Genomic DNA, 57,671 nt, shown 5'->3' on the forward strand with positions numbered 1-57,671 from the left:
AGCGGTTCAAGTCGGAGTTCGTTGCAGCCACAAAAATGCTCAAGACTGGAAACCCACTTGAGCCTGACACTGATGTCGGCCCGATGATTTCGGAACGTGCCGTTCAACGCGCAACGGCGATGGTCGACCGCGCCATTGCTTCTGGCGCCGACCTCCTTTGCGGCCACAGCCCGGCGGGCAACCTTTACCCACCGACGGTCTTGGAAAATGTTCCCTTTGGTTGCGACCTATGGAGCGAAGAGGTGTTCGCCCCGATCGTAATCCTCGAACCCTTCGATGCGCTCTGCGATGCCATCCGCCTTGCGAATGCGCCAGACTACAGTCTGCACGCCGGTATATTCACTAATGACCTCGAGGGAGCCCTCGAGGCGGCCAGCGGGATTGATGCCGGAGGGATCATGATCAACGACTCTTCCGACTACCGGTTCGACGCTATGCCGTTCGGCGGCTTCAAGTATGGCAGCATGGGCCGCGAAGGGGTGCGCTTTGCTTTTGAAGACATGACCCAACCAAAGGTCGTCTGCATCAACAGGCTCAAACGGCAATAGATCACCAGCCAACAAGCCCATCAGCAACATCAGGAGTACCATTTTGTTCAAAGGTTCCATCACCGCACTTGTTACACCCTTTGCTGATGGGCGTGTCGATGAAGGCGCGCTGCGCGCCCTTATCAACTGGCAGATCGAGGAGGGATCATCCGGACTGGTCCCATGTGGAACGACAGGCGAAAGTCCGACACTCACGCATGCCGAGCACAAACAAGTTGTCGAGATTACGGTCAAAACGGTCGGCGGCCGTATCCCGGTCATTGCAGGGGCAGGCTCAAACAGCACGGCGGAGGCAATCGACTTCGTCCGCCATGCACAGGAAGCCGGCGCCGATGGATTGCTGGTCGTCTCACCCTATTATAACAAGCCGACGCAGGAGGGCATCTATCAGCATTTCAAAGCCATAGATGCGGAGGCCGAGCTCCCGATCATCGTCTACAATATTCCAGGTCGCAGTGTGATCGACATTCAGGTCGAGACGTTGGCGCGCATTTTTAGCGACTGCAAGAATGTGAGCGGTGTGAAAGACGCCACCGGCAATCTCCTGCGACCTTCACTGGAGCGCATGGCCTGCGGCAAGGACTTCAACCTGCTGACCGGGGAAGACGGCACCGCCCTCGGCTACATGGCCCAGGGCGGGCACGGGTGCATTTCTGTGACCGCCAACATTGCACCGCGCCTGTGCGCTGAATTCCAGCGCGCCTGCCTTGGGGGCGACTTCACCTCGGCCTTGGAGATCCAGGATCGTCTGATGCCATTGCACCGGGCGCTCTTCCTGGAAACAAACCCCGCTGGGCCGAAATATGCCCTGGAGCGGCTGGGCCGCATCCGTGGGGACCTGCGATTGCCTCTTGTTCCCGTCAGCAGCTCGGTTCGCGAACAGATCGATCGGGCGATGCTCCACGCTGGCGTTTTGAGTTGAGGTCACCGATGAAGATCGATCGCATAGAAACTGACCTCATCGGGCCTCTCTCCATTCCCGCGGGTAAGCTGTTTGGCGTGCATACCCAGCGCGCGGAGGAGAATTTCAACGTCACAGGCTTCCGCCTGAGAGACTTTCCCGAGCTCATCCAGTCGATGGCGATGGTGAAGCAAGCCGCAGCGCTGACCAATATGGAACTCGGACTGCTGTCTTCTGAGAAAGCTCTTGCGATCGCAGAGGCGTGCGACGATCTCATCGAACTAAGAGCGATTGATGACAATTTTCCCGTGGACATGATGCAAGGCGGAGCGGGCACCTCCACCAACATGAACGTCAACGAGGTCGTGGCCAATCTTGCTCTTCTCAAGCTGGGCGCCAGCGTCGGAGACTATTCCACGCTTCACCCAAACGACGACGTCAACCTCTCGCAGTCGACTAACGATGTCTACCCGACAGCGATCCGGTTGACCCTGTTGCGCACCTGCGACGCGCTCATCGCCGCGCAGGTCAATCTTCGGGACACTTTCCGTCGGAAAGGTGCTGAATTCGTGGATGTCATAAAGGTTGGACGCACGCAGCTCCAGGACGCCGTGCCCATGACTGTCGGCCTGGAGTTCGAAGCCTTTGCGGAACTGATCGACGAGGACATCATCCAAGTGCAGTCTGCCAAGAAACTTCTTCAGGAGGTCAATCTTGGCGGCTCTGCAATCGGAACCTCGATCAATGTGCCGCCGGCCTTTCCGAGCGTTGCGTGCAGAAAACTCTCCGAGATCTCCGGTCTGCCGCTCATCACAGCTCGTAACTTGGTGGAAGCGACATCGGATACAGGCGGGTTTGTCGCCTTTTCAGGCATTCTCAAACGAATTGCCGTCAAGATGACGAAGATCTGCAACGATTTGCGGCTCTTGAGCAGTGGCCCAATCGGGGGACTGGGTGAGATCCGGCTGCCGGCGATGCAGGCAGGCTCCTCGATTATGCCCGGCAAGGTCAATCCGGTCATTCCGGAAATGATGAATCAGATCGGATTTCAGGTGATCGGCAATGACCTGACGGTGACGCTTGCCGCAAGTGCCGGACAACTGCAACTCAATGCGATGGAGCCGGTCATTGTCCTGAACATCCTGCTGTCAATACGCATGCTGACCAGAGGGATGGAAATCTTCGCCAACCGGTGTGTGGCGGGGATCGAGGTCGATAAGGATCGTTGTAAGGCTTTGTTGGACCAGTCTCTCGTTCTGGCTACCCCGCTAGCAAAGCTGATCGGCTACTCCAAGGCGGCTTGGCTGTCGAAGAGAGCACTATCTGAAAAGAGAACTCTGCGCTCCATCGTCGAGGAAGACGGATGCCTGACCAAACGGCAGATCGAGGAAATCTTCAGCGACTACGCGGCGTTTGCAAACGTCCCGCAGCGCACGCCCGCTTGAGGGGAAGTCATGGCGGTATTTACCGAACTGTCTGACGAAGACCGCCACGCGATCGTGGAAGCATACGGCTTGACAGGTCTGTCCTCGGTGATCGGCATCGCCGACGGCGATCGTGAAACGACCTATCTGTTCCGGTCTGCCGAAGGCGAGTTCATCGTGACCCTGTTTGAAAACGGGGCCGAGCCGCTTGATCTCGAACGCGCTTTCACGACGATGGAAACGCTGCATCGGGCGGGCGTCCCCTGCCCCGAACCCAGGCGCACCGTCGACGGCAATGCCACGTTTCAGGCTGCGGGTCGGCTTGTGGCCATTGTAAGCTTCGTGTCCGGGTCATCGACAAGTGATCCTTCGCCAGCCAAATGTGGCAGTGTGGGCTGCCTTATGGGCCAGATACACATGAGTTTTCAGAGTGGGCTCAACCGCCAGCCTGACTTACCATCGGGACCCGTACATGGTGCATTGGTCTTCGCGAATGTCTTTTTTCTTGGCGATGAAGTCAGCGGTGTCATCAATTTCAGGCTTCGCCATGATGACGCCCTCATCGCCGAGATCGCCGACGTTCTCGTTGACTGGACAGGCGTGCCCGGCGGCGGTTTGGACCGGCGCAAAGCCCATGCGCTCTTGAGCGGTTATCAAACCATCAGAAAGCTCTCGGCAGCAGAAAAAGCAGCTCTGCCTGCGTTTGTTCTTGCCTCAACAGCCAAGCGCGCCGCCGCGGACGCGAGAAGGAGTTCGGTCCCTGAGTGTGCCCTTGTCGCCTATCATTCGGTCACGCCAGATATCTTCGACCAATAGAGGCGGCAACGGGATGAAATATCTTCTGGACCGAATAGATGAACTGGTACTTGCCGAACTCAAAAACAACGCCCGCATTTCGCACGCGGAATTGTCGGCAAAGGTGAACCTGTCCCGAAACGCCGTGCGGGTGCGCATCGAACGGCTCGAACGAGAAGGTTTCATCAAAGGCTACACGATCGTCACCGGTGAGGGCGGAAACGACCGGCAGGTGACCACCGCACTCATGTTCGTCTATCGCCATGACCGCATGAGGGGCGGTGACGTCATCAACGTCCTACGCAAAATCCCGGAGGTTGTCGCCTGTGACGTCATGACCGGCGATTTCGACCTGGTGGTGAGGGTCGAGTCTTCGCAAGCCGATCGTATTCGCCAGATCTGGCAGCAAATATCCGAACTTCCAGGGGTACGCGACACGCTTACGGCATTCGCGCTCTCCTCCGTCGTTCGAAAGGCCTGATAGACCCAGAGGTATAATTGGCAGGACCTTGGCTTGGTCAAAGGAGCGCGTATAAGCCCGCCGATAGCAGTAAATTGAAACGCTCGGTCGCGATCTGAAAAAATACGACTATAGCGATGTCGGACCGGGCATTAGATCGTAGGGGTGTCGCCATCCTGGCAGATCCCGGATCCTGTCCTTCCACTTGGCGATGTGAGGAAACTCCTCCTGAGGCAGGCCCGCATCTTCGGGCATGTAGACGTAGCCTGCAAGAGACAGGTCCGCGATGGTGGGCCGAGCAGCCACAAGGAACGGTGTTTGCCGCAAGTGATCATCCACGATGCGGTAGGCCGCAATTGCACGTTCCCTCAAGAATTGCGTCACCGCCGTCTCCCCAGTTTTCTTGATGCCATACAGGAAGCGCAAGGTGGCATAGTAGCTGGTGAATTTGTGATTATCGAACAACATCCACCGCCAGATTTCCTGTTTCTCACGGACGTTTTCGGGACCGAATTTTCCAGTCGCCTCAGCCAGATAGTCGAGAATGAGCGCCGACTGGCTGAGCCTTGCCCCCTTGTGCTCGAGGACCGGAACCTCGCCCTGTTCATTAACCTCCTGTCGCCATTGCTCTCGGTGCGTTTGCCCACCGAAATAGTCGACGAACACCGGCGTCCAATCCATTTCCGCCAAGGCGAGAAACAGAGCCACTTTGTAGGAGTTGCCTGACATTGCAAAGCAATGCAGTTTGAATTCGGACATGCTCGACCTCCTTTTATTGGGGCTCGTTCAGAAATGGAGAAGTTTGCTGGCATCTCGTGCCACAGGGGCTGCATTTGATCCGCAACAAGGACCGGGTCCCGCTAAAGTACACGATACGTGATCATCAGCGAGCCTATCAGCAAAACGGCTATGACCGCGGCGCCAAAAGGCAACATGGCCCGGTAGACTGCGCGCTCTTGTCCGCGACAACCTGCCATATTGCAAACAATGGACATGCGAACTGGTGAAATCAGGTTCAGCGCCAGGGCGGCGGTATGTTGCAGGGCAATCACGGCCGCGACATTGAGGCCCGCTTCCTTCGCAAGACTGACCTGCGAACTCATGAACAGGCCGTTTGCGGCGTTACCACTGTTTGCAAGGGCTCCGAACACTGCCGAGACAAGAGCAAGCCATGTCAACGCGCCTCCGCCGGCTGCGGAATGTATCCCCTCTCCCAATGCCGCGGCAATCCCGGAGCTGGATAGCAGCTCTGCCATCATCGAGAAGATGATGATGGCAAGAATTGCGAGCCGTCCGGTTCTCCAGGCTGTCAGGACTTGCGATCCTAAGCTGGAAACATGACCATAGACGAATGCGCAGATGACAGCGCCTAAAGCCAACCACGTGCCCGCATGAAACAGCGGCGACCAGGCCGGGGCTCCGACGAACGGCTCGAGCCGCCCAGTTTGCAGCAGGAATTCGCTCAGGGGCGAGATCAGCCGGGTCGCCATGAGCCATGTGATGAGGATCGCGAACGGCGCCATTCTCCGCAGGGCGTCAAGGAGTCGGCCCGCATTGGGGCGCTCATCGACAAGATAACGCAGCACGATGACCGGTCCATAGGCGCAGAGCATCGCAACTTCAGGCCCCAGTGCTCGCGTTGCCGCAATCAGCAGAAACAGGCTTCCGCCGAGCCAGACGACCTCGCTGAGACACTCGCTGGATGAAGCCCCGACGCCTGCTTTTTCGGCCATCCTCCAGTAGAGCGGCAACCAGAGCGCATTCAGGGCGACTTGAAAAAAGCTGGCATTGACAGCGAGCATGGTCGGATCGCTTCGAGAGAAGGCGCCAGCGACGATCGCGCCGTTGCCCATGCCGCCCCACAGGATCATTGTCTGGCTGAGCAGGCTGAAGGCCATGAGATAGACCGGTTGCAGGTCGAGCCTGCGCAACAACAGCATCGTCCCGACGATTCCGACGCCGAAGCCGGTCGCGGATTCTGAAAACGGGCCGATCAGGAAGCACGCAGCAAACAGCAGACGTCGCTTGGACTGCCTGTTCTGCCGGAGACTCTCGACCGGCATCGCTGCATCCCCGGGCCGAATAGCCATCTGCCAGAATAACAGCCCGCCCAGTATATATGGTACGACGATCCACCCGATCCATGCGCCGCGAAAGAGCGCGCTGGCGCCGTCGCGCAACTGAAATTCGCCGGGCGCCGCGCCAAGCGCGACAACGATTGCCACCAGCAGGCTGATGCTTGCGGCAACGAGCGTGGAAGCCCGACCGCTTGCCAGCAGGCCGATGACGATGAGCGCGGGCAATGCCCAGACGATGTAAAGCAATGCCGTCGTGATCCTCCGTCGGCGTCTGACCTAGCTAAGCGTCACGCCAGATCCTGCTCGAGCAAGGTCAGGCAGTGTGCTACCTTCTCTTTTGCAAGCGGCGGTATTGGGAGGATGGGACGGGGCGGCTCGGCCCGGCAGACGCCAAGCAGATCGGCCATCGTATAGACGGTTCGCAGGCTGGAGAACTGCTTGAAGAGCTCCCAGATAGGGGCAAGACTTGCATCGATCCGGAGTGCCTCTTCAGTATCGCCGTTCTGAGCTGCTCTCACGAGGCGCAGGCACACGTCCGGAAGAATGCCGGCGAGCACGCTGTACCAGGTATCGGCCCCACGGGTCATGGCTTCGGCAGCATTCCAGTCGCCGCTATAGCCGATCGAGAAGCTCTTGGGTGTGGCGGATCTCTGCTGCCCCAGGTGGCTCGCGATCTCCTCGGGTTTTTCCGTCGGATTCTTGATCGCCAAGATGCCAGGCACCTGAGCCAACCGTTCCACCAGGACCGCCGTGAAGCGGAAATGGGTCGTCCCCGGATTGTCATAGATCACGATGGGAAGGCCGCTCTTTCGAGCAACGGTGGAAAAATGCTCGAAGACTTCATCCTCCGTCAGCGGCGCGTACGAAACGGCGGCAAGAAGACCTGCGGTCGCGCCTGCGGCCTTGGCGTCCTGCGCCAGCCTGACCGCCTCGTCGGTCCGCAAGGCGCCGACGCCTGCCACGACCGGTATCGCCCCGCCGGCTTCCTCAATGGCCGCGCTTAAGGCTCGTCGCCGCTCCTCGCGGGACAGATACATGTAGGTTCCGGTGCTCCCGAGAAGGCCGATGGAGTCGACGCCTGCGATGCAAAGCCGCGCCACAAGCCTCTTGAGAGCGGCAGTGTCGACGCGACCGTCCAGGTCACTCGGCGTCATGGGAAATGCGGAAAGCCCGCTCAGGAAAGCCATTCGATGCTCCGGATCCGGTTCTGTGCTTCTATATTCGCAGTCGTCAATGCGGGCGTTACAGGGTCGCGAGCGCCTGCCTCAGGTCGCCAATCAGGTCATTTACGTCCTCAAGACCGACAGAAAGACGGATGAGGTCGTCACCAACGCCCGAGACCATATGGGCGTCTTTTCGGATCGATTGCCGCGCCCTCGTAATGCTGGCCGGATGATAGATCAGGGTGTCGGTGTCGCCGAGGCTCACCGCGCGTGTCATTAGTTGCAAGCGATCGAGCATATTTCTTGCTCCGTCAAACCCGGCGTGAAGCCCAAAGGCGAGCATGCCCGACCCCTGCGCCATTTGCATGCGCGCGATCGCCTGATCGGGATGCGATTCCAGGAAGGGATAGCTCACCCAGGACACGGCGGGATGCGCTTCGAGCATACGGGCGATCGCCAGAGCAGAGGCGCTGTGCCGATCCATTCGAAGCGAAAGTGTTTTCAGACCGCGCATGATCAGGAAGCCGGAGTGTGGCGCCAAGGTGGCGCCGGTAATGTAACGCAGACCCGTTTCGTGCAGGCGGTGGAGCGTTTCGGCGTCGCCGAGTAGCGCCCCACCCAACGTGTCGCCATGACCGTTGATGTATTTCGTAAGAGAGTGAAGCACGATATCGGCGCCATGCTCGATCGGCCGCTGGAGCGCGGGAGAAGCAAAGGTACTGTCCACTGCGACCTTCACCCCACGCGCGTGCGCGCGCTCTGAGATTGCCGCAATGTCGAGAATGCTGCTGAGCGGGTTCACGGGCGTCTCGAAATAGACAAGCTTGGTCTTTTCCGTGATCGCCGCGTCGAGGTTTGACGGATCGGAGAGGTCCACGGGAACGACCTTGATGCCGAAGCGCGGCAGCCCCTGCTCCACCATTGCCACAGTATTCGAGTAAAGCGTTTTGTGAACGACAAGCTCGTCGCCCTGCGACAGCAAGGAGAGGATCAGAGTGCCGAAGGCGGCCATACCGGTCGATACGACAAGGCCCGCCTCCGCCCCTTCCAGGTTCGCAAGCCTCTGCTCGAGGATCTCTGTGGTCGGATTGTATTCCCGCGCGTAAAGTCGGCCGCCAAGCGCTGCTGCGGCGTCATTGGCCTCGACGCTCTCGAAGCCGTAGGTCGAGGTCAGGAAGACTGGCGGCTGGACTGCCCGTTTGTAGTCCCCCGGGCTGAACGCATGATGAATGGCTCGCGTGTCGAATGCGTAGCTTGCCGCGTGAAATTGGTCGTCATGCTCGCTGCCGCCTGTCATAGCTGGATCGTATCCTCTTTGCTTTGGCCCAGACTGGCATCATACTGGTTGGCATGAAACATCCAGTTTGGCAGAAAGAATATGGTCCAGTCGGAAAACCAAGCGGCGGCAGTGCACGCACCCAGAATGGGCGCACGCAGGATTTACGAGGCACTCAAGAGTCAGATCCTTAGCCGTGTCTATGAAGCGGGAAGCCAACTGCCGTCTTCACGCAGCCTGGCGAATGAACTGCATGTGTCGCGGACAACAGTTACCGTTGCCTATGAACAGCTTGCCGCTGAAGGCTTTGTGGAACTGCGCCAAGGCGCTCGCCCGCGTGTGACAGCGCTGGAGCCGAGACAGCGGCCGCGAGAATCCGACACCACACAGGAGGCGTTCGGGCCGCTTTCTGCTTACGGCGAAAGACTTCGGGCGCTTTCGCCGTGGCTCGACTATCTGCCAACCAACCTGGCGGTTGATTTTCGGTACGGAGACCTTGCCCCATCTGACTTTCCGGCACTGGCGTGGAAGCGCGCTATCAATTCGGTGATTGCCCAAAGACCCGGGCGGCTGGCCTATGAGGACCCACGAGGATCCCGGCGCCTGCGGCAAGCCCTTCAGGGTTACCTTTGGCGGGCACGGACGTTGCAATGCGATCTTGAGCAAATCATCATCGTCAACGGCTCCCAGCAGGGGCTGGATCTCTGCGCGCGGATCCTCCTCGACGCGAACAGCGCATTTGTGATGGAGAATCCCGGCTACCGAATGGCTCGCCAGATCTTCTCAAGCACCGGGGCTTGCGCCGTGGCAGTGGACGCGGATGCGGGCGGCCTGAAGACCCCGGACTTATCAGGAATCGACGCCCGGATGGCCTATGTCACACCATCCCATCAGTTTCCCTTGGGCGGTGTCATGCCGATCAGCCGACGCCACCAGCTTCTCGCTTGGGCTCGGGATAGAGACGCCTACGTGGTTGAGGACGACTACGACAGTGAGTACCGGTACGACATCAGCCCGGTTCCGCCCCTCCAGAGCCTGGCGGACGGGCGCAACGTCATTTATCTGGGCACCGTTTCAAAGACACTGTCGCCGATGATGCGCATTGGCTACCTCGTCGTGCCAAAACAATTGCAGGAGGTGTTCGCAACCGCCAAGCAATTGACCGACCGCCATACACCCATGACCGAGCAGGAAGCGCTCGCCTCTCTGATCGAAAGTGGCGCCTATGAGAGCCATGTGCGTCGCGTCAGACGACTGAATAGGGAGCGCCGGGAGATATTATTGAGCGCTCTTGGGACTGCATTCGGCGACCGCGTCACGGTCGAGGGTGCGGATGCCGGATTGCATGTCGTCGTCTGGTTCAAAGACCTGCCGGGATCAGCTGAGATCGCCCTGATGGATGCTGCTCGCGAACGCGGCGTCGGCCTCTACGGTATTTCACCGCTCTACGATTCTGCACCAGAAGCAAGTGAGGCGCCACGAGAGCGGCTCGGATTGGTAATGGGCTATTCCGCGTTGACAGGAAGGCAGATCGAGAAGGGCATTCAACTTGTCGCCTCGGCCGTCGATGCGGTGAAGGGTTCGGGCTGACAGCAATACCCGGCTCGCCGAGCATCTTATTGCATCCTCTCCTGGCACGCCTCCAACCTTCGCCAAACTGGACTAGGAACATGCTGGTAAACTGGCACTGTTGACGAAGCCAGTTTCACGGCAGATTTCCCCATCAGCCGGGACCGGTGAGACATGGGATGATCCCATGATGAGAGCACCAGGCCGCCGGCGCGGAGATCCATTTCGATCAAAGGCAAGGCATTGCGGGAGCCGATACATGACTTGGCGGGGGAGTCTGCTCCACATTCACATTGCGCCGGCCGCTTCCTACGAAATGGAAGAACTCGCCGAGGCGCAACTCATCGCTGGCCGCGGCATTGCGGGCGACCGCTATTATCTCGGAACCGGGACTTATTCGCCCAAGCCTGACGTCCGCGAAGTCACGCTGATCGAGGTTGAGGTTCTCGAGGCGATTGCCAAGGGAGAGCCGAAGATTCCCGGGTTCAAAGGCATGCTTAAACCCGAAGATCACAGGCGCAACCTGACGACCCGCGGCGTTCCGCTCAATCATCTGGTCGGCGAGCGCTTCCGGGTCGGCGAAACGATCTTGCGAGCGGCACGGATGAACTTTCCCTGCAAATACATCGAGGAGCTTCTCGGCATGTCGGGCCTCTACGAAGGACTGCTGAACCGTTCCGGTCTCAACTGTTCGATCGAGGTCGGTGGTATAATCCGCCCTGGCGACCCGATCCTGCCAATCGACGAGTGACGCGACATGGGATCTCCACGTATCATCATGAAACTGATCGTTGCCGGCGTCCACGACGAGCCGGGCGACGTCCGCGTGATTGAGCTGAGACACCCACGCAAGCCTCTTCTGCCGCCCTTTGAACCAGGATCGCATGTCGACGTCCACCTCCCCGACGGGAAGGTACGCCAATACTCGCTCTGCGGTGACCCGGAAGATCTCAGCCGCTACACGATAGCGGTGAAGCGCGAAACCGATGGCCGGGGCGGCTCGGCATGGATCCACGATACTATTGCAGCAGGCGCCGAGCTGCCCGTATCCGCCCCGCGCAATCATTTCCCGCTCAGGGAGTGTGACGGGCCGGTCCTTTTGCTGGCAGGAGGCATAGGGATCACACCTATCCTTGCCATGGCGCGGGCTCTCTGTCGGCAGCGCAAGGCTTTTGAGCTCCATTATTTTTCGCGGAGCCGAAGCCTGACACCGTTGCTGGGAACTTTAGAGAAGATCATCGGCTCCGAAAGCCTGAGGCCCCACTTCGACGATCAAGTCGAAACCCGGCAGGACATTGATAGCCTGTTGTTGGCGCGGCCCGATGGTGCGCAGCTTTATTACTGCGGGCCTCCCGGCTTCATGGCAGCCGTTGCCCAGGCTTCAAGGCACTGGCCGGATGGCACGGTCCATTTCGAAGCCTTTCAGCCGCCGGCCCGGGATGATGCTCCACCCGAACCGTTCACGATTGTGCTTCGTAACGGGACGGTTGTTCCGGTACCTGCAGACGAGTCAGCGCTATCGGCCATTCGCGCCGCCGGCGTGTTGCTGATGGCGTCCTGCGAGAACGGCGTCTGCGGAACCTGCGAGTGCGGGTATTTGGAAGGACAGCCAATTCATCGCGATGCAGTGCTTTCAAACGACGCGCGTGACCGTCGGTTTATCCCATGCGTATCACGCGCGACGGGCGTTCTGAAACTCGACTTGTAAAAGAGGGGGAGTGATGAACTCCAAGATCAGCTATCTGAACGAAATTGAACGCTGCGTTTCCTGGCTTGCCGCCTGGACGATCCACCACGCCAACCATATCCGCGAAGCAGACGAGGTGAAGGTTGGCGGGCACCAGGCTTCGTCAGCGTCGCTTAGCACCATCATGACCGCGCTCTACTGCTCGGCGCTTCGTCCTGAGGATCGGGTCGCGGTCAAACCCCATGCAGCACCGATATTTCATGCTCTCCAATATCTGGCAGGGAACCAGACCCGGGAGAAGCTCGAAAACTTTCGAGGTTTCAAGGGCGCACAGAGCTATCCATCACGGACCAAGGATGTCGATGACGTCGACTTCTCCACCGGCTCGGTCGGTCTCGGTGTGGCGCAGACGCTGTTTTCTTCATTGGTTCAGGACTATGTCTCGGCACACGGCTGGATGAACGACCGGCCTGAAGGACGCATGGTCAGCTTGATCGGCGATGCCGAGATGGACGAAGGCAATATCTATGAGGCCCTGATTGAGGGTTGGAAACACGGCCTGAGAAACTGCTGGTGGGTCGTCGACTACAATCGCCAGTCGCTGGACGCTGTGGTCCGCGAAGGCCTCTGGGAGCGGTTCGAACAGATATTCAGAAACTTCGGCTGGGACGTCGTTATCCTACGCCATGGCTCTTTGCAAGAAGCCGCGTTTGCCGAGCCCGGCGGGGACAAGCTGCGGCAATGGATCGAGGCGTGCCCGAACCAGCTCTATTCCGCTCTGACCTTCCAGGGTGGCGCGGCATGGCGCAAACGGTTGCTGGACGAGATCGGTGATCAGGGGCCTGTGACTGCCTTGATAGAGCGACGTTCCGATGCGCAACTGCAAGTGCTTATGGGCAATCTCGGAGGACATGATCTGCCGAGCCTGCTCGAAGCCTTTGGACAAGCTTCGCAGCACGACCGCCCGGTCTGCTTCATCTGCTATACGATAAAGGGATATGGCTTGCCGCTTGCAGGCCACAAGGATAACCACGCCGGTCAGATGACCCCGACGCAAATCGAGGGCTTCCGCCAGCAGATGGGCGTAAAGCAGGGACAGGAATGGGAGAAATGGGCGGCGGCTACACTGCCGGCTGGTGAGCTCGAATCCTTCCTTGCTCAAGTATCGTTCTTCAGCGAGGGCCGCCGCAGACTGTCTTCGCCGGCGATCCCGATTCCTCCTACGCTTCCCTCCCCTGGGCAGCCAGGCAAACTGCTTTCAACCCAGATGGGCTTTGGCCAGATTCTGAACGATATCGCGCGTGACGACACGCTGCTCGCCGAGCGCATCGTCACGACCTCTCCGGACGTGACTGTGTCAACCAACCTCGGCCCCTGGGTCAATCGGCGCGGGTTGTTTGCCCGTGAGGGCATGTCCGACCTCTTCAAGGCGGAGCGGATTCCGTCGACCTACAACTGGGAGTTCGGTCCTAAAGGCCAGCATCTCGAACTGGGGATTGCCGAATCCAACCTGATGATCATGCTTGGTGCGCTCGGCCTTTCCCATTCGATCAACGGCGCCCGGCTCCTGCCCATCGGCACTGTCTATGATCCGTTCATCTACCGCTCGGCCGACCAGTTGAACTACGCCTGTTACCAGGATGCGCGCTTCCTGCTGGTCGCAACACCGTCCGGCGTGACGCTTGCTCCGGAAGGCGGCGCGCACCAGTCGATCGGCACGCCACTGATAGGTATGGCACAGGACGGGCTGTGCTCGTTCGAGCCTGCCTTCGTCGACGAGCTTTCGGTCATCATGCGCTTTGCCTTCGACTACATGCAGCGCGACGGCGAAGGTGACCCCGATGAAACAACGTGGTTGCGCGATCAGACCGGTGGATCCGTTTATCTCCGCCTGTCGACGCGCCCGCTCGAGCAGCCAGCACGCCAAATGGCGCCTGATCTGGAGCAAGACATTATCAATGGTGGCTACTGGTTGCGTCGGCCAGGTCCCAACGCCAGTGTGATCATTGCCTATCAGGGAGTCATCGCGCCCGAGGCGATCGCCGCAACAGGTCTGCTCGCCGAAGATCGACGGGACGTTGGATTGTTGGCGATCACCTCAGCGGACCGGCTCAATGCCGGCTGGCAAGCTGCTGAACGCGCCCGGCAACGTGGAGCGGTCGGGGCGATGAGCCATATTGAACGCCTGCTGGCGCCTTTGTCACGGGATTGCGGGATCGTCACGGTGATCGATGGCCACCCAGCCACGCTCTCCTGGATTGGGGGGGTCTATGGTCACCGCGTCAAGTCGCTGGGGGTCGAACATTTCGGCCAGACCGGCACAATTGCAGACCTTTATCGGCATCATGGTCTTGATACAAATGCGATCATGCACGCAGCTCAAGCCGTAAGCGGCGGACGGACCGTTCGTTATCTTCAAGCCCTTTCATGAAGCTGAACCGGCTGCTTGGCAACCTTCTGTCTCAGAGACTTCTTGGTCGGGATGGGATCGCCTGCGATTGCTCTTCAATCGCCGTAAGGAATTGTTCATCAGCCAAAGGACCAGATCGTCTGAAGGGAAATAATCAAGCGGCTGTGAAAAGCAGCCACTTGATCGGTCGCCGGTTCGAGAGTTTTGTGTTGTCGGTGATCGGTTCATGCTTCAGAAGCACGCCCGCAACTGCCTCTAGATGGTGTTACGAAACTGCTTCAGCGTGAGCACCGAGCCACCTCTTGTATCCGGCCGCGCGGTCATTGAATTGCGCTCTGTAATCTCTTGGCAAGAGGTTATGTGAAGGCATTATTGGCATGGGCCACAGCAGTTAGTACCATTGACCTGGCCGTATTGTGCAATCAAAACGGGTAATGACGTTCTAACGTCTGTACCGTCATCCAACGCAAATCAGTGAATTCAGCGATGCCTGCCCGTCCGCCGAAACGGCCGATGCCAGATGACTTTACACCGCCGAGTGGCAGCTGCGCCTCGTCGTGAACGGTCGGACCGTTTATATGGCAAATACCGCTTTCGATCCGCAACGCCACCTGCCAGGCCCGTGCAATGTCAGCACCGAAGACAGCAGCCGAGAGGCCGTACTAAGAATCGTTGGCAATCGCAATCGCCTCTTCCACATCGTTCACCCGTAGGATCGGTTTGACTGGCCCAAAACTTTCCTCCCGAAACATACGCATGTCCGGCGTGACATGGTCGATGAGGGTCGCAGGCATCAGCGTCGAATTGCTCTTACCGCCAATAATCACCGTAGCCCCACGGGCGACTGCATCGTGGATTAGCTCGTTGCAGCGCTCCACCGTCGAGTGATTGACCACCGAACCTAGGACGACCGGCCCTCGACGGGGATCGCCCGCAGGCAGCGTCTTCGTCTTCGCCACCAGCTTCTCAACAAAGCCGTCGGCGATCTTCTCGTCGACAATTATCCGCTCCGTGGACATGCAGATCTGGCCCGAGTTCATGAATGCGCCGAAAGCTGCCGCCTGAACCGCAGCATCCACGTCGGCATCGTCGAGAATGATAAGGGGGGCCTTGCCACCGAGCTCAAGCACAACGGGCTTCAGATATTTCGCGCAGGTCAGGGCAACCGCGTGACCGATCTTCGTTGAACCGGTGAAGCTCACCCGCCGCACCGCCGGATCAGCGACCATCGCCTCAAAGATGCGGCTGGCGTCGGCAGGTGCGTTGGTAATGTAATTGACAACCCCAGGAGGCAGTCCACCTTCGGCCATCGCCTCGATGACTAGGCGTGGGTGCGGGGGCACTGCTCCGAACCTTTGAGAACAACAGTATTGCCGCAAGCGAGCGGCGCCGCAATCGCCCGGACAGCGAGGATGACCGGCGCGTTCCAGGGCGCAATGCCCACAGTAACACCTGCAGGCACCCGTACTGCCATCGCCAGCGAACCGCGCACGTCCGAAGGAATGACTTCGCCACCGATCTGGGTCGTCATAGCCGCGGCTTCTTCCAACATGTCAGCTGCGAGATGCACGTTGAAATCGGCCCAGACCTGGGTCGCGCCGATCTCAGCCTTCATCGCATCGGCAAAATCAGTATGCCGAGCGCGGATGCCGGCCGAAGCCTTCATCAGCATGTTGCGCCGCTCGTGAGGTCCGAGCTTGGCCCAACGCGCAAACGCGCTGTGCGCGGCCCTCACTGCAGCGATTGCATCCGCCTCGGTCGCGGCAGGCGCCGTGCTCACTATCTCCCCACTGATGGGGTTACCCCGCTCGAAGACTGCACCGTTCGACGCGCCTCGGAACTGATTGTTGATAAAAAGCCCAGTTTCGAGAACCTCGTCTCGGTCGGGATCTGCAAGTATGCTGCTCATATCGTACTTCTCCCTAGATGCCGTAATGGGCCGGCGTCTCATGAGTAGCCAGTTGGGTGGCTGTCCCTCAGAATGATGATGTTTGGAAACGAGGTCCGAGCGATCGGCCTCAAGCATCATGAGAGGAACAGCCATGGAATATTATGCAGGAATCGACGTCTCGCTGAAAGAGAGCAGCGTGTGCGTGGTCGACGCGACGGGCAAGTTGGTTCGCGAGGTCAAGGTAGGCAGCGAGCCTGAATGCCTGGTCGGGTATTTTGATCAACTGGACTTTCCGGTAGAGCGCATCGGCCTTGAAGCGGGGCCGTTGTCCCAATGGCTACACGCGGCTCTCGTTGCTGCGGGTCATGAGGTGGTTTTGCTGGAAACGCGGCATGTGAAGGCGGCGCTTTCGGCGATGACGGTGAAGACCGACCGCAAGGATGCACGGGGGATCGCGCAACTGCTCCGCATGGGGTGGTATCGTCCGGTCCACGCCAAATCGTCGCCGGCCCAGGACACTCGGGCTCTCCTGGTTGGCCGCAAGCTTCTGCAATCCAAGCTGCTCGACGTCGAGCTCAGCATCCGGGGTATCCTGCGTGGCTATGGATTAAAGGTCGGCGAAGTCAGCCGAGGGCGTTTCGAGGCGCGCATCCGCGAACTGATTGCAGGGCATGCGATATTGTCGATGGTGATTGACGCGATGCTGACGGCGCGAGCAGCGCTGTGGAGCGAATTTACGAAGCTGCACCGCGAGATGCTCAGGATCGCCCGCGCCGACAGAGTTTGCCAACGGCTGATGAGTGCGCCGGGTGTCGGTGCCTTGGTTGCGCTGACCTACCGCTCCGCGGTCGATGATCCAGCCCGGTTCGAAAAGTCCAGCACAGTGGGTGCCTACTTCGGGCTGACGCCGAAGAAATATCAATCCGGCGAAACTGATCGCGATGGCGGTGTCAGCAAGGTCGGCGACGCGATGGTGCGAACCGCATTGTTCGAGTCTGCGCACATAATGCTGACGCGGGCGACGCGCTTTTCCAGTCTAAAGCGCTGGGCGCTCGATGTGGCCAGGCGTCGCGGGATGAAGCGCGCGAAGGTTGCCCTCGCACGCAAACTGGGTGTCGTACTTCACCGCATGTGGATGGATGCGACGGACTTTCGCTGGAGCGCAAACCCTATGGCGGCATGAAGAGAGCTACGTGATTGACGCGGGCAAGTGCAAGGCTTGCGTCTGATGAGGTCCCGTCGCTGGGACGCAGGCTTGGCAAGGTCGTGTGTAGTGCTGTGACCGCTTCGGCGAAGCACGCTTTCTAGATTGACCTGTCGGCTTGTTGATCTGATGGCATAGTGTGGCGGTCTTCGTGCTGACCACGGACAGAAGCATGGCCTCAGCGACGAGATAATCATTCAGAGGGACTTGACGAACAAAGGCCCATTACAGAAGCACTACTTTGGCAGAATTGAATTTGGGGTCATTAGGAACCTGATACGGCAGTGAGGACATCGTTGTGGTGGATAGTGGTTTGAGAGCGCGGCTATGACAGCGCGTCGGATGGCCGGCAGTGTCGGCTTAGGCGGGCCGTGCCTCTTCCTTTTTTTCCCGCTTTGCCTTCTTGAGGCGTTGATGTTGAAGAAAGGCATAGGCAATCATCGTCATCAACGCGTGTCGGTGGAGGCCCTGCCATGATCGGCCTTCAAAGTGATCGAGGCCGAGCTCTTCCTTCATCTGCTGATGGGCCTGCTCGCAGACCCATCGCGCCTTAATGGCCGCCGCGAGCGCTTTTAAGGTCGCCTCGGCCGGTAGATTGGCGAGATAATACTTGCGCTCGTCGTTTGAGCGCCATTCACCAACGAGCCACGCCTCTTCGCCCGGCATATGCTGCTGTCCCTTGTCGAGGATGCGTTGCGGGTTGCCATCAGCAATCCGAATGCGCAGGGCAGCGAAGCGTGCGGTCAGTCGACCTTTTGTGCCGTGACGCCAACTGACCTTCTTCCAGGTGGTTCCTTCCAGGATCATTTCGGCTGCGGTCGAAAGGGTGTCGGGGATTGAATGCTTGCGCGGCCTTCCATGGCCGGCGACAGGAAAGATCAATGCAACATCATGAGGATAAACCTTCTGATGCTTGGGAATACCGACAGCCCAGGTGAGATTGCGTGCACTGAGCCCCTGGCGAAACGCAGCCGACAGACCATAGCCGGCATCCGCAAGCACGGTGCCAAACCGCACGCCTGCGGCCATCCGCCGATCGATCTCGTCGAGCGCGATCTCCGGTTTGGTGCGGGGTAGACGCATCTCCTCGGGAACACCAGCCTTCGCCATCCGATCCTGATCACTGGTCCAACTGTCGGGCAAGAACAATCGTAAGCCCACTGGGACGGGAACCTCGTCGCGGGCCAGCGTCAACGACACCAGCGTCTGGCAATTGGCGCGCTTTGCCGAGCATCGACGCGTACTGCGGCGCGACCCCAACAGAATGGTCGCCTTTCTTCGGTATGAACCGCGCCGGGTTTGCCGGAGGCTCCAACTTCTGAGAAAGTGGAGCCGATATGAGCAAGACAACAAACAAATTTTCACCTGAAGTCCGCGCCCGAGCAGTGCGTGCGTATTCCGACGAAGCCGGCCATCGATTCCGATTTGAAGCCGGCCAGTCATTCCGATTTCATTCCGGCCGGCGTTCCGATTTGAAGGCGGCCATTTCTCGGACTGATCCTGGGTCTGTCTGATGTTTGGATCTGGTTTCGTTTCAGGTCAAGCTTTGGTGTTTTCGGGTGCGACTGGCGAGCGCTGTTTTCGCATGCTTTCGCCGGTGAGATCGATGCGATAGGCGTTGTGAACGAGGCGATCCAGGATGGCATCGGCAAGCGTTGGGTTTGCGATGATTTCGTACCAGCGATCCAGGGGCACCTGACTGGTGATGATCGTCGAGCGCCGCTCGTAGCGGTCTTCGATGATCTCGAGGAGATCGCGCCGCTGATCATCGTTGAGTTTTTCCGGTCCCCAGTCATCAAGGATCAGCAGGTCGGTCTTGGCCAAGGATTTGAGGATCCTGCCGTATCGCCCGTCGCCTCTTGCAAGTGCGAGCGTGGCGAACAGCCGAGGAACCCGGTGATAGGCGACGGAGAAGTCTTCGCGGCATGCTTTGTGACCAAGCGCGCAGGCAAGCCAGCTTTTGCCGACGCCGGCTGGCCCAGTGACGAGGAGACTGTGATGCTTTCTGATCCAGTCGCAGCCGGCAAGCGCCATGAACAGGTTGCGATCGAGGCCGCGAGCGGCCCGAAAGTCGGCATTCTCGATCTGTGCATCATGGCGTAGTTTGGCGGCCCTGGCACGGGCTTCGAAGCGCTTCTGTCGGCGCATGGTGGCCTCCCGTTCGAGCAGTATGGAAAGCCATTCTCCATGCTCAAGACCGCGGGCTTCGGATTGTGCGTCAAGCTCCTGGAAGGCTGTTGCCATGCCGTAAAGGCCGAGTTCGCGCAGCATGTCGATGGTGGGATTGCTCAGCATTGGTTTGTCTCCTCAATGAAAGTAGTCGGGGCCACGCAGATTTGCGTGATCAACGATGGCCGTCGGTTCGGTGGAATGGCGCGCGGCCCTGTGGTTGGCCAGGAGCGAGGCGATGCTCTTGCAGTTCAGACCGCCGATCTCGACAGCGCGAGCTGACACCGCCTCGGCCCGATCTCGCGTGATATCGCGAAACAGGCGCAGAATGCCCAGGCATGTTCGAAAGCCCTGTTCAGGATGCGGACGACTGGCAAGAACAGCAGTGATCAAACCTTCGGTCTGCGGCCCAATGGATGCAGCCCAGCGCCGAAAGCGATCGGGTGTCCACTCGGCATATCGCCGATGGGAACTGGGCATATGATCCGGGTCGGTTCCATGCCGAGTGCCGCCATACCGCCGCTGATGAACGGCGACGCGCTTGCCGCGGTGGAAGATCTCGATGGTGCGTGCCGTCGCTCTCAAATCAACCTGCTGGCGAATGAGGCCATGCGGTACGGAATAGAGGAAGGTCTTGAACTCGACGTGATAATCGGTCGACACGCGGACCAAACGCCATTCGGCGAATTCGTAGTCTTCACCGGGAAGATTGGCGAGCGCGGCGCGCTCGACACTCTCAAACAGCTGCCGGCGACTGACGCCGAGCCGGCGCATGACATGATCATTGATGCGATCGAGTGCCTGGCCAATGGCAGCATTAGCCTCAGCAAGCGAGAAGAACGTGTGATTGCGCAGACGCCCTAAGATGCACGATTGGGCAAAACGGACCCCGTTCTCAACTTTAGATTTGTCCCTGGGCTTTCGTGGCCGTGCTGGAAGAACGCCGACGCCATAGTGAGAAGCCATCATGCCGTAGCTGCGGTTGATCTCGGGATCATAGAAACTGGCGCGACTGACGCCTGACTTCAGATTGTCGGGAACGATCAGCCGGGGAACGCCGTCAAAGAAGCGGAACATCCGGACATGTGAGCCGATCCAGTCCGGCAGTGTTTGCGTCCAGGTCGCCTCCGCATAGGTGAAGCTAGACGCGCCCAGCACCGCCACGAATATCTCCGCTTCGCGGATCTCGCCGGTCTTGCGATCAACGATCGGAATCTTCTTGCCGGAATAGTCGACGAAGACCTTGTCGCCGGCCGCATGCTCCTGGCGCATCGTCGGCGAAAGCCGTTGCTCAAAGCCACGGAAGAACTCACAAAAGCGACTGTAGCCGTAACCCTCTGGATGCGACCCACGATACTCCTCCCAGAGGATAAGCAGGGTGACGCCGGGCTTCTTGAGCTCGACGGCAAGCTCGGCCCAGTTGGGTTCGACGCGTCGTCTCGTGCCCTGTTTGACGCCATTGCGCGCAAAGAGCTTGTTCTCGAGCGCGTCATCGGTCAGTTCCCCCGGTAGGGGCCAGCTCAACCCAACTGCTGCTGCGCGCTGAAGATTATCCTGCACCGTACTGCGGGCTATTCCCAATACGACGGCGATCTCGCGGGAGCTCGTCCCGCTTCCGGCAAGCCGAAGCATTTGTCTTAATTGTCTCATGGTCAGCCTTCTCTTTGCCGGCATCAAAATGTCCTCGTTCATCGCGAGGTGATTGATGCCAAAGTTGCTGACCCAGGGGGTATCTTCAGTGTCGAAAACTGGCCGGATTTTGATTGGAATGGTGGCCGGCTTCAAATCGGAATGGTGGCCGGTCTTTGGTCGGATTGGCGGCCGGCTTCACGTCGGAATCCGCACAGTGCGGATGGTTTTGGATCACCAAGGGGAATATTCCTCGCGATGGGCGGCGGTTTCCTCGATCGCCGCCAAGATCGGCTGCATGGCGCAGACGCTCAATGAATGGGTGAAGAAGGCGGAAGTGGACGATGGTTCCCGGCCTGGACTCCCAAGCGAAGTCGCCGAGAAGATGAAGGCTCTGGAGCGGGAGAACCGCGAGCTTCGGCAGGCCAATGAGATACTGCGCAAAGCGTCCGCTTATTTCGCGATGGCGGAGCTCGACCGCCCATTGAAGCGATGATCTCCTTTATCGACGAACACCGCTCCGTATTCGGGGTCGAGCCGATCTGCAGGCTGCTGCCGATTGCCCCATCAACCTACTACGAGAACGTTGCCAAACGCCTGGACGTGGACCGGTTATCGGTCCGCGCCCGCAGCGACATTGCCTTGAAGATCGAGATACGCCGTGTGTTCGAGGCGAACTTCCGCGTCTACGGCGTGCGCAAGGTCTGGCGGCAATTGAAGCGGGAGGGCTTCGATATAGCCCGCTGCACCGTCGCCCGGCTCATGCGATCGATGGGACTTCAGGGTATCATCCGGGGCAAGCCGATCCGCACGACGATCCCGGACAAGACGGCTCCGAGCCCGCTCGATCGGGTGAACCGCCAGTTCAAGGCTCCTGCGCCGAACAGGCTCTGGGTTTCGGATTTCACCTATGTGGCCACCTGGCAAGGCTTCGTCTACGTGGCCTTCGTCATCGACGCCTTCGCGCGCCGGATTGTCGGCTGGCGGGTGAGCCGGACGGCGCATGCCGGGTTCGTCCTCGATGCTTTGGAACAGGCGCTTCATGAGCGGCGTCCCGTTCATGGTGGCGGCCTGATTCACCACTCGGACAGGGGCGTTCAATACGTGTCGATTAAGTATTCGGAGCGATTGGCGGAGGCAGGCATCGAGCCTTCCTCGGAAGCGTCGGCGACTCTTACGACAACGCCCTCGCCGAAACGATCAACGGCCTCTACAAGGCCGAGGTCATCCATCGGCGAGGACCGTGGCGCAGCTTCGAAGCGGTTGAATTCGCCACTCTGGAATGGGTCGACTGGTTCAACCATCGACGGCTTCTGGAGCCCATCGGCAACATTCCCCCCGCCGAAGCCGAGGAGCAGTATTACGCCATGCTGGACGAACCAGCCATGGCTGCATAACTTAAACCAAACAGCCTCCGGCAAACCCGGCGCGGTTCAGTAGACCTGTGTCGTCGATCACCAGAAAAGCATCTGAAGCCCCGACAATCTTGTCGGCCTGCACCGCCAGTTCCGCCTCAAGAGGACCGGCATCCCAAATCCCATCCGAGATGAAATGATGCAGGCGGTCGTAGCGATCAGGTGCCAGACGTTCCGCCATCGGCTCGATACTCTTGCGATCGCCAGGTCCGATGAGGCCCGAAATATAGACCGGGCACATCTGCCGCCGCTTCTTGTGACCAAGCTTCTCGACGAACGGCTTCAGCCAATCTGCCAGCGCAACATCCAGTTCCGACATCTCGCACACCCCTGTGAAAGTGCCCAAGATGGCCCATCATCGTAAATGGCCGGTTAATCTGCCAAAGTAGTGCTTCTGTAATGGGCCTTTGTTCGTCAAGTCCCTCTGAATGATTATCTCGTCGCTGAGGCCATGCTTCTGTCCGTGGTCAGCACGAAGACCGCCACACTATGCCATCAGATCAACAAGCCGACAGGTCAATCTAGAAAGCGTGCTTCGCCGAAGCGGTCACAGCACTACACACGACCTTGCCAAGCCTGCGTCCCAGCGACGGGACCTCATCAGACGCAAGCCTTGCACTTGCCCGCGTCAATCACGTAGCTCTCTTCATGCCGCCATAGGGTTTGCGCTCCAGCGAAAGTCCGTCGCATCCATCCACATGCGGTGAAGTACGACACCCAGTTTGCGTGCGAGGGCAACCTTCGCGCGCTTCATCCCGCGACGCCTGGCCACATCGAGCGCCCAGCGCTTTAGACTGGAAAAGCGCGTCGCCCGCGTCAGCATTATGTGCGCAGACTCGAACAATGCGGTTCGCACCATCGCGTCGCCGACCTTGCTGACACCGCCATCGCGATCAGTTTCGCCGGATTGATATTTCTTCGGCGTCAGCCCGAAGTAGGCACCCACTGTGCTGGACTTTTCGAACCGGGCTGGATCATCGACCGCGGAGCGGTAGGTCAGCGCAACCAAGGCACCGACACCCGGCGCACTCATCAGCCGTTGGCAAACTCTGTCGGCGCGGGCGATCCTGAGCATCTCGCGGTGCAGCTTCGTAAATTCGCTCCACAGCGCTGCTCGCGCCGTCAGCATCGCGTCAATCACCATCGACAATATCGCATGCCCTGCAATCAGTTCGCGGATGCGCGCCTCGAAACGCCCTCGGCTGACTTCGCCGACCTTTAATCCATAGCCACGCAGGATACCCCGGATGCTGAGCTCGACGTCGAGCAGCTTGGATTGCAGAAGCTTGCGGCCAACCAGGAGAGCCCGAGTGTCCTGGGCCGGCGACGATTTGGCGTGGACCGGACGATACCACCCCATGCGGAGCAGTTGCGCGATCCCCCGTGCATCCTTGCGGTCGGTCTTCACCGTCATCGCCGAAAGCGCCGCCTTCACATGCCGCGTTTCCAGCAAAACCACCTCATGACCCGCAGCAACGAGAGCCGCGTGTAGCCATTGGGACAACGGCCCCGCTTCAAGGCCGATGCGCTCTACCGGAAAGTCCAGTTGATCAAAATACCCGACCAGGCATTCAGGCTCGCTGCCTACCTTGACCTCGCGAACCAACTTGCCCGTCGCGTCGACCACGCACACGCTGCTCTCTTTCAGCGAGACGTCGATTCCTGCATAATATTCCATGGCTGTTCCTCTCATGATGCTTGAGGCCGATCGCTCGGACCTCGTTTCCAAACATCATCATTCTGAGGGACAGCCACCCAACTGGCTACTCATGAGACGCCGGCCCATTACGGCATCTAGGCCGTCGACTCATAAACTTTGGCACCAGATTCTCGTGGCGACGAGCTTTACGGCAGCGAGGTAGTTTTCGGGGCGCTTGTCGTATCGGGTTGCAATGCCTCGGAACTGTTTGATCCTGTTGAAGAACCGCTCAACGAGGTTGCGCTGCCGATAGACCCAGCGCGAGAATACGAAGGAGCCCTTGCGGTTTGACTTCGGCGGAATGTTGGCCCAGGCCTTTCGCTCGGCCGCCTTGGCCCGAATGACATTGCTGTCATACCCCTTATCGGCCAGTAGGATGTCTCCCTCGCCGAGCTCGTCCGTCAACGCGTCGGCCTCGGTGCAGTCAGCGATCTGCCCGCCGGTCAGGCGGAGGGTGACGGGGCGGCCGTCTGCGTCGACGAGCGCATGGATTTTGCTCGTAAGTCCGCCGCGGGAACGTCCCATGCCGCCATTGTCTCCATCCCCCTTTTTCCCGTGGCCGCATGCTGGTGAACGCGGACACAGGTCGAGTCGATCATGACGATGTCGCCATCGTAAGCCTCCGAAACCGCCTCAAAAAGCCGATCCCAGACCCCGGCTTTCCGCCAGCGGACGAAGCGGTTGTAGCAGGTGGTCGACGGACCGTAGCGCTCTGGGATTTCCGCCCAGGGCGAGCCCGTCCGGAACGGCCAGAGAATGCCATTTAGCACCCGCCGATCATCGACGCGGGGAACGCCGCCGGCCTTGTTGGGCAACAGTGGCGACAGGATCGACCATTCGTGGTCGGTGAGTTCGTAGCGGCGACGCGTCATAGAGGCTCCCTCTTTCGGAAGCCTTGAATCACGACAGCCGGTAAACACCAAGCAATTTTATGAGTTTACGCCCTAGGACTAGCTATAGGCGCAGACATAGATGCTCGCAGTCTGTGAAATCGTCTCTCCGCCATACCGTACCCAACCCCGATGCTGATAGACGGGGTCTCCTTGTCGCTTACCGAGTTCCTGGGCGAGCCCGATGAGAAGGCCATCAGCCCACGGAGCCTACAAGCTTCGCGCCCGTCTGCGGGCCTTTCAAGCGTCTCGTTAAGGTCGTATACGGTGAACATGGCCCGGAGGTACTCTCGCGCGGTGACCGGCATTGGCCACCTAACACGCCCGCAATGTCAGCCCGGCCCCCCTGGCTGGCAACGGCCGCGGCTTGCACAACTCAGGCGGCAAGCCGTTCTTGCAGGTTGTTTAGATAATCTTCTGCGTAGGTTTGCGCCATCGTAATCGGCAGATTGATCCCGGCCGTGGCCGCCTCTTCCAGTGCCTTCTTTACGAGCCCATTGCGAATTGCCAGCTTGACCTCGGGGCCTGCGACCAGGCTGAGCGCCTGCGCTCCAATACTGATGCCAGCTTGTTGCAGCGCCTGCTTCATATTGCCTCCGGTAATGGCTGTACGGAGAAGATTTGCCGCTTGCGCTTCGCACGCAAGAGCCATTGAAGCCGCGTCGGCCACTTGGCCTAAGACAGGAACGAAGCTCAACAAACCCACCGCCGTCGCAGCCCAATCGAGCACCGGCGAGACCACCTTGAGCACATCGCCGACTGCGTGGACAAAGGCTCCTCCGTTTTTTTTGGGCGTTTTGGCATTAGGCTGGTCCGTCCGACCCATCATCATATCTGAGACGGCGTCCTGTTGTGCAGCGGTTTGGGGAGCATGAGCCTTCCACTGCTGAACGGTGCGGTTCGCTGACGACATGCTGTCGCAAAAATGTGCAAAGTCCTTTTTGCTGATGTCACCGGAGTCCACCGTGTGTCCGCCGCCGAAGTCGAAGAACGAATTATGGGTCTTATACCCCGTAATCGTATTGTTTAGCAGACCAAATAATAGAGGATCTGAGAGTAGTTGCGAGGCTGCTTTCTGTACTTTCGGATCACAGCGGTTATCCTCTGCCATGCTCGCGAGCTTGTCACGAGTGAGATCACCACTTCCAAAGAAGGCGTCCTGATTGCCTTTTATCGATTCAATTGTGTCCAGCTCGGTTTGCGTGAGACTCATTGCCGATGAAGCAACCTGCAGAAAATCCTCTTTGTGCACCTGGTCTATCGCACCACCGTATAACTGCTTCCATTCGTCCGGGCGCTCGACGAAGTACTGAGCCGCCGCAATGACCTGAGGCGGACATTTGCCCGTTTTCGCTTCGCCTTCGACGATCCGCTTAAACTCAGCGACACTGAGGTTTTTGGGCAGGTTTTCGGAGTACCGGTAAAGCTCGCGTAACGCATCGTTCCGTGTCATGGCCGATGGATCGGGATTCCCAATGCTGTCGGATGGAATGTAATTCTGCGTATAGCTTTGCGCCTGATTCTCCAGAAATTCAGTAATTTGTGAATGGTGGTCACAGAATGCTGACAAGTCTTGAGCCGTAAATCTGCCGCCGCAGCGGCCATCACCCTGCGAGCCGATAGCATAAAAGAGCTCTGGATCCTCCTGCAATCCCTCGATAGCCGCTTTCAGATCCGGCGGCGTTGAGGGATCATTCGCTTTGTCTCCCAGCGATTCCCACTTGAGCGGACATTGGTCCTTATGACGGTTTAGCACTGCTACAATCTGTAACTCGACTGAGGTGAGCGTCCCGCCGTCCCACTTGATTCTCTCGCTTTTTACGGGCGTCGTTGCGACTGACGAAGATTCGATCGATGAAGTTTCCGGGCGCTGACCCATTGATTCTAGTGCCGCCTTCATATGTGGCGGCAGCAGGTCCAATGGGTGCCGCGTCAATTCCTCCAACGACGACCCGGCTGTCGGCGACAGCGATTCCGACGCATGCTGGCACAACCGTTCCAAAGGCAATGCGAGGCTCCGGAGCGCGAACTGACCGGTCCTTCCTTCAGGCCGGCAAATGGAAAGCATCGCATCGAAGTTCTGCTGAGTCTTACCGAGCGCGGGTACTGAACCATACCAACCCCGTGCCGACTGCGAAAAAACCTTGGCGATATTGTTTGACATTGTGGCTCCTCGGACGAGATTGCAATCCCCTGGGAGATGCAAGATTAGTTCACGAACGTTGGCAAAACCGGGCATTGAAGAGGTCGCTGCATTTTCGCCGCGCCGTGCTTAGTTGCCCCGCCATTTTAGGGCTCTCAGTTCATTCTGGCACTCAATGGCCAGGATTGTTGGAGATCCTGAATTGGATCATGAGCGGTTCAGCTTTCGAGAACCTGACGAATCCATGCGAATTCACTTAGGACCGCTGTCGGTTACGTTTTCTCCAGACACCGGGGCATGTTCATCGATGTCATTTCCGCTTCAGCTGAGGCTTCTCGGCAACACCATCCTGTTGCGGCACGTCAGAAGAATAAGACGATTCGGGTCGTCCACCTCGCACGACCATGGTCGAGGAGCCCCGAAACAACAACAGCAAGGGTTCCTCACTCGGTGCCGGCGCGACATGCGGCTGCGCTTGCGCCTCCGCAAGCAGCCCGTTGAACGTCTCCTCCACGAGCGCGAGGAACCGCGGTGGACCAGAAACCAAAACGAGGTCACTTCCCGCCGCGGATTTCACGACAAAGCGCTCATCTGAGATGCCGAGCTCATCGAGGGCCGCCTTGAACGCATCGAAGCGAATCGGGGTCAATACAAACATCTTAGATCGCGCTTCTTTGGCGGCAGATACATAGAGTACAAGCCCATCATAGTACCATTGTAGATCGTACAGCTTACTCAAGCGATCGAGGAACTCCCGCGGTGGCAAATCGGGCATACGTCCGCGAATCCGCCCCCTCACCTCGGCGCTGATACTGACCCTGATATTTAGGTTGTTTCCGAATTGCTGCAGCGCGGCAGCGAGATCCTGGTCCAACACCGTATACCTATAGGGTGTAGAGGGGAGCGACAGAGGGGCGCCGACGGCTGTATGTATTCCGGCCGAGAGAAAAATCCCGACGCAGAGAACTCTGGTCAGGTTGTGCAGGATCGTGGATAGAATGAACGATGTGGACATCTCGTCCTGATAATCGAACGGCCGAAACTCTCACAAGTACAAAAATCGCTAAGTTGAGTTTTTAGATAATGATGCGCTCTCGTCAGCTTACAGTCAGCTCACCTCTCTAGGTACAGGCGCAACAGCTGGTGATCGCCGGCTAAACGCAATCCGCGAGACGCAAACAATCGAGTCGTTGCATTATGCTGCCTGTTAACTCAATCTCTGCCAGTCTGATTGACTTTGTACCCAAGGTTGCTTCCCCCTCATTGGGAGAGCAGGCTCAGTTTGAGCGCGCGCTAGCGCAGGCGGCCGCCTCTACAAAAAATGATACCGGATTGTCGCCAGCTACGGCAGCGCCAGTTCCTCCGCAGTTGGATGTCCAGCGCGCAACTCCACAGCCAAGCTCGCCCGGCGACCGTGTGCTCCAAACTCTTTCTTCCATGTACCGCGAACAGACGGTTGGTTCTGTCGCGCTTGACCATCAGGTAGACCTTGCAAAAAACGCTCCACTCCGGGCGGCACAGAGGCTCCCTGTCGAAGGTGGGACGCCGGCAAGATCGACGGGACCCGATTTCGGGTCGACAATCTCTAATCTACGGGATCTCTACAGTGGCGTCACTACAGTTTCTCTAATTTCTAAAGGTGTCAGCGGCATCACCTCATCTGTGAACACGCTAATAAAACAAGGATGAACCGCTCGTATGATTGGCTCAGCACTTGGCGAAATCCGGCATAGCCGCCTGTCGGGTCTTCGTTCGCTTCGTTTGGTCGTTCTGCCACTTCTCTTCACCTTGAGTGGTTGCAAGACCGATCTGTATACGCAACTGCAGGAGCGCGAGGCGAATGAGATGCTCTCGCTTCTAATCGACAACGGGGTTGATGCGGTCCGGGTTGCCGCGAAGGATGGGACCAGCGCGATCCAGGTCGACGAAAAGCTGCTTGCGTTGTCAATCAACCTCTTGAATGCCAAGGGGCTACCCCGCCAGTCGTTCAAAAACCTCGGGGATATTTTCAGCGGATCAGGCCTGATCGCCTCGCCGACCGAGGAGCGTGCTCGTTACATCTATGCCCTAAGCGAAGAGTTGTCGCGTACTATCAGCGACATCGACGGCGTCTTGTCAGTACGTGTTCATGTCGTTCTGCCGAATAACGATCTGTTAGGTTCGGATGGCACGCCATCCTCGTCCTCGGTCTTTATACGGCACGACGCCAAATCGAATCTCCCAGTTCTCCTGCCGAAGATAAAGTTGTTGGTCGCCGACAGCATCGAGGGCCTGTCCTACGAAAAGGTTGAGGTGGTTTTGGTGCCAGTGGAACCGTCCGGACCTGACTACCGGCGCGCTCCGGCGACTGTTTCGGCCCAAACATCCAGCTCTTTTCCACCGCCACTTCTGCCAATCGTGATGGGTGTTGCCGCAGCTGCATTCGCAGCGGCGTGCTATCAATTAGTCGGTGGTCTAGTGCGTCGGCCCAAGCAATCATCGGGCCAACTATCCAAGGTCGAAGGTTCCTCCGGGGCTTCCGCTGTCGAGGCCATTCGCAAAGAGATCAGCGCATAGGTAATAATCCCAATGTCGATACCGATACAGGCTGCCGGACTCCATCGGTCCCTCCAACTGAATTCCATGTGGCTAAACGACCTTGCTGCTATGGCTCACCCGACTCGTCTTGCCGCTCGTCTTGACCCGGCGTTGTCCGCTGCGACGTTGGAACAGTTGCAGAAGCGTCCCAGGCTGCAGCCAAGACTGGCGGAGTTGCTGTTTGATAATGAATTGCATTCGGACGGAACCGGCCTTGGGCCAGATCTGCTCCGCGGACATGATCCGCGTCAGACTGCTATCCTTGCCGGCAGTATCTGGCATGCCCGTTCGCTGTTGAAGCTTGTCTCAAAGCCCCACCTGACTGCGCTTATTGACCATATCGGCGCTGATGCCCACGCGTTCGGAATTCGGCATCTGGCGCAGGCGATCGCAACCAGCTTGATCGCTGATCCGAACAGGCTCGCGCAGCAAATCGAACACGATGGACATGCCTGTCTTGGAGCTTGGCTCAATGACAGTTCCGCGCTTGAGCGTAGCCATGTGCTTCTTCGATTGCCGGTCGGGACCGCTGCGGAGAATCCTTTGCCCGAACACAGTAAAGCCTCCGGGCAATTGTTTGCGCTTGTCCTCGCCCATCTTGATACGGAGAACCCGACGAAATGACGGGAGATTATTCCGCCAAGCTCGTCGCGCCGCAAATGCGCCCGGTTGGGCCACTGATCCCGGCGAGTGAGCTTGAAATCTGGCATATCGCCGCAAAAGCGCGTGACGCAGCACAACGGTATCAACAGCGGGTTCGGAGCTGGGCACGCGAGGCCTACGAGCGTGAGCGGGCGCTCGGCCATGCCGAGGGCTTGAATGCAGGGGCCGAGGAAATGGCTAGCATAATTGCGCAGGCAGCCTCCGATGTGGCGCGACGAAAGGCGGTCCTCGAGCAGGAATTGCCGCAGCTGGTGATAGAGATACTAAACGATCTTCTGGGCGCTTTCGATCCGGGCGAGCTGTTGTTGAAAGCTGTTCGCCACGAGATTGAGCGCAAATATACCGGCGCGGAAGTTTGCCTCCACGTGTGTCCCACGCAAGTCGATATGCTCGCGCGCGAATTTGCGCGTTGCGATGGGCGGGAAGGTCGGCCGAGGGTGCGGATCGATCCAGATCCGACTTTATCGCCCCAACAATGCGTGCTGTGGAGCGAGTACGGCAATGTAGATCTTGGACTTGATGCACAGATGCGCGCGCTCCGCCTCGGCTTCAGGCCGTATTCTGAAGAAGGAGAACTGTGATCACGCCGCTATCACAGCATAAAAATCTCGCCGGCAAGCGGAGTCTCGTTTCTGCGATCTCATCTTTGAGGTCCACAGCAAAGCAGATCGACACGCGTGTCGTGCGCGGCCGGATCACGCGGGCTATCGGTACACTGGTCCATGCCGTCTTGCCAGACACTCGGATTGGGGAACTTTGTCTTCTGCACGATACGCGAACCGGCCTGTCGCTCGAAGCCGAGGTGATCGGCTTTTCGGACAATGGCGTGTTGCTCACGCCGATCGGTGACCTGGTAGGCCTGTCCAGCCGCTCAGAAGTCGTGTCCACTGGACGAATGCGTGAAGTGCCAGTCGGGCCCGATTTGCTTGGCCGTGTGATTGACAGCCGTTGCCGCCCACTTGACGGCAAGGGTGAAATCAAAACCGTCGAAACTCGACCGCTGCACGGCAGGGCGCCCAACCCAATGAACAGGCGCATGGTTGAGCTCCCATTCCCGCTCGGGGTTCGTGTTCTGGATGGTCTCCTCACATGCGGCGAGGGCCAGCGAATAGGGATTTATGGCGAGCCTGGCTGTGGCAAATCGACGTTATTGTCGCAGATCGTAAAAGGTGCCGCCGCCGACGTTTTCGTAGTCGCGCTCATAGGCGAGCGTGGACGTGAAGTTCGTGAGTTCATCGAGCGTCATCTTGGAGAGGCGGGCCTCCGTCGTACGGTCGTTGTGGTTGAAACCTCCGACCGCTCGGCAGTGGAGAGGGCGCAATGTGCTCCTATGGCGACCGCGCTCGCGGAGTACTTTCGCGAACAAGGGCTACGCGTCGCCCTCATGTTGGACTCGCTGACGCGCTTCTGCCGCGCCATGCGCGAAATTGGCCTTGCTGCGGGCGAGCCACCGACCCGGAGGGGCTTTCCTCCCTCCGTGTTTGCCATGCTGCCAGGTCTCCTTGAACGTGCCGGTATGGGTGAGCACGGCTCAATCACGGCCTTTTATACTGTGCTTGTCGAAGGTGATGGCACAGGCGATCCAATCGCGGAGGAATCGCGGGGCATTCTCGATGGCCATGTCGTCCTCTCACGCGCTATCGCTGCGCGGTCGCATTTCCCAGCTATTGATGTGCTGCAGAGTCGCAGCCGAGTCATGGATGCGGTCGTTTCTGGGACACATCGCAAGGCAGCATCTTTTTTCCGTGATCTCCTCTCGCGCTATGCCGAGTCCGAGTTTTTGATCAAAGTCGGCGAGTACAAGCAGGGCGGCGATCCGTTAACTGACCGAGCTGTCGCTTCGATTGGCGACCTGAGGGAATTTTTGTGTCAGAGCGAAGGCGAGGCGTCGGATTTTGAGGAAACGGTCGCATGGATGTCGCGTCTGACCGCGTGACTCGTGTTCACACTTCGAGGTTGCGGCTTCTTAAGGATATGCAAGAGCGTAGTGCCTTTAGAGAGCTGTCCGAGAAGCAAGCCCAACACGATATGGCCACCTTAGCCTTGCAGAGTGCCTCCCAGGAGCTTGCAAACGCACAGCAACATTTTGCACGGGCCGAAGCGGCGCTCTACGAGGAGCTGATGTCCCTTGACAAATGGTCTAGCGCAGCACTCGACCATCACCACCTTCAAATTGAGCGGCTTGCCGCTGAGGTCTCTTCGAAACGTCAGATGCTCGACGATGCGCACATCGCTCAAAAAGAGGCCGAGGCAGTGTTATCTAAGATGAGAACCGTGTGGGTCAGACGTTCGGCCGCAAGCCACAAATGGCAACAAATCGAGGACGAAGTCAGGCGCGCCGTCGAAATACAGTCCGAGGCGGCAGGCGAGATAGAGGGCGACGATGAGATATCGCTTCGATATGGCAGTTTTGCTCGCCCAGATGTCGCGCGATCAGACCCGATGATGGGAGCTTCTGTGGAAACGCTATACCCCAGCCTTGAGTCGCCTTGGTAACCACAGTGGTCAGACCTGCTATATTCGAACCTGCGCTAACACTGTCCCACGTGGTCGTCTCGTGGCTCAATGATGTTGCCGCTTTCCGCAGCCCCTTTCAGAGCTGGATTAGCGAGAAGCCGCTGTCGGTGCGTATACAAGGGCTTATTTGGCAGCAGAAACCTTCTGCCATTCCGATGCTTGACTGTGTTTGGCGCTTGGGAACTGAAACGATCGTCTTATCGCTGTCACGAGGCCTTGTTGAGGCGCTTATCGCGACGGTGCAGAGCGGTCTTGCATTCCCTTCCGACCCAACTGCTTCACTCATTCTCGAGCTTGCACTTGAGCCGCTTGTCGCTCGATTAGAGGATCAGACGCAGCTGGATGTGCAGCTCTTGAAGGTGCGTGAGGCTTTGACAAAGGCTCCTTGTCTGGAACTTGATATCGCCTTCGGCTCAGTCAATGGCAAGGGCCGTCTATTCCTGTTTTCTCCCCTTGATGGCTTGGTCCCGCCTGCATTCCACGCCTTAGGCGAACTGCTTGGCCAATTGCCCCGACAGCCGCGCGAGCACTTCCCAGAGCTACCGGTTGCAGTTGCAGGAAGAATCGGCACGCTTTCCGTTCCGGCAGTGGTTCTTCGCAAGGCATGTGTCGGTGATGCTCTGTTGCCAGACATATCGCCGTTCGGCCACGGCAAGATAACGCTATCCGCGGGCCAGCTATGGGCCTGTGCAGATATTGAAGGCGACGACCTCATCCTGCGGGGGCCCTTCCGCCCACTATCATCCCCCTTGGAGACTGTGCATATGACGACACAACCCGAATTACAGCAGGATCCCTCGGAAGCCGATCTCGATGATCTCGAGATCGTGCTTGTCTTTGAATGCGGCCGCTGGGCTATGCCTCTAGGCGAATTGAGGAGTGCGGGCGAAGGGCATGTTTTCGAACTTAGTCGGCCGATCGATGGTCCGGTCGACATATTGGCCAACGGGCGGCGTATCGGGCGTGGCGACATCGTGCAGATCGGAGATGAACTGGGCATTAGGCTGCGCGGCAGGTTGGCATGCAATGACTGAGATTCAACCAGCGATTCTGTCGCTTCTCGCGATTACAGCCGGAATCGGCCTGCTTGTTTTAGCGCTCGTCACAACCACGGCATTTATAAAAATCTCAGTTGTTCTCTTCCTGGTCCGCAATGCGCTGGGGACCCAGACAATCCCACCGAACATCGTGCTTTACGCTGCGGCACTCATCCTAACAATTTTCATCAGCGCACCTGTAGTCGAACAGACCTATGAACGGGTGGCCGATCCAAAGTTCCGCTACCAAACGTTCGACGACTGGGTAAATGCCGCCAAAGAAGGGCGTGAACCGCTGCACGATTACCTTAAGAAGTTCACAAACGAAGAGCAGAGCCGCTTTTTCCTATCTTCGACGGAAAAAATTTGGCCAGGGGAGATGCGCGACAGAACCACCCCGGATGATTTTGCCATTCTTGTGCCGTCTTTTCTAATATCAGAACTCAAGCGTGCGTTCGAAATAGGTTTTCTTCTCTACCTTCCCTTCATCGTGATCGATCTTATTGTAACGACAATCTTGATGGCGATGGGCATGTCAATGGTATCTCCGACAGTCATATCTGTCCCGTTCAAGCTCTTTCTATTTGTCGCTATTGATGGTTGGTCGAGATTAATGCACGGACTTATTTTGAGTTACGCCACACCTGGAGGTTGATCATTACTCAGTCCAGCATTGTTACTTTTATGAACCAGTCGTTGGTGGTTTTCATGATCTGGATTCTCCCACCGCTCATTGCATCAGTGATTGTTGGCCTGGTCGTCGGGATCATCCAGGCGGCAACGCAAATCCAGGATGAAAGCTTGCCACTTACCGTGAAGCTTTTGATCGTTGTGGCGGTGATCAGCCTGTTTGCCCCTGTTCTGAGCGCTCCGCTCGTAAGGTTGGCCGACCAGATCTTTGCGGAGTTTCCCACAATGACCCCAAGCTACCAGCCTAGATCGTGATTGCGTCCGAAATTCAATCCCTGATCCATGGGGCTATTGAGCTCGTCCTCGCAGCCGGCATAGGCGCGGCCCGCGCAATGGGCCTCATGATGATTCTTCCTGTATTTACACGGGCTCAAATAGGCGGGCTCATCCGCAGCTGCCTGGCTGTAGCCTTCACGCTCCCGTGTTTTGCACACGTCAGTCACTGGTTGCAGACGCTGGATCCTGAGACACGTCTGATTCAAGTAACACTACTTGGAGTTAAGGAGATCTTTGTCGGCTTGCTACTTGGCATTTTTCTTAGCATCCCGTTATGGAGCCTTCAGGCCGCCGGTGAGCTTATCGACAACCAACGCGGCATTAGCAGCCCATCAGCTTCGTCAGACCCCACAACGAACAGTCAGGCTTCCGCTATGGGAATTTTTCTCGGGATCACGGCACTGACGATCTTCGTGGCGTCGGAAGGCCTAGAAGGTGTGGTCAGTACCCTCTATGGAAGCTTTCGGATCTGGCCTGTGTATCGATTTCACCCCACGTTCACCGCGCAGGCAGCTATGGAGTTATTGAGGCTCCTGGATCACACAATGCTCACGACCTTGCTGGTCTCTGGACCCGTAGTGTCCTTCCTTCTGTTAGTTGACATATCAATGATGATATTGCGGCGCTTTGCGCCGCAGTTCAAGTCCAGCCAACTGTCACCAATGATCAAGAATATCGGGTTTCCGATTATTATGATTGCCTACACTGCCTATCTCATCGAGGGGATCAGCCTGGAGATCACACAAGCGAATGGCGCGCTTGAGTGGATGGACAAGCTGCTGAAATGAGTGACACGAGTGAAGAGAAGACACACGCCGCCACCCCGCACAAGCTAAACGAAGCGCGCAAAAAAGGGCAGATTGCGCACAGTTCCGATTTCGTCCGTGCGGTCGCCACTTGCGCTGGGTTCGGCTACCTTTGGCTGAGAGGGAGCGTCGTACAAGACAAATGCCAGGAAGCGCTACTAGTAGTCGACAATCTGCAGAATCTGCCCTTCAATCTAGCGGTCCGGCAGGCACTGGTCCTCCTGATCGAACTCACATTCGAGACGGTTGGACCACTGCTTGGAACTCTCGTCGCCGCGGTGATTTTGGCCGGGCTGATAGCCAATGGTGGATTTGTCTTCTCACTGGAGCCGATCAAGCCCAACCTCGAGAAAATTAACCCGTTTGAAGGGCTTAAGCGCGTGGCCTCTGCACGTTCTGCTGTGGAAGCCGGCAAGACGCAGTTTAAAGTGATGGTCCTGAGCGCGAGCTTTCTCCTCTTCCTTCTCGGAACGTGGAAAACGATGGTCTATTTGCCTATCTGCGGCATCGGCTGTATCGGTCTCGTTTTTACGCAGGTGAAGCTGCTGAGCGCGATTGGCGCCGCTGCACTTTTGATCGGCGGACTTATCGATCTGCTGTTGCAGCGTGCTTTGTTTCTGCGAGAAATGCGCATGACAAAGAGCGAAGTGGCGCGCCAGCTCAAGGAACAGGAAGGCACGCCGGAGCTGAAGAGTGAACGACGTCGCCTACGCGAGGAGTCCGCGCACGACCCTCCCCTTGGCGTGCACCGGGCCACGTTGGTGGTGAGGGGGAAGGGCATACTCGTTGGTATGCGTTACGTTCGCGGCGAGAGCGGCGTGCCCGTCTTGGTTTGCCGCGCCGCGGGCGAGGCTGCTTCAGAATTGTTGAATGAAGCGCGGGCGCTACGCGTCTATGTTGTCGATGATCATGTGCTTGCGCATCAGCTCATCAGCACAACGAAGCTGGGCGACGCCGTTCCTGCGCAATGTTTCGAGTCTGTCGCCAAAGCACTCTTTGCCGCATGCGTGGTATAGGTGTGACCACCGCCTTGGCCGGCCAATGTCGGCCGCATGATTTCGCCGCGATACGGCGCGCGATGGGCCGATCCTAGGCCATCGACTCATAAACTTTGGCACCAGATTCTCGTGGCGACGAGCTTTACGGCAGCGAGGTAGTTTTCGGGGCGCTTGTCGTATCGGGTTGCAATGCCTCGGAACTGTTTGATCCTGTTGAAGAACCGCTCAACGAGGTTGCGCTGCCGATAGACCCAGCGCGAGAATACGAAGGAGCCCTTGCGGTTTGACTTCGGCGGAATGTTGGCCCAGGCCTTTCGCTCGGCCGCCTTGGCCCGAATGACATTGCTGTCATACCCGTTATCGGCCAGTAGGATGTCTCCCTCGCCGAGCTCGTCCGTCAACGCGTCGGCCTCGGTGCAGTCAGCGATCTGCCCGCCGGTCAGGCGGAGGGTGACGGGGCGGCCGTCTGCGTCGACGAGCGCATGGATTTTGCTCGTAAGTCCGCCGCGGGAACGTCCCATGCCGCCATTGTCTCCATCCCCCTTTTTCCCGTGGCCGCATGCTGGTGAACGCGGACACAGGTCGAGTCGATCATGACGATGTCGCCATCGTAAGCCTCCGAAACCGCCTCAAAAAGCCGATCCCAGACCCCGGCTTTCCGCCAGCGGACGAAGCGGTTGTAGCAGGTGGTCGACGGACCGTAGCGCTCTGGGATTTCCGCCCAGGGCGAGCCCGTCCGGAACGGCCAGAGAATGCCATTTAGCACCCGCCGATCATCGACGCGGGGAACGCCGCCGGCCTTGTTGGGCAACAGTGGCGACAGGATCGACCATTCGTGGTCGGTGAGTTCGTAGCGGCGACGCGTCATAGAGGCTCCCTCTTTCGGAAGCCTTGAATCACGACAGCCGGTAAACACCAAGCAATTTTATGAGTTTACGCCCTAGTCTTGCAAGGCGCGACCGTATCTACAGCCGCGCCCAGCCGCGCATGCCGTCAAGATCGAAAAAGGCCTTTGCAATGTTGCGCGCTTCAACGGTCCGGTCCTTCTCGACGTGATCGAGCGGTGCCCTCCAGAGGACGTCAGCGGTCCGTGGGGATCCGAGCAATCCCTGTGGCCCTTGCCGTCAGCAACCATGAACTGCACGACGAATTGGTCACACTACGATCCCACAGTGAGCGCGACGAACAGCCCACCTTTTCTTTGCTGATTGCGACCGCGAGATAAGCTTCCTCCTCCATCAACAGACGAAAGCCGTGGGATGCTCGTCGCGCACACATCCCATGAAAGTCCATGTTGCGAAACTCAGCGACAACGGCGACTCAATAGCCGCAAAATGGAAACGCCGATCACGCAAGAGAACTCGAGCCTGCGTCCCTCGGCGAATGCTTACAGTCTGGCCGTCACCCTCGCTGGCTGTGGATACGAACGAAATTCAAGGGAACGCTCTCGCTCAAGCAGCTCGTCAATCTCGCGCGCGTGCAGATCGAGACAGCGACATCTACGAGCTCTATTGCGCCACGTAGGACCTTGGTACCGCCTTCCTCGTGCGGGCGCAGACGAACAGGCTGCCCGAGTGTCGCCCCAAGATCCTGGCGTTCGCGCCTTCGCCCAGTGCTCTTGGACGGGATGTCATCGCATCACAACGACCCGACTTGGCTGCAGGTGAAGTGCTATCAAAACCTTGACCGGTTTGCACGACATCGCTTTCGGCATCTCTATTGGATCAAGCTCGACGATGTGGGTCAATCGGCAGCCCTGCCGGATGGATGACCGTGCATCCGGACAACGCCTTCGTCAGCCAGTAGTCAGCCAAGTCGTCTATCTAGGGCTGCCGCGCCAAGCAACCTAAACTCACGTCAAAACACAGGAGCGAATCGTCATGTATGGTCGAATTGGTGACTCTTCTGATATCCAATACACGCGTAGGGGGAGGCGGCAAACGGATGCAGGAAGCTAAGAGTTCGCGGCCACGTTTGCCCGGATGCACATAACCGCATTGGCTTCCAGCGGCGGCTCATCGTCAGCGGCTACGCAAGCTTACTCCCTCCAAGCCAACCCTCCGGTGGTGCAGATCGACAGATCTACTTTCTGGAAGGAGGCGAGGCAATTTCACGGCGCTGAGATCACGCGCATTGCAGACAATCCACAAGAGTATTCGGAATTCATATCATCACGCGCCAGACGCACTGCGGACGTTGCTAGTCAATACGGCGTGAGTCGAGACTCGGAGCACGCGCGCCGGAAAGTTCGGCAGCTTCCCGGCCTGGCTGTGCGTGGCGGTCACTCCGATCGATCTCGTGGTGAAACTCGCGCCGCAGGCAGTGCAACTTCCAGAGCGTCCGCTGGCCTAAACCCGCTCAGGCGGGATGGGATGGGATATTGGCGATGAGATTTACGTGTGCATCTGGGCGATTGCACATGTCAGCCAAACCCTGGCCAACGAGCGCTGAACGACACCAGCCCGCAAAATGATAGGCACGGCATTTTCGCCGTTTCGGAGATGGAATATGACGGTCATTGGCCCACCTGGGAACTCGCGTGTTAGGAATGCTGGGGCCGACAATATTTCGGGATCAAGCAGTTCGCGCTCGCAATCAGGCCCTCCCCTGCCGGAGGGCCGCGAAAAGTTCAATTCCATCCTGGAGGTGATGCACTCTGGGTCTCAAGGCACAGGTGCGTCCTGCGCACGCACTGCCGACGAAGACCCTGGGGAGAGGTCGTCCGGCCCTTCCGCGGGCGCACGGCGAGTGCTGGCCGCTGTTGTTCGAGCAACCGCGCTGACAAGAGCAGGCGCCGTGCGGCGGCGCCGTCTTCCCTCAGTCCCGGAGGGTGATGCCACAGTTCTAGTCGCTGACCAGCCATCCAACTCGTACATGGCAGTCCCGCTTTGTATAACCGCCGGACAAATCAAGGCAGAAGATCAACAGATGAAAGGCTTGCTTGCAGAATTTGAGTCTAGCCGCCTTGAAGCTAGCCTAACCGCCAACCGAGGCCCTACCCTGGAGGAGAAGCAAGAGGCGCTCGATCGAATCGTCGATGCAGGCTCAACAGTTCTGGAATATCACGCGAGTCTGGCCCCAGGGAGCGATAGCATTCTGTCCAATGATCATGCGCGTCTAACCCGGGATCTGGTGCTCGATGCGGCATCGGAATGCATGGAACTCGCCAAGGACGGCATGCAATTGCTAGAGATTCGTAACAAGGCGCGCGCCGTGCTCGCCTTGGTCCTCCGATCCAACCCTGGCCCCGCCAAGCTGAGCCAAGCGGTTTCCAGTGTGGCAAGGCACTATATAGCTTGCGTGGAGTTTTGGGAAAAGAAGACATGGCGCGCGGAACGCATCCAGTTAGCCTATGCCGTCACTGCCAACCTACCAAATACAAATGCCGAGATCCAGCAGGCCGAAGAGGCCAAATTGCGACTGCATACCGGCTCGACACTGATGTCGAGGTTCATGGTTCTGCAATCGCGGATCGAGCTGGCGCAGTTGTTAATTGAGCCACGAGCGAGCAGTTTCCAAGCGCCACTGAGGGAAATGCTTATCGGTGAGAACGGGCGAGTACCGCTGTTGGATGCCCTCAGCGCCTCAGTTTTGCCGGCGGTGCATCGGACGCGCGGCGCTCTTCAGGCCAAGGCAGGGCGCCCACTCGACTCGATAGACTGCTCCGTTCTGCAAGGCGTCATGCAAAGGCTTTTGGATTTTGCATCGGCGTTGCCCGACTTGCTTGGCAGGCTAAGCGATGACCGAACAGGTGCCGACCTCCCGTTGGAATTGTTGGGTCAGATAGCGGAAGGCGCGCGAGGCACTGCGGACCAGGTCCTGCAACTCTTGGACCTGCAGCCAACGAGATCATCCATCAGCGAATGGCCGGCTGCCGCTGTGACTGCGACCGACACTACCGGCCAGGCTGTGACGGAGAGGGCTGCACCGGCCGAAGGCACTTCGACCCGCAGGAAGGGGAAAAGCAGGCGCAAGCCCTCCGCTGGCGCCCCAAGTTCGGCCCCCGGGCGACCGGAACCGCAAGTCGTTTCGGGCAAGAGCGGCACGGCGCAAGCAACCGAGGTTCTCTCCCTTGGCAACAGTTCATCGGGCCCCTCCATTAGTCCACATCGAATTGCGGACGCTGCGCCCCGTGCAGGCATTACCGCGGGGCGTGTTCTTCCCTCGTTGTCGGTTGATGGAGTGCGAGCTCGAGAAAAAAGCTTCGTGGGCGAACCCCGGCCCGGCGATCAAGGACCCGGAACATCGCAACCGGACGCGCTCCCAACTGGTAGCCAGACTGTGGGCATTGGGGAAGCTGGATCAAGCAGCTCGCCCCCGCAATCAAGTCACGACGTTGGACAGAGCAGCCAATCGTCCGATGTCGGCGTGCAGCGGACGCTCGCTGGCTCCCAGTATAAACGAATGTCCTATGCTCGCGTTGTGCTAGGGGCCGACGAAGCCCTTGGCGGCAAATCCGCCGATTCATCCATAGGTCCCGCCCGAGCCCTCACGACTCCGCGACGGGCAGCCAGTGGGCCTCAACATCATTCTACCCAAGGTCCGCAAGGCGAAGTAACGGCCAGGGAAAAAAAGTCTTTGCGTTTTCATGAGAACTGGCGGCTCCGCGATCCAAAGCCGAGTCGCTCGCAACCAGACACGCTCCCACCTCAGGAGCAAAGCGAGCCCAGGCCAGCGGCAGGAGCGGGACGGCGGCGTTTCGACAATGTAGCCGCACAGAGCTACAACGAAGCACTACTTAATGACGCTTTACATGAGATTTCCTTCGCTCCCGGCATCACTGAATTCTCGTGCGCTGTGGTGAAATACGACAAGAGTCTGCAAGGCCAGGCACATCATGCAACATTCCTCCAAAGGGCCGCTTCCGAGTTCACTCGTCAATTTATTCCAAGATGGGAGCAAGATGTCCGCGTCCGCAATACCTGGGGGTACGCCACCTCCTGCAACTCGATCAGCCGGGAAACTGGCGGTCAGGCAGGCATGGAAGCTTGCCGCGCCATGGCAGCTCAGGTGTCGAGACTCGGCAGCGCGCTGAAAGACGTTGAAAGTAAAACGCTTTCACTGTTCGTATTGTCTTTCAGTCGCTATCCCCGAGTAGCGGAATGTCGCAATGGAATGATTGGTATCGCCAAGGTTTTTCATGAGCAACGCGGAGCGCTTTCGGAGCTCAACGGTCAAAGTCTGGCACTGCTGGTCAACGGCTTTAGCAAATGGCCGGAACACGAGAACGCTCGTAAAGCCGCGATAGCAGTTGCCGCCGAGATTCGCCGCCGCCCCGCCGGGCTGTCTGATTTTGGTCCGCAGAACTTGGCTAACGTTGTGAACGGTTTGAGCAAGTGGCCGCAAGAGGCGGAGTGTTGCGGCACTATCAATGCAATCGCCGATAAGGTCTGTCACCGCGCCGATAAAGACGCCAATCTATCCGGGTTTAATCCGCAGGCTCTGGCAAACCTGGTGAACGGCTTCAGCAAAGCGCCGGAACTGGTACACTCATGCCAAGCAACCGTCGTCATAGCCGATGCGGTCTGTCGCCGCGCCGATAAAGACGCCGATCTATCCGGGTTTCATCCGCAGGATCTGGCGAACCTGGTAAACGGCTTCAGCAAGTGGCCCGAGGACTGCCGCGGAGCTATCGCTGCGATCGCGCGTGCGGTGCCTTGCGCCGCCGGTGAGCTGTCGTGTTTCATTGGGCAGGATCTGGCGAACCTGGTGAACGGCTTCAGCAAGTTGCAGGCGGCGGAGTGCTCACGCGCTTCCGTCGCAATTGCCAGTGAGGTCTGTCACCGCGCAAGCCGCCCCGAGGTCGGGCTCTCTGATTTCAATCCGCAGCATCTGGCGAACCTGGTGAACGGCTTCAGCAAATTGCAGGCGGCGGAGTGCTCACGCGCTGCCGTCGCAATTGCCGGTGAGGTCTGTCATCGCGCCAGCCGCCGCGAGGTCTGGCTTTCTGATTTTGATGGGCAGCATCTGGCGAACCTGGTGAACGGCTTCAGTAAATGGCCGCAAGAGGAGAATTTGGGTCACGCCACCAACATCGTCGCTGACGAGGTGCTTCGCTGCGCCGACCAGCTGCCTATGTTTGATGCGCACCACCTGGCGAGCCTGGTGAACGGCTTCAGCAGGTGGCCGCAATCGGAAAACTCCTATCAAGCCACAGTTGCGGTCGCAGGTGCCGTGGTTAGCCGCCCCGGGCGCCTGCAGGGATTCACTGGGCAGGATTTGGCGAACCTGGTGAACGGCTTCAGCAAGTGGCCCGAGGACTGCCGCGGAGCTATAGCCGCGATCGCGCGGGCGGTGGCTCGCGCCGCCGGCGAGCTGTCGGGATTTAATGAGCTAGATCTGGCGAATCTGGTAAACGGCTTCAGCAAGTGGCCCGAGGACTGCCGCGGCGCCATCGTTGCGGTCGCGCGTCAGGTCGGTGGCCGGGCCGACCAGCTGCCTGTGTTTGGTCCGCAGGCACTGGCGAACCTGGTGAACGGCTTCAGCAAGTGGCCTGACGAGGCTGGCTGCTGCGACGCCGTCGTTGCCATCGCTGCGGAGGTGGTCAGTCGCGCCAGCCCCAGCGACCTGCTGCCTGGATTCGATCCGCAGGCACTTGCGAACCTGGTGAACGGCTTCAGCAAGTGGCCGCAAGAGGAGAAATCACGCCAGGCCGCCGCGGTAATCGCCGGCGAGGTAATTCGCAGCGCTAACCAGCTCCCTGATTTTACATCGCAGCACCTTGCGAACCTGGTGAACGGCTTCAGCAAGTGGCCGCAAGAGGAGAAATCACGCCAGGCCGCCGCGGTGATTGCCGGCGAGGTGATTCGCGACGCCGATCGGCTCTCTGGTTTTAGCTCGCAGCAGCTGGCAAATCTGCTCAACGGCTTCGACAGGTGTGCGGAAGAGGAGGCATGCAGCCAGGCGGTTTTGGAGATCGCCCGCAGACTTGGCCCGGCCGGTCGACCATACCGTCATTTTACGACGCACGGGCTCTCCAGTATCGCCAACAGTTTGGCGCGTGGGGTTATGAGGAGAGAGGACGCCGGAGAGATCGCAGAGGCCGCGCTGCTGAAAGATCGACTACACAAACTGGCTCATTATCTTCATTATGCGAGCGATCGCATCGGCGAGGCCGACGCGGTGGCCGTCACGAGCATCTTGAAGGCGTTGGCCAAGGCCCAGTTGCATGACGATCTTAGCTTGCTCGCAGCCCCTGGAATAAATCGACTGAGGCAATTGCATCAGGCCCCTGGCTTTGCCGTTGAGAACAACCTCGAAATTATGGGAAACATTTGCGCCGTTCTGCTGCCGCTGGCGCGCAGCCCGCGCAAGCAGCTGCGTTGGCACCGAAGGCAGGCTTTGAACTTGCTTAATGATATCCAACCTATCGTGGAGCACAAGATCGAGGCCCATCTCAGGGCAAGCAATGCCGAGCGGAACCGGGGGCCGAACTCGACACGCCGTCCCGCGCTGTCGATTTATCAAGTGCTCAAGGCCCGTGCGAACCTGGCAACATTGCTGCGGCGGCCGTATGTTGAGGGCAGCAAGTCTGATTTGCGTGTGAGGCGCGACGAGCTGCAGTCCAAGACCAAGGAAATCCTGGACAGCACGCGCGAGCTCATCGAAAGCGACCTTTCCAGCATGAGTTGGAACTTGATCGCGCAAATCGAGGCTGAACGTCCGATCGATGCGCTCGACACGTTCGTGGCGCAGAATGCCGCGACGGTCCAAGCCCAACATTCGGCGTCCGTCTTCGACGTCCATCAGGTTCTGCGAGCCATGGACCATGAACCAAAAGCGCCGCAGGGTGAGGCGGGATTGATGCGATTGCCGGTAGTCGACATGCAGGGCCGGCAACTGGCCACGGACCCCGAGACGCGCTATTCGATCTTTCATCGCCTGACCTCGGGGGCAGTGAAGATGGTTGCGGTGCAACTGCCAGGAAAGCCGAGCCCGTTTATGCTGGCACGCATGTTAACCGTCGAGGGCGTGCCATACCGCATGGATCTGTTCGGCGGAAGCAAGTTAAAGCCGCCGCGAAAAACCCTTTCCCAGATCGCGGCCAAACTTCCAGGTCGGGGGGAACCAGAGCCTTCCGGCGGGAAGCTGCTGGCGATTCCCTATGCCGAAACCGCACCAGGCACTTCCTTTGAGAAGCTGTCGCGCGCCTGGGCACCTTTCAAAGAGGCATATTATTACACTCAGCGCCGGGGTTTTGCCGCGCCGCCGGCTCTCAAGGACTTAGGTCCTCACGATTATGCGCTGGAAGGCACATTCAAACTGTCGTTGCTGCCGGACCGCCCTGCCAGTGAACATCCCTTCAAGCTAACTGGACGGGAAGGCCCGATTGCGTTGCGACCGCATGACGGCTGCGGCTTCATCAAGGCTTCGCTGGCCACTCGTATGAAGGCTGTTCGCCTGGCCGGTGGGCAGGAAGGTGCTGCTCGGGTGCCTGCGTTTGGTGAAGGAAGGAGATCGTCCCTGCCTGCCACGGCGCTGCAACATTATCCGCGAAGCGAGATGGTGGCAAATGAGGTGCGAGAGAAAGCTAAGATTTGGCTCGATAGTCGACAGGGGCAACGACTGACGGCCGAGGAGTTGTTTCGAACCCTGACTAGCGGACATATCGACGGTCCCGGCGCGATTGCGGTACCGTCCGGTGATGAATGTCTCCATGTGCCGACGCTCAAAAGCGAGACCTTGACGGGGACGAACGGCGTGCTGATCGGGCGCTCGCCGTACGATAAGCCCAACCTGCGGCCAATCGCCACCGACCTGGTCAGGTCAGCCGCTGGTGGGGACCCGACAGCAGTGTTCCTAGGCGCGTGTGTGGCCATGCAATACAGCTTTAATGTCGCCCAGAAATCGGGCGAGGAACTCGCGGCCGACGATCCGACTTTCTTTGCTAAAGGCATTCTGATCGTCGTGCCGGACAAGATGTGGCCGGCGAACTACGCCGATCGTGCGCTGGTGATGTCTGCGGAGGACGTTAAGTGCCATTCGCAGTGGACGACAGGCAAGGACCGCGTCAAGGAGGATACGGCACTCGACTGCCTCGGCGTCCTGCAGGCCACCGAGGTGTTTGCCCCGGGGTCGTTGATCGCCGTGCCGACCGGTGAACAGAAAAAACTTGACGGTGACTTCGACGGCGACACCGTCATCATCATCGGGGACCGGCCGCAGCTTTATGAGCATGTGCGTGAATTCGATGAAAAGGAGCAAGCTCTCGGACTTCCATCCCTTAAGCCGCCAAAGTCGCATACCCCAGCACTTGACGGCGACACCTACCAGTTTGGTCGCGCCAGCCAGATTCTCGCTGCCACCCAGGATGTCTTGGAAACTTACAGCGGTCTACAGCGAAACTTTCTGGCTCAGTCTCATGAATCACGGCGCTGGTTTGCGGAGCGAGCCATCTTTGGCACCTACGAGGGCGTCCACCATGAACTCCGACGCGACATTGGTCAGTTGCTAGGCCGGGAAGAGGTGAGCGGCCAGGATATCGAGAACCTGTTTGCGAGAGCGCGGCGCGAGATCGAGATCGCTCAACATCCGGTTGCTCGCGAAATGGCCGAGTTGCTCGTTGCCGACCTTGAAGCATGGGCAGAGGGGCATGAGGTGGAGCCAATTCCCGAGACAGTCGAACACGCGGAGGGCATCGAAAGAACGACGCTCAGCGCAGCTGTCTCGGATCTTCTCCCGGATTTGGCGGATGCCTATCCGGCAACTTCTCAACCAAGAGACCGCATCCGGGCTTTGATCGACAACTATCCGGCGCGGATCGATCCTCGCCCGGACGGTTACAATCCGGATGACCTGGTGCAAAGCGCAAACAACCTCCTGAGCCTCGGAATCAAGGTCGGCACCGACGCCTACAAATCCAATACTGGCGCTCAGCTGTTTTCGAAGAAGAGCCGGGACCTTCAGCGGCTGCTGCATACAACGCCTGGCTTGAGGTCCGTGCCATACGTCAAGAGCCTGGCAACGTCTCTCAACCATGGAAGTTTTGACTTCAGGGCAGCCTTGAAGGATCTGGAGGACAATCCCACGCTGACGGCTTCAGTCATGCAAACCTCGATCAGTCTCGCTGTGGACGAGCGCATCTTGCGCGAGCCCTCGGGCTTACCGCCCGCAGCAGCGAATTCCGATGAGACGATTACGCTGACCCGCGAGGAGGCCTCAGAGCACGCTAGAAGTGAGGTTGCCCGCGCAATGAAAGAAGAGGGCAAAATCACCGCAGCGGCACTCAACGTCGCTGCGAGCCTCAGAAAAATGGGCATTCAGGTGAAAATGCCTCATTTGGAGCGCCGGCTGAGATCGGAACGCTCCATACGAGAGCAGCTCGCCGGAACGAGCGTTTCATCCGACAGCACCCAACAGCTGATCAGCAGTGCGGTACGCCACGTCTTCGAAATTCCTGACAAGGATTTTACACGTGCCTTCAAGGCAGCCATTCTGGCGTTCGAGGAGCAGGATTATACCGAAATCGAGGTGACCAACTGGTTCAAGTTCGAGCGTCCCGCTTATCTCGGCATCCACGCGGTACTTGCCACAGCAGCAGGCTATCGCTTCCAGATGGAGTTCCACACCCCGGCCAGCTACAGCGCCAAAGTTGACAACCACGATACTTATAAAGAGCTGCAGCAGCTGAAGCGCCGCGATGCGCCTGAGAAGACAGAGGAACTCGAGCAGAAGGTAATGGAGAGCTACAAGGCCGTTAGCAGACCCGATGACGTGCTGAGCATAACACACTGGAGCGATGGTAAGGGTAGCGTCGCAGTAGCTGGATTGCGAGCTGCGGGACAATCAAGAAAGTCGGAGATCGCCAGGCCACCGGAGGCTACGGACATTGTCGCTGCCCTCGGCGGGCGGCCGATCGTGCTCGTCGGAATGTCGGGCGCTGGCAAATCCACTATTGGCCCAGGTCTCGCGGGTCGGTTGGGGCTGCCCTTCATTGATACCGACAGAAGAATCGAGCAGAAAATCGGCAAATCGATATCGGAGATCTTTAGGGAGCACGGCGAGGATTATTTCAGGAGGTTGGAGGCAGGTGAGATCGCGAAGTTGCTCGAGGCCGGGACAGGGGTGATCGCGACCGGCGGCGCCGCGGTCTTGAATGAGCAGACCCGACACCTCATCGGCAGCAAAGGGCTCTCGATCTGGTTAGATACCGACCTAGACGCAATCCGAAAGCGAACAAGAAATGACCCCAAACGCCCCCTGCTGCAAGGCCCCGATCCGGACCAGAAGCTCGCCCGGCTGATGAGCGAGCGCCGGCCGCTCTATCAACAAGCCAACCTCAGGTTTGTCCCACCCCACAGAAACGATCGAAAAAACGCAGACCCATGCTTGAAGGCGCTCCACACGTACCTGTGCGCGCCCAACGCAGACCGCAGCCCCCCAGGTACCGCATTGCGCGACGATATCCATTCTGGGCCGACGCCGACGCCCCCCACCTTCGAGGCTCGGATCGGGAGGTCCGATGCGCCAGCTTCGAAACGCTCGGAGGCGTCGGTGCTCGGGACCACCGAGTGGCTGAGCGATGCCCATATTCAGAGGGATTACGATTTCCTCGAGCAGCAGCTGCAGGGGATCGATCCAACGCTTGCCGCCAGCGTAAGGCTGGTGGATCCGTCGGTATCCCATCTGCTGCGCCACATGGAGCTGCAACACGCGCGAGGCATGCTGCGGTCGATCTATAATCGAAACGCCGCCCCGGCCGACTTCCTGTTCCTTCCAGTGAACAATGGCGCTCTTGATGGCCGCGGCACCCATTGGTCGCTGCTGCTCGTCGATCGCCGCGATCCGGAGCGGCAGGTCGCCTATCATTACGACTCCCTCCAGCAAAGAAGATACAACGATGAGGCCGCAACACAGCTGGCAGAACGGCTGGACGCCACCTTGGCGCCAGCCCGCATGGCCGCACAGCCGAACGACTACGATTGCGGCGTCTTTGTCGTGGACGGCACGCGGGCGTTGGTCAAGCGATTGGTGGACGGGGAGCGGCCAGCCCACGAGCCACTGCACCTCGACACCCTCATCGCCGATCGGCAGGCGCTGCAAAGCCGACTGACGAGGTATTGATACGTATGCTGGAAACATGCACACCAAGCCAGTCGAATTTGCAAACCCTGGTCTTTGCGACAGGATTGAACGAAGCAGCCGCTGGCGCCAGTCGCGCCGAGCTAAGGGCAGTCGAATGAGCCAAGATCTGCCAGCAATCATGCGGTGTTTCGTTCACAGCACCAGAGCAAGCAAACCAGTGCAGTAGCGAGCGGTACATCGACTGAGCTGGTCGGCGAAGGGTAAGCGGCAAGGAGACCCCGTCTGGCGTAGGGGGTTGGCTGTCGGATATCGATAGCGCACGTTGTGAGCCGATGTGAGCTTCTATGTCTGCACCTAGTTCTGGAACTAGAACCTTCCACATGATCGAAGCTGTCGCCGAGCGCCTCGAGGGTGCGCCACGGCAGCTTCGCCGACGGTGGTCGGATGAGTTCAAATCGCAGGTGGTGGCCGAGGCGCTGTAAGCGGTGTCTTGACCCCACCTTCCGGATCAGTGCGCGAATGTTGATGTTGTCGCCGAATGAGGCTTCGACATATGACGATTACAGGGTTTACGCATGGCACCAGTGAAGATGTGCCGTTGCAGCGGTTTGAGGTTTTCTGCGGATTCCGACGTGAAGCCGGCCGCCAATCCGACCAAAGACCGGCCACCATTCCGATTTGAAGCCGGCCACCATTCCAATCAAAATCCGGCCAGTTTTCGACACTGAAGATACCCCCTGGGTCAGCAACTTTGGCATCAATCACCTCGCGATGAACGAGGACATTTTGATGCCGGCAAAGAGAAGGCTGACCATGAGACAATTAAGACAAATGCTTCGGCTTGCCGGAAGCGGGACGAGCTCCCGCGAGATCGCCGTCGTATTGGGAATAGCCCGCAGTACGGTGCAGGATAATCTTCAGCGCGCAGCAGCAGTTGGGTTGAGCTGGCCCCTACCGGGGGAACTGACCGATGACGCGCTCGAGAACAAGCTCTTTGCGCGCAATGGCGTCAAACAGGGCACGAGACGACGCGTCGAACCCAACTGGGCCGAGCTTGCCGTCGAGCTCAAGAAGCCCGGCGTCACCCTGCTTATCCTCTGGGAGGAGTATCGTGGGTCGCATCCAGAGGGTTACGGCTACAGTCGCTTTTGTGAGTTCTTCCGTGGCTTTGAGCAACGGCTTTCGCCGACGATGCGCCAGGAGCATGCGGCCGGCGACAAGGTCTTCGTCGACTATTCCGGCAAGAAGATTCCGATCGTTGATCGCAAGACCGGCGAGATCCGCGAAGCGGAGATATTCGTGGCGGTGCTGGGCGCGTCTAGCTTCACCTATGCGGAGGCGACCTGGACGCAAACACTGCCGGACTGGATCGGCTCACATGTCCGGATGTTCCGCTTCTTTGACGGCGTTCCCCGGCTGATCGTTCCCGACAATCTGAAGTCAGGCGTCAGTCGCGCCAGTTTCTATGATCCCGAGATCAACCGCAGCTACGGCATGATGGCTTCTCACTATGGCGTCGGCGTTCTTCCAGCACGGCCACGAAAGCCCAGGGACAAATCTAAAGTTGAGAACGGGGTCCGTTTTGCCCAATCGTGCATCTTAGGGCGTCTGCGCAATCACACGTTCTTCTCGCTTGCTGAGGCTAATGCTGCCATTGGCCAGGCACTCGATCGCATCAATGATCATGTCATGCGCCGGCTCGGCGTCAGTCGCCGGCAGCTGTTTGAGAGTGTCGAGCGCGCCGCGCTCGCCAATCTTCCCGGTGAAGACTACGAATTCGCCGAATGGCGTTTGGTCCGCGTGTCGACCGATTATCACGTCGAGTTCAAGACCTTCCTCTATTCCGTACCGCATGGCCTCATTCGCCAGCAGGTTGATTTGAGAGCGACGGCACGCACCATCGAGATCTTCCACCGCGGCAAGCGCGTCGCCGTTCATCAGCGGCGGTATGGCGGCACTCGGCATGGAACCGACCCGGATCATATGCCCAGTTCCCATCGGCGATATGCCGAGTGGACACCCGATCGCTTTCGGCGCTGGGCTGCATCCATTGGGCCGCAGACCGAAGGTTTGATCACTGCTGTTCTTGCCAGTCGTCCGCATCCTGAACAGGGCTTTCGAACATGCCTGGGCATTCTGCGCCTGTTTCGCGATATCACGCGAGATCGGGCCGAGGCGGTGTCAGCTCGCGCTGTCGAGATCGGCGGTCTGAACTGCAAGAGCATCGCCTCGCTCCTGGCCAACCACAGGGCCGCGCGCCATTCCACCGAACCGACGGCCATCGTTGATCACGCAAATCTGCGTGGCCCCGACTACTTTCATTGAGGAGACAAACCAATGCTGAGCAATCCCACCATCGACATGCTGCGCGAACTCGGCCTTTACGGCATGGCAACAGCCTTCCAGGAGCTTGACGCACAATCCGAAGCCCGCGGTCTTGAGCATGGAGAATGGCTTTCCATACTGCTCGAACGGGAGGCCACCATGCGCCGACAGAAGCGCTTCGAAGCCCGTGCCAGGGCCGCCAAACTACGCCATGATGCACAGATCGAGAATGCCGACTTTCGGGCCGCTCGCGGCCTCGATCGCAACCTGTTCATGGCGCTTGCCGGCTGCGACTGGATCAGAAAGCATCACAGTCTCCTCGTCACTGGGCCAGCCGGCGTCGGCAAAAGCTGGCTTGCCTGCGCGCTTGGTCACAAAGCATGCCGCGAAGACTTCTCCGTCGCCTATCACCGGGTTCCTCGGCTGTTCGCCACGCTCGCACTTGCAAGAGGCGACGGGCGATACGGCAGGATCCTCAAATCCTTGGCCAAGACCGACCTGCTGATCCTTGATGACTGGGGACCGGAAAAACTCAACGATGATCAGCGGCGCGATCTCCTCGAGATCATCGAAGACCGCTACGAGCGGCGCTCGACGATCATCACCAGTCAGGTGCCCCTGGATCGCTGGTACGAAATCATCGCAAACCCAACGCTTGCCGATGCCATCCTGGATCGCCTCGTTCACAACGCCTATCGCATCGATCTCACCGGCGAAAGCATGCGAAAACAGCGCTCGCCAGTCGCACCCGAAAACACCAAAGCTTGACCTGAAACGAAACCAGATCCAAACATCAGACAGACCCAGGATCAGTCCGAGAAATGGCCGCCTTCAAATCGGAACGCCGGCCGGAATGAAATCGGAATGACTGGCCGGCTTCAAATCGGAATCGATGGCCGGCTTCGTCGGAATACGCAGTTTTCACCGGAACAGGGCGTCGCGGCGACTGGAGCGACGAGGAGAAGGACCGCATTGTCGCCGAGAGTTATAGCGGCGAGATGTCGGTCAGTGCTGTTGCGCGTCGGCATGGATTGCCGCCCGGCCAATTGTTTACCTGGCGCCCAGGTGCGAAGTCAGGCGAAGCAAGAAGCACCGCCTATGTTTGTGCCAGCGGTAATTGATCGTCCGGCAGAGCTACCCCCAACGCTGAGAAAGACGGCGAGAAGCTCTCGTCCAATAGCGGCAATCGAGCTGGAAGTCGGTGGCGCGATCGTCAGGATCGCATCGGGTACGGACCGCGCAACCATTCGCATCCACGTTTTTGTCGGGACACTAAGTTATTCGCGGCGTTCGCACACCCGCGTATCGCTACGCGAGCGTCAGACGGATTGGTTCGAGGGGATGGAAGGCGCCTTCTTACGGTTCGGCGGAGTAACGGCAGAAGTGCTGATCGATAATGCGAAGGCGCTCGTCGAGCACCATGATCGTGTGACACGGGAGGTAAGATTCAACCCGCGTCTGCATGCTTTCGCACGGTACTGGGGGTTCATGCCGCGGGCCTGCGCACCCTATCGGGCACGTACGAAAGGCAAGGACGAGCGGGGTGTCGGCTTCGTCAAGAAGAACGCCATTGCCGGCCGCCGCTTTGAAAGCTGGGCTGCATTCGAGGCACATCTGGATCGGTGGACGCGTGAGGTTGCTGATCAGCGTGAACACGGGATCACCGGCATAAAACCGGCTGATCGTTTTGCTGAAGAGGCGAAGGCGTTAAGCCCATTGGCCGGCCGGGCACCATTTGGACAGTTGCGCGATTTGGTCCGCAAGGTTCAGTCGGATTGTGCCGTTGACCTCGATACAAACAGCTATTCGGTCCCTTGGCGCCTGATCGGTGAGAGTGTCCAGGTGGTGGTCTTGGCTGGCCGTGTCATTATACGGCATGCCGGCTAAGTGGTCGCCGACCATGCCGTTTGCGAGGGACGACGACAACGGATTGTGGACCGAGCGCATTTTGTCGGCGTTGCCGGCGCCGAGGGTCTCGTGCGAGCCGCTGCACCGATCGAGCGTTCGCCCCCCAGCCTCTTGCGTCCGCTTGCGGAATACGAGGCAGTTGTTGGAGGGGGCTGGTGATGGCGAATGTTGATCATGACCTGTTGATCGCGACGCTCGATCGGTTGAAGCTTACGGCGATCCGCGACCAGCTCGACACTCTGCTGAACGAAGCAGCTCGTTCAAAGATGAACCTGCGCGAGGCGCTGGCTTTCCTTGTATCGCGCGAGATTGCCCGGCGCGACGAGCGACGAATATCGATGTCGAGCAAACTGGCGCAATTCCCGTTCGTTCGGGAATTGGATGGCTTCGACTTTGAGGCGCAGCCATCACTGGATCAGGGCCAGATCCGGGAGCTCGCGACCTGCCGCTGGATTGCCCATGGCGACACGGTGCTATTCCTTGGGCCGCCGGGCACAGGCAAGACCCACTTGGCCGTGAGCCTTGGCCGGGAAGCCATCCGTCAAAACTACAACGTCCAATTTGTCACGCCGGCGACGCTGGTGGCAATGCTGGCGAAGGCCCATAGCGACGGCTCACTCGATAAGCAGTTGACCATCCTGTCGCGACCGAAGCTGCTGATTATTGACGAGCTGGGTTACCTGCCCTTCGAGGCCAACGCCGCCCATCTGTTCTTCCAACTGGTGTCCCGCCGTTACGAAAAGGGCTCGATCCTGATCACCTCGAGCCGTTCTGTAGGGGAATGGGGAAGCGTATTTGGCGACCCTGTCGTGGCAACGGCGATATTGGACCGTCTGCTTCACCACTCGACCGTGATCACTATCCGCGGCGACAGCTATCGACTGCGCTTGAAACCAATGAAACTGCAAATCAATGAGGGGGTCAGTTCTTCAATTCTTCGCTTCGCTTGACAGAAACTCGATCACAGATCCAGCAACAGCGGGCAACGTGGGATCAAAACACCGGTTACGGTCAACCTTGGCGAAGTCGTCTCGATCATCGGACCCTCTGGTTAAGGCAAGACAACGCTCATCCGCTCCCTCAACGGTTTTGAGACGCTCGAACACGGAGTCGCCTATCTCGAAGAAAAGCCGTTTCTTGCCGGGACGCGGGAGAAGCTTACAAAGACCATCCGGCATGACAGCAGCGACGCCGGTGCTGAATCGAATATTGGCTCTCGAAAGAATTGCTCGGCGTTCAGTTCGGTCATGCAGGGCCGGCGCTCTGATAATCGAGACTCAGGAATGTCCTCCGCTCAATGGCCGCCCTCGCCGTATCCGTCCGAGCGAGACCGCCTTTGAATATTGGATAAAACTGTTCAGACCCTGTCCTTATTCCCAGGCATAAGGACAGTTGGACAGATGGAGATTTTTGAAGGGGACAGCGGGTCTCGGGTGAGCCGTCTTGAGGTGATCAACACCGGACGGCGGCGTCGATTTACTGAGGATGAGAAGCTGCGGATTGTCGCAGAAAGCTTTGCGGGGAGAGGCCGGGCGTCGGCCACGGCCCGTCAGTACGGCATCAGCCGCTCGCTGTTAAACCGTTGGCGCAAATCGGTTCGCCAGGGTTTGCACAGCCAGAAACAAACCGATGGTTTTGTGCCGGCGTTCGTCATGCCGGAAACTTTTGTGCCGGTGAAGCAGGTCACTCCACCTGCTGCGATGGAGCATCCGGTAGCGCCTCCTTCCGGCCGCATGGAGATTGTCGCGGCGAACGGCCGTCGTGTGGTCGTGGACGGCAGCGTCGACGTTGAGGCGCTGCTGCGGATCATGCGGGGTCTGGAGACGTTGCGGTGATCACGCTTCCTTCCGGTCAAAATGTGCGGGTGTGGATTGCAACGGGCCATACCGACATGCGGTGTGGGTTTCCATCGCTTGCGTTGCGGGTGCAGGAGGTGCTGAAACTGAACCCTCTGGACGGCAATCTTTTTGTATTCCGCGGTCGTAGCGGATCGCTGATAAAAGTGATCTGGAGTGACGGCCAGGGGAGCTGCCTTTTTACAAAAAAGTTGGACCGCGGCCGGTTCGTCTGGCCGTCTGCGGAAGGCGGCGCGATCGCGATATCACCCGCGCAGCTGAGTTATCTTCTGTCCGGGATCGACTGGAGGCACCCTCAAGAAACCTGGCGGCCGACGAAGGTCGGCTAGCATTATTCAATTGAAAATACAGGGGAAATCTGATCGAATGGCTTCATGATCTCAAAGCCTGTCGATCTTCCTGTGGATGTTGTTGGCGCTTACCTGGCGCTGCTTGGCGAGCATGAAGCCTTGCAGGCTAAACACGCTATCGCAGTTGCGGAAGCGGCCAATGCGCAGGCGATGCTCTCTGACAACGAGGCGCTGATCGTTGCTCTGGAATTGAAGATCGAGAAGCTCAGGCGCGAGTTGCGAGGCCAGCGCTCTGAACGCACGGCGCGCCTGCTCGACCAGTTGGAACTGCAGCTCGAGGAACTCGTGACGGCGGCGACGGAGGACGAGGTCGCGGCACAGGCAGCAAGCGCCAGAACCTCGAGCGTACGTTCGTTCACGCGCAAACGACCGGTGCGCAAGCCATGGCCGGACGATATCGAGCGCGAACGTATCGTCATCGAGCCGCCGACGACTTGCGCCTGCTGTGGTGGTTCACGCTTGTCGAAGCTGGGCGAGGACGTCACCGAGACGCTGGAAGAGATTCCGCGCCGGTTCAAGGTGATCGAGACGGTGCGGGAAAAGTTCACGTGCCGTGACTGTGAGGCGATCAGTCAGACGCCGGCACCGTTCCATGCCACGCCGCGCGGCTTCATCGGTCCTCATCTGTTGGCGACGATCCTGTTCGACAAGTTCGGCATGCACAGCCCGCTCAACCGGCAGAGTGCCCGGTTCAAATGCGAGGGGATCGATCTTTCGACCTCGACGCTGGCCGACCAGGTCGGGTACGCAACAGCCGCTCTCATGCCTGTCTTCGATCTGATCGAGGCGCATGTCTTTGCGGCCGAGCGTCTTCACGGTGATGACACCACCATTCCCATTCAGGCCAGGGACAAATGCACGACCGGACGCATATGGACTTACGTATGCGATGACCGGCCATTCGGGGGAACAGCGCCGCCAGCCGCAATCTATTATGCGTCGAGTGACCGGCGCGGCGAACATCCGCAGAAGCACCTGGCCAGATACGGCGGCATTCTACAGAGCGATTGCTACAATGGCTTCGAGCCGATCGCTGTTGCCGCAACGAAAGAGGTGCCGATCACCTTCGCCTTTTGCCATGCGCATGCGCGGCGTAAATTCTTTGAGCTGGCCGATATCCAGAAGAATGCGCGGGATCGCAAACGCAAGGGCAAGCCGATCTCGCCGATCGCGCTTGAGGCCGTCAAGCGCTACGACGAATTGTTCGGGATCGAGCGGCAGATCAACGGATTGAGTGCCGAAGAACGACTGGCTGCGCGGCAGGAGAGAAGCAAGCCGCTGTTCGATGACATGCACGAGTGGTTGACGAAGGAACGCGCCACGCTCAGCAGATCGTCCGAGGTCATCGAGCCGATCGATTACATGCTCAAGCGCTGGGAGGGCTTTGCCCTCTTCCTCGAAGACGGTAGAGTTTGTCTCACGAACAACGCAGCCGAGCGGGCGCTGAGAAGTGTCGCATTGGGAAGACGGAACTGGACCTTCGCCGGTTCCCAGCGTGGGGCCGATCGTGCCGCTGTCATGCTGACCGTCATCACCACCTGCCGCCTCAACGATGTCGACCCAAAGGCGTGGCTTGCCGATGTCCTGGCTCGCATCGCCGACCATCCTGTGACGCGCCTGCACGAACTGCTGCCCTGGGAGTGGAAACGTGCATCGCCGGCAACCGTAATGCTGGCGGCCTGACGATGGTGGCTTCTGCCGTCCGCCTGAAGGTCACCCTCGATCATGTCGAGCCGATAGTGATGCGGCGCGTTGTCGTACCGTTCACCATCAGGCTCAGTCGGCTGCACGAGGTATTGCAGGCGGCGATGGGCTGGACCAACAGCCACCTTTACGAATTCCGCATGCGTGACGTCGGCTTTGGTTTGCCAGACGAGGAATGGGGGGATGGTCCGATCGATGCCCGCAGGGTCTCGCTGCTGTCGGCAGTCCAGGACACCGGTGCGAAATCGTTCAAATACCTTTACGACTTTGGCGACGGTTGGGAACACAGCATCAAGATCGAGCGCACCTTTCCTGCAGTCGGCACGGAAGGACCGATGCTCCTCGAAGCAACGGGACACTGCCCGCCTGAAGACGTTGGTGGTCCATGGGGTTATCAGGAGTTCCGCGAGGCGCTTGCAGACCCGGCGCACGAGCGACATGCCGAAATCCTAGAATGGTGGGGCAGCAGCGATTACAATCCCAACAGCGCCAACTTCTCGCAGCTCAACAAAGCCGTCGATGACCTCGCCGCAAAATGGGTCCGAAAAGCGCGACGCAAAACCTGAACACCGGGCTGTGGGTGAAAGCC

General features: G+C 58.7%; 42 protein-coding genes, 4 pseudogenes and 1 other annotated feature (1 of these 47 running past the window's edge). Of the genes and pseudogenes, 32 read left to right on the forward strand and 14 right to left on the reverse strand.

Translation table 11 applies throughout. The features are described from left to right. The 5 genes in view from NMA58_RS30610 to NMA58_RS30630 are tightly spaced (at most 43 nt apart) and all read left to right on the forward strand, a layout consistent with a single transcriptional unit that may run on beyond the window. Positions 1-548: the final stretch of an aldehyde dehydrogenase family protein gene (locus tag NMA58_RS30610; RefSeq protein ID WP_416068744.1), read on the forward strand. Its footprint begins 874 nt before the window's first position; 548 of the gene's 1,422 nt are visible here — the last part of the coding sequence; its start codon lies beyond the left edge, outside the window; it ends in the stop codon at positions 546-548. Between the two features lie 43 nt (positions 549-591). Further along, on the forward strand, positions 592-1,470 hold the full coding sequence (gene dapA / locus NMA58_RS30615; RefSeq protein WP_434714924.1) for a 4-hydroxy-tetrahydrodipicolinate synthase: 879 nt from the start codon (positions 592-594) through the stop codon (positions 1,468-1,470). Positions 1,471-1,478: 8 nt separating this feature from the next. Further along, positions 1,479-2,894 (forward strand): aspartate ammonia-lyase, encoded by a 1,416-nt coding sequence (locus NMA58_RS30620; RefSeq protein ID WP_416068742.1) that lies wholly within the window; start codon positions 1,479-1,481, stop codon positions 2,892-2,894. A gap of 9 nt (positions 2,895-2,903) precedes the next feature. Further along, a complete protein-coding gene (locus NMA58_RS30625) occupies positions 2,904-3,689 on the forward strand; it encodes a phosphotransferase (RefSeq protein WP_416068741.1) in 786 nt (261 codons plus the stop codon). Between the two features lie 13 nt (positions 3,690-3,702). After that, on the forward strand, positions 3,703-4,149 hold the full coding sequence (locus NMA58_RS30630) for an Lrp/AsnC family transcriptional regulator (protein WP_416068740.1): 447 nt from the start codon (positions 3,703-3,705) through the stop codon (positions 4,147-4,149). Between the two features lie 108 nt (positions 4,150-4,257). On the opposite strand, the gene NMA58_RS30635 is transcribed toward NMA58_RS30630, so the two are convergent. From NMA58_RS30635 to NMA58_RS30650, 4 genes are all read right to left on the reverse strand, one after another. Continuing rightward, on the reverse strand, positions 4,258-4,887 hold the full coding sequence (locus NMA58_RS30635; RefSeq protein WP_416068739.1) for a glutathione S-transferase family protein: 630 nt from the start codon (positions 4,885-4,887) through the stop codon (positions 4,258-4,260). 101 nt (positions 4,888-4,988) lie between these two features. Beyond that, positions 4,989-6,452, reverse strand: coding sequence for an L-lactate permease (locus NMA58_RS30640; protein WP_416068738.1), 1,464 nt, complete (start codon positions 6,450-6,452; stop codon positions 4,989-4,991). A gap of 41 nt (positions 6,453-6,493) precedes the next feature. Further along, on the reverse strand, positions 6,494-7,393 hold the full coding sequence (locus NMA58_RS30645) for a dihydrodipicolinate synthase family protein (protein ID WP_416068737.1): 900 nt from the start codon (positions 7,391-7,393) through the stop codon (positions 6,494-6,496). A gap of 55 nt (positions 7,394-7,448) precedes the next feature. Continuing rightward, positions 7,449-8,666 carry a trans-sulfuration enzyme family protein gene (locus NMA58_RS30650; RefSeq protein ID WP_416068736.1) on the reverse strand — a complete coding sequence of 406 codons (1,218 nt, stop codon included), beginning with the start codon at positions 8,664-8,666 and terminating at the stop codon, positions 7,449-7,451. Positions 8,667-8,747: 81 nt separating this feature from the next. Between NMA58_RS30650 and NMA58_RS30655 the strand changes: the two genes are divergently transcribed. From NMA58_RS30655 to NMA58_RS30670, 4 genes are all read left to right on the forward strand, one after another. Further along, positions 8,748-10,235 carry a PLP-dependent aminotransferase family protein gene (locus NMA58_RS30655; RefSeq protein WP_416068735.1) on the forward strand — a complete coding sequence of 496 codons (1,488 nt, stop codon included), beginning with the start codon at positions 8,748-8,750 and terminating at the stop codon, positions 10,233-10,235. A gap of 238 nt (positions 10,236-10,473) precedes the next feature. After that, on the forward strand, positions 10,474-10,965 hold the full coding sequence (locus NMA58_RS30660; protein ID WP_416068734.1) for an MOSC domain-containing protein: 492 nt from the start codon (positions 10,474-10,476) through the stop codon (positions 10,963-10,965). Between the two features lie 27 nt (positions 10,966-10,992). Further along, a complete protein-coding gene (locus tag NMA58_RS30665) occupies positions 10,993-11,922 on the forward strand; it encodes a PDR/VanB family oxidoreductase (protein WP_416068733.1) in 930 nt (309 codons plus the stop codon). 13 nt (positions 11,923-11,935) lie between these two features. Next, positions 11,936-14,332 (forward strand): transketolase, encoded by a 2,397-nt coding sequence (locus NMA58_RS30670; RefSeq protein WP_416068732.1) that lies wholly within the window; start codon positions 11,936-11,938, stop codon positions 14,330-14,332. Between the two features lie 401 nt (positions 14,333-14,733). Here the strand turns inward: NMA58_RS30670 and NMA58_RS30675 are convergent. Continuing rightward, positions 14,734-16,220, reverse strand: a pseudogene (locus tag NMA58_RS30675) (aldehyde dehydrogenase). Between the two features lie 133 nt (positions 16,221-16,353). Here NMA58_RS30675 and NMA58_RS30680 point away from each other — a divergent pair. Next, complete coding sequence (locus NMA58_RS30680; protein ID WP_099086550.1) at positions 16,354-17,385, forward strand: IS110 family transposase; 1,032 nt, start codon at positions 16,354-16,356, stop codon at positions 17,383-17,385. A 381-nt stretch (positions 17,386-17,766) separates the two neighbouring features. Here NMA58_RS30680 and NMA58_RS30685 read toward each other — a convergent pair whose 3' ends face one another. The 3 genes from NMA58_RS30685 to istA (NMA58_RS30695) form a co-directional block, all read right to left on the reverse strand. Beyond that, positions 17,767-18,771, reverse strand: coding sequence for an IS701 family transposase (locus NMA58_RS30685; protein ID WP_416068731.1), 1,005 nt, complete (start codon positions 18,769-18,771; stop codon positions 17,767-17,769). Between the two features lie 174 nt (positions 18,772-18,945). Next, on the reverse strand, positions 18,946-19,701 hold the full coding sequence (istB, locus tag NMA58_RS30690) for an IS21-like element helper ATPase IstB (RefSeq protein ID WP_416068576.1): 756 nt from the start codon (positions 19,699-19,701) through the stop codon (positions 18,946-18,948). Between the two features lie 12 nt (positions 19,702-19,713). Then, positions 19,714-21,225: an IS21 family transposase gene (gene istA / locus NMA58_RS30695; RefSeq protein ID WP_434714930.1), complete on the reverse strand. Its 1,512-nt coding sequence runs from the start codon at positions 21,223-21,225 to the stop codon at positions 19,714-19,716. 202 nt (positions 21,226-21,427) lie between these two features. On the opposite strand from istA (NMA58_RS30695), the pseudogene NMA58_RS30700 reads away from it, so the two are divergent. Next, positions 21,428-22,601 (forward strand): annotated as a pseudogene (locus NMA58_RS30700) (IS3 family transposase). Next, positions 21,655-21,771: a sequence feature (AL1L pseudoknot), on the forward strand. Its footprint overlaps the pseudogene before it by 117 nt. Positions 22,602-22,641: 40 nt before the next feature. Here the strand turns inward: NMA58_RS30700 and NMA58_RS30705 are convergent. From NMA58_RS30705 to NMA58_RS30725, 5 genes and pseudogenes are all read right to left on the reverse strand, one after another. Next, positions 22,642-22,938: pseudogene (locus tag NMA58_RS30705) on the reverse strand (transposase); the annotation flags it as partial. A gap of 327 nt (positions 22,939-23,265) precedes the next feature. Then, positions 23,266-24,297 (reverse strand): IS110 family transposase, encoded by a 1,032-nt coding sequence (locus NMA58_RS30710; protein ID WP_099086550.1) that lies wholly within the window; start codon positions 24,295-24,297, stop codon positions 23,266-23,268. Between the two features lie 129 nt (positions 24,298-24,426). Further along, positions 24,427-25,190, reverse strand: a protein-coding gene (locus NMA58_RS30715) for an IS5 family transposase (protein WP_434714932.1) whose coding sequence is annotated in 2 segments (ribosomal slippage) — positions 24,427-24,875 and positions 24,875-25,190 — 765 coding nt in all. Because the reading frame shifts where the segments join, the coding sequence is not laid out codon by codon here. Between the two features lie 394 nt (positions 25,191-25,584). Further along, positions 25,585-27,372, reverse strand: a complete 1,788-nt coding sequence (locus NMA58_RS30720) for an HrpF/NolX family T3SS translocon protein (protein WP_416068716.1) — start codon at positions 27,370-27,372, stop codon at positions 25,585-25,587. A gap of 289 nt (positions 27,373-27,661) precedes the next feature. Further along, positions 27,662-28,366, reverse strand: coding sequence for a nodulation protein NolW (locus NMA58_RS30725; RefSeq protein WP_416068717.1), 705 nt, complete (start codon positions 28,364-28,366; stop codon positions 27,662-27,664). A 182-nt stretch (positions 28,367-28,548) separates the two neighbouring features. Here NMA58_RS30725 and NMA58_RS30730 point away from each other — a divergent pair, with 182 nt between their 5' ends. Genes NMA58_RS30730 through NMA58_RS30780 form a run of 11 tightly spaced genes read left to right on the forward strand, consistent with a single transcriptional unit; the run spans position 28,549 to position 36,933 of the window. Continuing rightward, positions 28,549-29,040, forward strand: coding sequence for a nodulation protein NolB (locus NMA58_RS30730; protein ID WP_416068718.1), 492 nt, complete (start codon positions 28,549-28,551; stop codon positions 29,038-29,040). A gap of 9 nt (positions 29,041-29,049) precedes the next feature. After that, complete coding sequence (sctJ, locus tag NMA58_RS30735; protein WP_416068719.1) at positions 29,050-29,907, forward strand: type III secretion system inner membrane ring lipoprotein SctJ; 858 nt, start codon at positions 29,050-29,052, stop codon at positions 29,905-29,907. A gap of 12 nt (positions 29,908-29,919) precedes the next feature. Beyond that, positions 29,920-30,552 carry a nodulation protein NolU gene (locus NMA58_RS30740; protein ID WP_416068720.1) on the forward strand — a complete coding sequence of 211 codons (633 nt, stop codon included), beginning with the start codon at positions 29,920-29,922 and terminating at the stop codon, positions 30,550-30,552. Beyond that, positions 30,549-31,172, forward strand: a complete 624-nt coding sequence (gene sctL, locus NMA58_RS30745) for a type III secretion system stator protein SctL (RefSeq protein WP_416068721.1) — start codon at positions 30,549-30,551, stop codon at positions 31,170-31,172. The genes NMA58_RS30740 and sctL overlap by 4 nt, the downstream gene beginning before the upstream one ends. Beyond that, on the forward strand, positions 31,169-32,527 hold the full coding sequence (gene sctN / locus NMA58_RS30750; protein WP_416068722.1) for a type III secretion system ATPase SctN: 1,359 nt from the start codon (positions 31,169-31,171) through the stop codon (positions 32,525-32,527). The genes sctL and sctN overlap by 4 nt, the downstream gene beginning before the upstream one ends. Next, positions 32,503-33,087 (forward strand): hypothetical protein, encoded by a 585-nt coding sequence (locus NMA58_RS30755; protein ID WP_416068723.1) that lies wholly within the window; start codon positions 32,503-32,505, stop codon positions 33,085-33,087. The genes sctN and NMA58_RS30755 overlap by 25 nt, the downstream gene beginning before the upstream one ends. Continuing rightward, on the forward strand, positions 33,081-34,142 hold the full coding sequence (sctQ, locus tag NMA58_RS30760) for a type III secretion system cytoplasmic ring protein SctQ (RefSeq protein ID WP_431324623.1): 1,062 nt from the start codon (positions 33,081-33,083) through the stop codon (positions 34,140-34,142). Before NMA58_RS30755 ends, sctQ begins: the two co-directional genes overlap by 7 nt. Next, a complete protein-coding gene (gene sctR / locus NMA58_RS30765) occupies positions 34,135-34,800 on the forward strand; it encodes a type III secretion system export apparatus subunit SctR (protein WP_416068725.1) in 666 nt (221 codons plus the stop codon). Before sctQ ends, sctR begins: the two co-directional genes overlap by 8 nt. 29 nt (positions 34,801-34,829) lie before the next feature. After that, on the forward strand, positions 34,830-35,090 hold the full coding sequence (locus NMA58_RS30770) for an EscS/YscS/HrcS family type III secretion system export apparatus protein (RefSeq protein WP_416068726.1): 261 nt from the start codon (positions 34,830-34,832) through the stop codon (positions 35,088-35,090). After that, complete coding sequence (gene sctT / locus NMA58_RS30775; RefSeq protein WP_416068727.1) at positions 35,087-35,899, forward strand: type III secretion system export apparatus subunit SctT; 813 nt, start codon at positions 35,087-35,089, stop codon at positions 35,897-35,899. Before NMA58_RS30770 ends, sctT begins: the two co-directional genes overlap by 4 nt. Next, positions 35,896-36,933: an EscU/YscU/HrcU family type III secretion system export apparatus switch protein gene (locus NMA58_RS30780; protein WP_434714937.1), complete on the forward strand. Its 1,038-nt coding sequence runs from the start codon at positions 35,896-35,898 to the stop codon at positions 36,931-36,933. The genes sctT and NMA58_RS30780 overlap by 4 nt, the downstream gene beginning before the upstream one ends. An 86-nt stretch (positions 36,934-37,019) precedes the next feature. On the opposite strand, the gene NMA58_RS30785 is transcribed toward NMA58_RS30780, so the two are convergent. After that, positions 37,020-37,783 (reverse strand): IS5 family transposase gene (locus NMA58_RS30785; RefSeq protein ID WP_416068729.1). Its coding sequence is split into 2 segments (ribosomal slippage): positions 37,020-37,468 and positions 37,468-37,783, totalling 765 coding nucleotides; the frame shifts between segments, so codons are not numbered across the junction. A 2,060-nt stretch (positions 37,784-39,843) separates the two neighbouring features. Here NMA58_RS30785 and NMA58_RS30790 point away from each other — a divergent pair. From NMA58_RS30790 to NMA58_RS30835, 10 genes and pseudogenes are all read left to right on the forward strand, one after another. Then, positions 39,844-48,978: a shikimate kinase gene (locus NMA58_RS30790; RefSeq protein ID WP_416068730.1), complete on the forward strand. Its 9,135-nt coding sequence runs from the start codon at positions 39,844-39,846 to the stop codon at positions 48,976-48,978. A 774-nt stretch (positions 48,979-49,752) separates the two neighbouring features. Further along, positions 49,753-51,264 carry an IS21 family transposase gene (gene istA / locus NMA58_RS30795; RefSeq protein ID WP_434714930.1) on the forward strand — a complete coding sequence of 504 codons (1,512 nt, stop codon included), beginning with the start codon at positions 49,753-49,755 and terminating at the stop codon, positions 51,262-51,264. Between the two features lie 12 nt (positions 51,265-51,276). Continuing rightward, positions 51,277-52,032, forward strand: coding sequence for an IS21-like element helper ATPase IstB (gene istB / locus NMA58_RS30800; RefSeq protein WP_416068576.1), 756 nt, complete (start codon positions 51,277-51,279; stop codon positions 52,030-52,032). 203 nt (positions 52,033-52,235) lie between these two features. Next, positions 52,236-52,385: a transposase gene (locus tag NMA58_RS30805; protein WP_416068774.1), complete on the forward strand. Its 150-nt coding sequence runs from the start codon at positions 52,236-52,238 to the stop codon at positions 52,383-52,385. A gap of 10 nt (positions 52,386-52,395) precedes the next feature. Next, positions 52,396-53,331 (forward strand): annotated as a pseudogene (gene istA, locus NMA58_RS30810) (IS21 family transposase); the annotation flags it as partial. Further along, positions 53,331-54,122, forward strand: a complete 792-nt coding sequence (gene istB / locus NMA58_RS30815; RefSeq protein ID WP_416068713.1) for an IS21-like element ISSme2 family helper ATPase IstB — start codon at positions 53,331-53,333, stop codon at positions 54,120-54,122. The pseudogene istA (NMA58_RS30810) and the gene istB (NMA58_RS30815), both read left to right, overlap by 1 nt. Before the next feature lie 450 nt (positions 54,123-54,572). Then, positions 54,573-55,007 carry an IS66-like element accessory protein TnpA gene (gene tnpA / locus NMA58_RS30820; protein WP_416068530.1) on the forward strand — a complete coding sequence of 145 codons (435 nt, stop codon included), beginning with the start codon at positions 54,573-54,575 and terminating at the stop codon, positions 55,005-55,007. A gap of 56 nt (positions 55,008-55,063) precedes the next feature. Then, positions 55,064-55,357, forward strand: a complete 294-nt coding sequence (tnpB, locus tag NMA58_RS30825) for an IS66 family insertion sequence element accessory protein TnpB (RefSeq protein WP_112982801.1) — start codon at positions 55,064-55,066, stop codon at positions 55,355-55,357. Between the two features lie 45 nt (positions 55,358-55,402). Then, the gene (gene tnpC / locus NMA58_RS30830; protein ID WP_416068531.1) at positions 55,403-57,061 is read left to right on the forward strand and encodes an IS66 family transposase; all 1,659 of its coding nucleotides are present in this window, start codon (positions 55,403-55,405) and stop codon (positions 57,059-57,061) included. Positions 57,062-57,063: 2 nt separating this feature from the next. Continuing rightward, on the forward strand, positions 57,064-57,648 hold the full coding sequence (locus NMA58_RS30835; protein ID WP_416068532.1) for a plasmid pRiA4b ORF-3 family protein: 585 nt from the start codon (positions 57,064-57,066) through the stop codon (positions 57,646-57,648). Positions 57,649-57,671: the final 23 nt, after the last annotated feature.

The organism is Rhizobium sp. YTUHZ045 (genome assembly GCF_051124255.1).
GTDB lineage: Bacteria > Pseudomonadota > Alphaproteobacteria > Rhizobiales > Rhizobiaceae > Rhizobium.

Coding starts and splice junctions, on each gene's coding strand:
- sctJ (WP_416068719.1), top strand. CDS start 29,050: ATGATTGGCTCAGCACTTGGCGAAATCCGGCATAGCCGCCTGTCGGGT.
- istB (WP_416068576.1), top strand. CDS start 51,277: ATGCTGAGCAATCCCACCATCGACATGCTGCGCGAACTCGGCCTTTAC.
- sctR (WP_416068725.1), top strand. CDS start 34,135: ATGACTGAGATTCAACCAGCGATTCTGTCGCTTCTCGCGATTACAGCC.
- tnpC (WP_416068531.1), top strand. CDS start 55,403: ATGATCTCAAAGCCTGTCGATCTTCCTGTGGATGTTGTTGGCGCTTAC.
- NMA58_RS30740 (WP_416068720.1), top strand. CDS start 29,920: ATGTCGATACCGATACAGGCTGCCGGACTCCATCGGTCCCTCCAACTG.
- NMA58_RS30655 (WP_416068735.1), top strand. CDS start 8,748: ATGGTCCAGTCGGAAAACCAAGCGGCGGCAGTGCACGCACCCAGAATG.
- NMA58_RS30725 (WP_416068717.1), bottom strand. CDS start 28,366: ATGTCCACATCGTTCATTCTATCCACGATCCTGCACAACCTGACCAGA.
- istB (WP_416068713.1), top strand. CDS start 53,331: ATGGCGAATGTTGATCATGACCTGTTGATCGCGACGCTCGATCGGTTG.
- NMA58_RS30660 (WP_416068734.1), top strand. CDS start 10,474: ATGACTTGGCGGGGGAGTCTGCTCCACATTCACATTGCGCCGGCCGCT.
- istB (WP_416068576.1), bottom strand. CDS start 19,701: ATGCTGAGCAATCCCACCATCGACATGCTGCGCGAACTCGGCCTTTAC.
- tnpA (WP_416068530.1), top strand. CDS start 54,573: ATGGAGATTTTTGAAGGGGACAGCGGGTCTCGGGTGAGCCGTCTTGAG.
- NMA58_RS30645 (WP_416068737.1), bottom strand. CDS start 7,393: ATGGCTTTCCTGAGCGGGCTTTCCGCATTTCCCATGACGCCGAGTGAC.
- NMA58_RS30635 (WP_416068739.1), bottom strand. CDS start 4,887: ATGTCCGAATTCAAACTGCATTGCTTTGCAATGTCAGGCAACTCCTAC.
- NMA58_RS30670 (WP_416068732.1), top strand. CDS start 11,936: ATGAACTCCAAGATCAGCTATCTGAACGAAATTGAACGCTGCGTTTCC.
- NMA58_RS30710 (WP_099086550.1), bottom strand. CDS start 24,297: ATGGAATATTATGCAGGAATCGACGTCTCGCTGAAAGAGAGCAGCGTG.
- NMA58_RS30665 (WP_416068733.1), top strand. CDS start 10,993: ATGAAACTGATCGTTGCCGGCGTCCACGACGAGCCGGGCGACGTCCGC.
- NMA58_RS30650 (WP_416068736.1), bottom strand. CDS start 8,666: ATGACAGGCGGCAGCGAGCATGACGACCAATTTCACGCGGCAAGCTAC.
- NMA58_RS30770 (WP_416068726.1), top strand. CDS start 34,830: ATGAACCAGTCGTTGGTGGTTTTCATGATCTGGATTCTCCCACCGCTC.
- NMA58_RS30835 (WP_416068532.1), top strand. CDS start 57,064: ATGGTGGCTTCTGCCGTCCGCCTGAAGGTCACCCTCGATCATGTCGAG.
- NMA58_RS30720 (WP_416068716.1), bottom strand. CDS start 27,372: ATGTCAAACAATATCGCCAAGGTTTTTTCGCAGTCGGCACGGGGTTGG.
- istA (WP_434714930.1), bottom strand. CDS start 21,225: ATGAGACAATTAAGACAAATGCTTCGGCTTGCCGGAAGCGGGACGAGC.
- NMA58_RS30780 (WP_434714937.1), top strand. CDS start 35,896: ATGAGTGACACGAGTGAAGAGAAGACACACGCCGCCACCCCGCACAAG.
- NMA58_RS30790 (WP_416068730.1), top strand. CDS start 39,844: ATGAAAGGCTTGCTTGCAGAATTTGAGTCTAGCCGCCTTGAAGCTAGC.
- istA (WP_434714930.1), top strand. CDS start 49,753: ATGAGACAATTAAGACAAATGCTTCGGCTTGCCGGAAGCGGGACGAGC.
- NMA58_RS30630 (WP_416068740.1), top strand. CDS start 3,703: ATGAAATATCTTCTGGACCGAATAGATGAACTGGTACTTGCCGAACTC.
- tnpB (WP_112982801.1), top strand. CDS start 55,064: ATGCGGTGTGGGTTTCCATCGCTTGCGTTGCGGGTGCAGGAGGTGCTG.
- NMA58_RS30755 (WP_416068723.1), top strand. CDS start 32,503: ATGGATGTCGCGTCTGACCGCGTGACTCGTGTTCACACTTCGAGGTTG.
- NMA58_RS30730 (WP_416068718.1), top strand. CDS start 28,549: ATGCTGCCTGTTAACTCAATCTCTGCCAGTCTGATTGACTTTGTACCC.
- sctL (WP_416068721.1), top strand. CDS start 30,549: ATGACGGGAGATTATTCCGCCAAGCTCGTCGCGCCGCAAATGCGCCCG.
- NMA58_RS30625 (WP_416068741.1), top strand. CDS start 2,904: ATGGCGGTATTTACCGAACTGTCTGACGAAGACCGCCACGCGATCGTG.
- NMA58_RS30620 (WP_416068742.1), top strand. CDS start 1,479: ATGAAGATCGATCGCATAGAAACTGACCTCATCGGGCCTCTCTCCATT.
- NMA58_RS30680 (WP_099086550.1), top strand. CDS start 16,354: ATGGAATATTATGCAGGAATCGACGTCTCGCTGAAAGAGAGCAGCGTG.